This is a genomic window from Oscillospiraceae bacterium, from assembly GCA_015065085.1.
GTDB lineage: Bacteria > Bacillota > Clostridia > Oscillospirales > SIG627 > SIG627.
On record SVQW01000005.1, the window covers coordinates 57,672 to 115,342 of the forward strand.

Annotated in this window: 41 protein-coding genes, 1 tRNA gene, 1 pseudogene and 1 riboswitch (2 of these 44 cut by a window edge); of the genes and pseudogenes, 29 read left to right on the plus strand and 14 right to left on the minus strand. The window is 48.1% G+C overall.

Annotated elements, in window-relative coordinates:
• Positions 1–3,344, plus strand: the 3' portion of a protein-coding gene (locus E7588_05300) for an S-layer homology domain-containing protein (protein MBE6688677.1). Its footprint begins 373 nt before the window's first position; 3,344 of the gene's 3,717 nt are visible here — the last part of the coding sequence; its start codon lies beyond the left edge, outside the window; it ends in the stop codon at positions 3,342–3,344.
• A gap of 316 nt (positions 3,345–3,660) precedes the next feature.
• On the opposite strand, the gene E7588_05305 is transcribed toward E7588_05300, so the two are convergent.
• A complete protein-coding gene (locus E7588_05305; GenBank protein MBE6688678.1) occupies positions 3,661–5,034 on the minus strand; it encodes a DUF4832 domain-containing protein in 1,374 nt (457 codons plus the stop codon).
• A gap of 186 nt (positions 5,035–5,220) precedes the next feature.
• Here E7588_05305 and E7588_05310 point away from each other — a divergent pair, with 186 nt between their 5' ends.
• Genes E7588_05310 through E7588_05320 form a run of 3 tightly spaced genes read left to right on the plus strand, consistent with a single transcriptional unit; the run spans position 5,221 to position 8,584 of the window.
• A complete protein-coding gene (locus E7588_05310) occupies positions 5,221–6,129 on the plus strand; it encodes a hypothetical protein (protein ID MBE6688679.1) in 909 nt (302 codons plus the stop codon).
• Positions 6,130–6,139: 10 nt separating this feature from the next.
• Positions 6,140–8,029: a DUF4838 domain-containing protein gene (locus tag E7588_05315; GenBank protein MBE6688680.1), complete on the plus strand. Its 1,890-nt coding sequence runs from the start codon at positions 6,140–6,142 to the stop codon at positions 8,027–8,029.
• Between the two features lie 18 nt (positions 8,030–8,047).
• Positions 8,048–8,584 (plus strand): phosphodiesterase, encoded by a 537-nt coding sequence (locus E7588_05320; GenBank protein MBE6688681.1) that lies wholly within the window; start codon positions 8,048–8,050, stop codon positions 8,582–8,584.
• A gap of 106 nt (positions 8,585–8,690) precedes the next feature.
• On the opposite strand, the gene E7588_05325 is transcribed toward E7588_05320, so the two are convergent.
• The 6 genes from E7588_05325 to E7588_05350 all read right to left on the minus strand — a co-directional run bounded on the left by E7588_05325 (position 8,691) and on the right by E7588_05350 (position 15,039).
• Positions 8,691–9,359: a hypothetical protein gene (locus E7588_05325; protein ID MBE6688682.1), complete on the minus strand. Its 669-nt coding sequence runs from the start codon at positions 9,357–9,359 to the stop codon at positions 8,691–8,693.
• Positions 9,360–9,664: 305 nt separating this feature from the next.
• Positions 9,665–10,435 (minus strand): CpsD/CapB family tyrosine-protein kinase, encoded by a 771-nt coding sequence (locus E7588_05330; protein ID MBE6688683.1) that lies wholly within the window; start codon positions 10,433–10,435, stop codon positions 9,665–9,667.
• Positions 10,432–11,232: a hypothetical protein gene (locus E7588_05335; GenBank protein ID MBE6688684.1), complete on the minus strand. Its 801-nt coding sequence runs from the start codon at positions 11,230–11,232 to the stop codon at positions 10,432–10,434. Before E7588_05335 ends, E7588_05330 begins: the two co-directional genes overlap by 4 nt.
• Before the next feature lie 85 nt (positions 11,233–11,317).
• Positions 11,318–13,195 carry an NAD(+) synthase gene (locus E7588_05340; protein ID MBE6688685.1) on the minus strand — a complete coding sequence of 626 codons (1,878 nt, stop codon included), beginning with the start codon at positions 13,193–13,195 and terminating at the stop codon, positions 11,318–11,320.
• A gap of 13 nt (positions 13,196–13,208) precedes the next feature.
• Positions 13,209–13,835 (minus strand): redox-sensing transcriptional repressor Rex, encoded by a 627-nt coding sequence (locus E7588_05345; protein ID MBE6688686.1) that lies wholly within the window; start codon positions 13,833–13,835, stop codon positions 13,209–13,211.
• Between the two features lie 28 nt (positions 13,836–13,863).
• Positions 13,864–15,039: an isocitrate/isopropylmalate dehydrogenase family protein gene (locus tag E7588_05350; GenBank protein MBE6688687.1), complete on the minus strand. Its 1,176-nt coding sequence runs from the start codon at positions 15,037–15,039 to the stop codon at positions 13,864–13,866.
• Between the two features lie 248 nt (positions 15,040–15,287).
• Here E7588_05350 and galU point away from each other — a divergent pair, with 248 nt between their 5' ends.
• The 4 genes from galU to tsaD all read left to right on the plus strand — a co-directional run bounded on the left by galU (position 15,288) and on the right by tsaD (position 18,750).
• Positions 15,288–16,160: a UTP--glucose-1-phosphate uridylyltransferase GalU gene (gene galU, locus E7588_05355; protein ID MBE6688688.1), complete on the plus strand. Its 873-nt coding sequence runs from the start codon at positions 15,288–15,290 to the stop codon at positions 16,158–16,160.
• 84 nt (positions 16,161–16,244) lie between these two features.
• Positions 16,245–16,736, plus strand: coding sequence for a dCMP deaminase family protein (locus E7588_05360; protein MBE6688689.1), 492 nt, complete (start codon positions 16,245–16,247; stop codon positions 16,734–16,736).
• Between the two features lie 140 nt (positions 16,737–16,876).
• Entirely contained in the window at positions 16,877–17,758 is an 882-nt protein-coding gene (rimI, locus tag E7588_05365; protein ID MBE6688690.1) for a ribosomal-protein-alanine N-acetyltransferase, read from the plus strand.
• Positions 17,755–18,750: a tRNA (adenosine(37)-N6)-threonylcarbamoyltransferase complex transferase subunit TsaD gene (gene tsaD, locus E7588_05370; GenBank protein ID MBE6688691.1), complete on the plus strand. Its 996-nt coding sequence runs from the start codon at positions 17,755–17,757 to the stop codon at positions 18,748–18,750. The genes rimI and tsaD overlap by 4 nt, the downstream gene beginning before the upstream one ends.
• 620 nt (positions 18,751–19,370) lie before the next feature.
• On the opposite strand, the gene E7588_05375 is transcribed toward tsaD, so the two are convergent.
• The gene (locus E7588_05375) at positions 19,371–21,428 is read right to left on the minus strand and encodes an elongation factor G (GenBank protein MBE6688692.1); all 2,058 of its coding nucleotides are present in this window, start codon (positions 21,426–21,428) and stop codon (positions 19,371–19,373) included.
• 436 nt (positions 21,429–21,864) lie between these two features.
• Here E7588_05375 and E7588_05380 point away from each other — a divergent pair, with 436 nt between their 5' ends.
• Positions 21,865–22,179 (plus strand): helix-turn-helix transcriptional regulator, encoded by a 315-nt coding sequence (locus E7588_05380; protein MBE6688693.1) that lies wholly within the window; start codon positions 21,865–21,867, stop codon positions 22,177–22,179.
• A 146-nt stretch (positions 22,180–22,325) separates the two neighbouring features.
• Positions 22,326–22,412 (plus strand) — tRNA-Leu (locus E7588_05385).
• A gap of 121 nt (positions 22,413–22,533) precedes the next feature.
• Here E7588_05385 and E7588_05390 read toward each other — a convergent pair.
• The 4 genes from E7588_05390 to E7588_05405 are packed head-to-tail and all read right to left on the minus strand — an operon-like array spanning position 22,534 to position 26,467.
• Positions 22,534–23,526 carry a hypothetical protein gene (locus E7588_05390; protein ID MBE6688694.1) on the minus strand — a complete coding sequence of 331 codons (993 nt, stop codon included), beginning with the start codon at positions 23,524–23,526 and terminating at the stop codon, positions 22,534–22,536.
• Position 23,527: 1 nt separating this feature from the next.
• A complete protein-coding gene (locus E7588_05395) occupies positions 23,528–24,298 on the minus strand; it encodes an HAD family hydrolase (GenBank protein ID MBE6688695.1) in 771 nt (256 codons plus the stop codon).
• Positions 24,295–25,449 (minus strand): ROK family transcriptional regulator, encoded by a 1,155-nt coding sequence (locus tag E7588_05400; protein ID MBE6688696.1) that lies wholly within the window; start codon positions 25,447–25,449, stop codon positions 24,295–24,297. The genes E7588_05395 and E7588_05400 overlap by 4 nt, the downstream gene beginning before the upstream one ends.
• A complete protein-coding gene (locus E7588_05405) occupies positions 25,439–26,467 on the minus strand; it encodes a sugar kinase (GenBank protein ID MBE6688697.1) in 1,029 nt (342 codons plus the stop codon). Before E7588_05405 ends, E7588_05400 begins: the two co-directional genes overlap by 11 nt.
• Before the next feature lie 292 nt (positions 26,468–26,759).
• A riboswitch (TPP riboswitch) is annotated at positions 26,760–26,863 on the plus strand.
• 80 nt (positions 26,864–26,943) lie between these two features.
• On the opposite strand from E7588_05405, the gene thiS reads away from it, so the two are divergent.
• Genes thiS through thiC form a run of 7 tightly spaced genes read left to right on the plus strand, consistent with a single transcriptional unit; the run spans position 26,944 to position 32,648 of the window.
• Positions 26,944–27,138, plus strand: a complete 195-nt coding sequence (thiS, locus tag E7588_05410) for a sulfur carrier protein ThiS (GenBank protein MBE6688698.1) — start codon at positions 26,944–26,946, stop codon at positions 27,136–27,138.
• Positions 27,139–27,786, plus strand: a complete 648-nt coding sequence (thiF, locus tag E7588_05415) for a thiamine biosynthesis protein ThiF (GenBank protein MBE6688699.1) — start codon at positions 27,139–27,141, stop codon at positions 27,784–27,786. It begins immediately after the preceding gene.
• Complete coding sequence (locus tag E7588_05420) at positions 27,783–28,553, plus strand: thiazole synthase (GenBank protein MBE6688700.1); 771 nt, start codon at positions 27,783–27,785, stop codon at positions 28,551–28,553. The genes thiF and E7588_05420 overlap by 4 nt, the downstream gene beginning before the upstream one ends.
• Positions 28,554–28,563: 10 nt before the next feature.
• Positions 28,564–29,817, plus strand: a complete 1,254-nt coding sequence (gene thiH, locus E7588_05425) for a 2-iminoacetate synthase ThiH (GenBank protein ID MBE6688701.1) — start codon at positions 28,564–28,566, stop codon at positions 29,815–29,817.
• Between the two features lie 10 nt (positions 29,818–29,827).
• Positions 29,828–30,463 (plus strand): thiamine phosphate synthase, encoded by a 636-nt coding sequence (thiE, locus tag E7588_05430; GenBank protein ID MBE6688702.1) that lies wholly within the window; start codon positions 29,828–29,830, stop codon positions 30,461–30,463.
• Between the two features lie 58 nt (positions 30,464–30,521).
• Positions 30,522–31,319 (plus strand): bifunctional hydroxymethylpyrimidine kinase/phosphomethylpyrimidine kinase, encoded by a 798-nt coding sequence (thiD, locus tag E7588_05435; protein MBE6688703.1) that lies wholly within the window; start codon positions 30,522–30,524, stop codon positions 31,317–31,319.
• A gap of 24 nt (positions 31,320–31,343) precedes the next feature.
• Positions 31,344–32,648 (plus strand): phosphomethylpyrimidine synthase ThiC, encoded by a 1,305-nt coding sequence (thiC, locus tag E7588_05440; GenBank protein ID MBE6688704.1) that lies wholly within the window; start codon positions 31,344–31,346, stop codon positions 32,646–32,648.
• Between the two features lie 74 nt (positions 32,649–32,722).
• Here the strand turns inward: thiC and E7588_05445 are convergent, their stop codons facing one another.
• Entirely contained in the window at positions 32,723–38,023 is a 5,301-nt protein-coding gene (locus E7588_05445) for a TIR domain-containing protein (GenBank protein MBE6688705.1), read from the minus strand.
• A 236-nt stretch (positions 38,024–38,259) separates the two neighbouring features.
• Here E7588_05445 and E7588_05450 point away from each other — a divergent pair, with 236 nt between their 5' ends.
• From E7588_05450 to E7588_05475, 6 genes are all read left to right on the plus strand, one after another.
• Positions 38,260–42,978, plus strand: a complete 4,719-nt coding sequence (locus tag E7588_05450; GenBank protein ID MBE6688706.1) for a hypothetical protein — start codon at positions 38,260–38,262, stop codon at positions 42,976–42,978.
• Positions 42,979–43,113: 135 nt separating this feature from the next.
• A complete protein-coding gene (locus tag E7588_05455; GenBank protein MBE6688707.1) occupies positions 43,114–44,397 on the plus strand; it encodes a glycosyltransferase in 1,284 nt (427 codons plus the stop codon).
• Positions 44,398–44,464: 67 nt separating this feature from the next.
• The gene (locus E7588_05460) at positions 44,465–45,343 is read left to right on the plus strand and encodes a hypothetical protein (GenBank protein ID MBE6688708.1); all 879 of its coding nucleotides are present in this window, start codon (positions 44,465–44,467) and stop codon (positions 45,341–45,343) included.
• Positions 45,340–45,948, plus strand: coding sequence for a J domain-containing protein (locus E7588_05465; protein MBE6688709.1), 609 nt, complete (start codon positions 45,340–45,342; stop codon positions 45,946–45,948). Before E7588_05460 ends, E7588_05465 begins: the two co-directional genes overlap by 4 nt.
• A 1-nt stretch (position 45,949) precedes the next feature.
• The gene (locus E7588_05470; GenBank protein ID MBE6688710.1) at positions 45,950–46,468 is read left to right on the plus strand and encodes a hypothetical protein; all 519 of its coding nucleotides are present in this window, start codon (positions 45,950–45,952) and stop codon (positions 46,466–46,468) included.
• 132 nt (positions 46,469–46,600) lie between these two features.
• The gene (locus tag E7588_05475) at positions 46,601–47,929 is read left to right on the plus strand and encodes a hypothetical protein (GenBank protein MBE6688711.1); all 1,329 of its coding nucleotides are present in this window, start codon (positions 46,601–46,603) and stop codon (positions 47,927–47,929) included.
• A 388-nt stretch (positions 47,930–48,317) separates the two neighbouring features.
• On the opposite strand, the gene E7588_05480 is transcribed toward E7588_05475, so the two are convergent.
• Positions 48,318–49,841 (minus strand): hypothetical protein, encoded by a 1,524-nt coding sequence (locus E7588_05480; GenBank protein MBE6688712.1) that lies wholly within the window; start codon positions 49,839–49,841, stop codon positions 48,318–48,320.
• Positions 49,842–50,284: 443 nt separating this feature from the next.
• On the opposite strand from E7588_05480, the gene E7588_05485 reads away from it, so the two are divergent.
• From E7588_05485 to E7588_05510, 6 genes and pseudogenes are all read left to right on the plus strand, one after another.
• Positions 50,285–51,067: a DeoR/GlpR transcriptional regulator gene (locus E7588_05485; GenBank protein ID MBE6688713.1), complete on the plus strand. Its 783-nt coding sequence runs from the start codon at positions 50,285–50,287 to the stop codon at positions 51,065–51,067.
• Between the two features lie 45 nt (positions 51,068–51,112).
• A pseudogene (locus E7588_05490) lies at positions 51,113–51,361 on the plus strand (2-oxo acid dehydrogenase subunit E2).
• 129 nt (positions 51,362–51,490) lie between these two features.
• The gene (locus E7588_05495; GenBank protein MBE6688714.1) at positions 51,491–52,813 is read left to right on the plus strand and encodes a 2-oxo acid dehydrogenase subunit E2; all 1,323 of its coding nucleotides are present in this window, start codon (positions 51,491–51,493) and stop codon (positions 52,811–52,813) included.
• A 15-nt stretch (positions 52,814–52,828) separates the two neighbouring features.
• The gene (gene lpdA / locus E7588_05500) at positions 52,829–54,196 is read left to right on the plus strand and encodes a dihydrolipoyl dehydrogenase (protein ID MBE6688715.1); all 1,368 of its coding nucleotides are present in this window, start codon (positions 52,829–52,831) and stop codon (positions 54,194–54,196) included.
• A gap of 212 nt (positions 54,197–54,408) precedes the next feature.
• Complete coding sequence (locus E7588_05505; protein ID MBE6688716.1) at positions 54,409–56,889, plus strand: dehydrogenase; 2,481 nt, start codon at positions 54,409–54,411, stop codon at positions 56,887–56,889.
• A gap of 287 nt (positions 56,890–57,176) precedes the next feature.
• Positions 57,177–57,671: the start of an S-layer homology domain-containing protein gene (locus tag E7588_05510; GenBank protein ID MBE6688717.1), read on the plus strand. 2,331 nt of this gene lie beyond the right edge of the window; the window shows 495 of its 2,826 coding nt (coding positions 1–495); the start codon lies at positions 57,177–57,179; its stop codon lies beyond the right edge, outside the window.

The window sequence follows — 57,671 nt, forward strand, 5'->3', positions numbered from 1 at the left end:
AGCATATTTTTGACCTTAAGGCCACTCCCTTTGAAACGGCACATTGGACAGGCAAGCTCACCAATCTGCGTATCGACCCTTTCCGCAACCAGACCAGACGTGAGATGATAATAAAGTCCCTGGGCTTCTTCAAGGATGCCGATACATATGATACATATGTCAAGGAAAAGGCATCTGCGGCTATCCCCTACGGTCAGCCCATAATGCTTTACAACCCTGCACTTACAAATCCCATTTTCCCCCTGACGGGCAGTAACTGTGTCATCGACTATAAGGATAACTACGCGATAGTTACCTCCACCAACGGACCCGAAGAAAAAGCGGGCAACACAGGCGACCCCAACTTCTCTGTTAACGCGGGCTTTGACGGAACCAGATGGCAGTGGATGAAGATACGCCTGAAAAACCTTTCCGAAGCTACCCATTTTGAAATGCATTTTGTTTCCGATGCCACCAACGGCACTCTCACCGGTGCCAGCTGTACCCACTTCCCCATTTCAAGCTTTGATGAGGAATTTGTGGAATACATCGTTAATGTAAAGGACGCAAACCTTAATTCCCAGAGCGTAAATAACAATATTCTGGAGGATACCATGTGGAAGGGTAATATCCGCCAGATACGCTTCGACTGTATGTGGAAAGCCGAACCCTCGGGTCAGATGCCCACAGGCAGTCAGATGTACATCGACTACATAGGCTTCTTCAGAAGCGAAGCCGAGGCGAAGGCATTTACACCCGACCCCTCCACCGAAATCGAAAAAGCCAAAAAGAATACGGGCGCTCCCACCCCTACATGGATATTCGACAACGAGGAGATAATAAGCACCATAAGCACCTGGTCTGTTGATTTGAGCCTGAGCGGCGGTGCACTCAAGGTTATCCCCACCACCGAGGACCCCTGCCTTGAAATGAGACTTCCCTTCACCTTTGACAGTGCGGAATTCCCCATTTTCGCTTACCGTCACAAGACAGACTCCACCGTGGGCGTTCTTGCTATGTTCTATTCCAGCGATAAGGGTGCAAACCCTTCCAATACCAATGTCGGTATAAGCGTTGATAACAGCGGTGTATGGTCCAATGTTATTGTGGATATGTCTACACACGAAAGAGCCAAGGAAACCTGGCACGGCAATATCACAGGTCTGCGTATCGACCCCATCAACGGTCTTGACCTGGAGGCTGAAATCTATATCGACCGCTTCGGCTTCTTCCGCACAAGAGGCGAGGCTATGGCGTTCCTCAACGAGGGCATAACCGCCATGGATTACAGCAAGCCTGCCGCCTTTACCGCGGATTATCAGAAGGCAATTATCCCCGGCGGCACTCTTTACGAGGGCTATAAAGAGAGCGACTTCCTGCTCAGCTCCACCACACCCTCAGGTGTAGGTACAAGCCCCGTTGTTATACGCACCGACGCTGACGGCAAGCAGGAAATTGTTGCACTGGGCTATACCAATGACAACGGCTTTACCTCATTTGTGGCAAACAAGCCCGCAAATTACACTCTCGGCTATAACCATAAGACCTACACCGACATTGCAGGTCACTGGGGCGAGGGATATATAAACTTCGTTTCCGACAGAACCCTGTTCGGCGGAACCTCTCCTACCGAGTTCAGTCCCGAGCTTGCTATGACCAGAGGTATGTTCATTACCGTTCTGGGACGTATGCACGGCGTTGACACCTCCAAGTACGACGGAAACACCGGCTACGGCGACGTACCCGTTACCGAATACTATGCACCCTACATTCAGTGGGCAAAAGAAAATAACCTCATGGCACCTCTTTCCGAAGTGACCTTCGGTGCAGAGGACCCCATCTACCGCGAAACCATGGCGGCTGTTATCGCAAACTACGCTAAATTCTCAGGCTTTAATATGGTGGGTTATGCAGACGTCATCAACTTCAGCGACCTTGCAGGCGTTGATGCGACTACCGTTGAAGCAATTGAGTTCGTTCAGAAGCTGGGTATTATCAACGGTAAGGGCGGCACCACCTTTGACCCCAAGGGCTATTCCACCCGTGCAGAGGTTGCCACCGTTATGGAGCGTGTGATAAAGACCGCACTGGGCGTTAATACCGCTTCCACTGCCTATACCCCCGATTACTTCACCCGTGACCGCATCAGAATAGGCGCATGGGGCTTCCAGTCAGATTTTGCCAACGAGTACGGCATGCAGAAGCTTCGTGACCTGGGTGTTGACTGGCTGATACACAGCGGTGCAGTTTCCTCTGTCTACACACGTGACATTGTTCTCAACTATGCCGATAAGTACGGCATTGCAATAAACGCCGCCGATGCTTCCGTAGGCAGCAGTTCGGTTGATGACCCCAACTGGAATCCTGCCGTGAAGGCTTCCGAATATATGCATCATCCCTCTTTCGTAGGTCACTTCTTCTCCGACGAGCCCGGTACCGACTATCACCCCATGCTGGGCGCACTCAGCAAGAAGTACCGCGAATTAATGCCGGGCAAGACTCCTTTTGTAAATCTGCTTCCCATGTATGCCAACGCGGCACAGCTCAAAATGAGCGGCGGCGCAGCGGCTATCGAGTATTACGATGCTGACCCCAACCTTTACAAAAACTACCTGCAGAGCTGGTTTGACCACACCGATTCCGACTTCATCTGCGTTGATATCTATCCTCTCTTCGGTACCACAGGTCAGCCCGAAACCTGGAGAACCTACGGTGATTATTGCGAATCCGTCAACCTTGTGGCTGAAGCGGCACGCAATAACAATGCAGAGTTCTGGTGCTGTATCCAGGCTAACGGCTGGACCACCGACAGACGCGACCCCGGCGTGCAGGGCTATCGCTTCCAGAGCTACACTCTCCTCTCATACGGCTGTACCTCCATTCTTCTGTGGTCTATGGACAGCGGTGATGACGAAAACGCATTGTTTAACCCCAAAACAGGCGGAGTAAATCAGCCCATCTATGATGACTGTGCAAAGGTTATGTGGGAAATTAAAAAGCTCTCCGATACCTACATTCAGTATAAGAACCTGGGCGCATTCACTCTCAATTGCACCGATTCTACTCCCTGGCTGAAGATGACCAATGAGTACAAGGACTTCACCGTTCTTTCCGAAACTGTTTCCGACGAGCCTCTTCTCATCGGTTGCTTCGACAAGAAGGACGGCGCGGGACACGCATTCACGGTTGTTAACATGACCAACCTTGGCGAATTCAAGCCCGCAACCCTTAAGTTCAAAATCGCTCAGCCTCTCACCGTAACCCTTTACGATGAAGCTGTTCCCACCGTTCTCACTGCGGACGCAGAGGGATATTATACCATAAATCTCGACTCCGGCGACGGTGTATTCGTTACAGTGGGTTAAAATAACCGCAATACTTTGTTGCCTGCGGGATGTCAAAGGCAGTCATTTACATCCGTGTAAACTCCTGCCTTTGCCGCCCTTGGCGCCGCGTCTTGCGGCATTTTAACCTCACTGTATTGTGAGATAACCGCAAATACTTTGTTGCCTGCGGGATAGTGAAAACCTCACAATATCACAAATTAAGTCTATATCAAAAAAGACAGAGAATTTTTAAGTTCTCTGTCTTTTATGTTTTGTATATAAAATATTCTGCGCGAATTACGGCAAGGGTACATGCGCGCAAGGCTTGAAGTGCGGGTGTGGCATTGCCCCTGCTTTATTCAACAATAATCTTTCCGACCCGATAGAATTTGCCGTTTCTTTCGGCATCAGTGGCAAGGTAAATCATGTCAACGTTTTGGTCATACATGCCGATTTCCACGTGATATTTGCCTGACGGTATATTTTGAGGAACGGTCACGCCCACGGTGCAGGTATGCTTGCCGGGAAGCCAGTTTCGTATGTCAACTCCGGTGGACATCTCAAAGCTTGCTTTTTCGTTCCAAAAACGCACGACAAAGGGCACACGATGGTAAATGGGCGCAACACCCACGTTTTCAATGCCCATTTCAAAGGCGCATACAGCTCCCGCGCTTGTTTTCTCGGGTGAGGTGAAATAGTCGAGGGTGAAATGGTATCCCATTTTGCTCAGCCAGTATTCCACTTTTTCTTTCCATTCAAAGGGTATGGGCAAGGATTTGGGGTTCAGTGTGCTTATGTGCGCCTCGAGAGTGAAGTCGATAACATCGTCGATATTCCAGCCCTTGCGCTTCCATTCGCACAGCCACCAGTAGGATTCAAATGACACAGGCGCTCTTTTCCACAAATCCGCATTCTGAAGCACACGGGGCGGATAAAGAATGGTTGTGTGTCCCGGCTCGCCAAGACCGTCACCGCGCCAGCCCACGTCGGCATAGCGGTTGGCATAGTGCAGTAATTCGGGTCGGGAAATCTGGCTCATTAGCTGAGTGTTTTTGAACACGTCAAGATAAGTATCCACAATATTTTTAAGTGATTCGGGTGAATAAAGGTGCAGATTATGACCCTCGCCCCAGCTTCCGGGCAGGGAAATATCCACCGTTTCAAGCACGGGGTTACTGTCAAATCTCTCACCCAGCTTTCGTACCGCCAGTGTGAAAAGCTCCAGAAACAGCGGGTCTGTGGGCGAATCCTTTACGCGCTTGCCGTCGGGGCGCTCGGGACAAGGGATAAGCTCCTTAAGCCAGTCGGGTACGTCATCACGGGCACGGGTGCTGTGCGCCATAAGGCGGAACATAACCGTTTGCTTGTGAGCTTTTGCCTTGTCAAGAATGTTTTGAATAAAATCGTAGTTGTATTTTCCCCTTTCGGGCTCAAATTCCTTCCACAATATGCGTATGTAGACCACCGAGCTGTCGGGATACCAGCCCTCCTCAAGACCGTTGTGCTGTACGTATTCGGGGACGGGATAGCATTCGTAATGCTCCGTTTCGCAGTAGTTATTTTCGGGTTTAACCACGCAATCGGAATAAATGGGCTCACCGCGGAAGTGCTGAAAGCTTACTATACCGATAAACGGATTTTGCGCTTCCTCGGGCTTATAATTGAATTTTTCGCATTTTGTAGCGTCTCTTACAACCATTTGTTTTCTCCTTGTTTTTGATAAGAACATTATATATTATTTTCGGAAAAAGGTCAATAAAATTTGAGAGGTTTTAAAAATTAATGTGAAAAAGTGCGCTGATTGTGAATTTATTACATAAAATCGAGAAAAAATAGCTGCTGCTGTTTACTTTTTTTGAAAAATATGCTATAATCGTTGTGCAATGTGTTAAAATTGATATTCAAGGAGAGGCTTATGAAGTTTTTGCTTTTTTCAGACTTTCACTATGTGCCCGGAACCTTTTTGAAGGGTGATATTGAGGGGATGAAGGAGATACTCGATGCCGCCGAAAGGGAAAAGGTGGATTTTATTATCCATGCGGGAGATTTGTGCCACGGGCCCTCTCACGTTGCGGATTTTGTGAGTAATATCAACGATTTTCACATCCCCGTATACCACTGTCTGGGCAATCATGATGCCGACCGCACTCCCTACGAGGATGTGCTCAAGTACTATAATATGCCCGACGGTTACTATTATTTTGATGATTACGGCTGTCGCATGATAGTTTGCGACCCCAATTATTATCTGCTGGACGGCGAGTATGTGAAATACTCCATGGGCAACTACTATGCCCATCCCGACGAAAGAGACTGGATGCCTCCCGAACAGCTGGCATGGCTGGAAAAGACCATTGATGAGTCTCCCCTGCCGTGTATTCTCATCAGCCACGAAAGCTTTGAGCGCTGTGACGGTGTAAAAAACCGCTATGACGTGCAGAAAATCATAAATGAAGCCAACAAAAAGAACAAAAACCGCGTTCTGATGTGCATAAACGGACACCATCACCGCGATTTTATACGTGTGCTTGATAACGTTATATATTTTGATATGAACTCCTCCTCCTACGACTGGGTGGGCAAGCCCCACAACGCTTTCCCGGAGGAGCTGTGCAAAAAGCATTGTGCACTCAACAAGACCGTTGTGTTTAACAGCCCTCTTTATGCCATTGTGACGGTCGAAGGCTCACGGGTGAAGATAAAAGGAATGGAAACCACCATGTTTATGGGCATCAACCGCCGTGAAATCGGCTATCCCGTTTACGATGACGCAGGACGCGAGGTAACCCCTGCTGTGCAGAATGCGGATATAACACTGAGGTAAGGAGTGTATCATGAAATTAACAAAAGAAACAAAAATAAGCATTGTTACTCCATTAAATGCTTCTCCTCGCGAGGATTTTTCCGCAGAGGAGCTTAAAAAGTACTTAAAACAGATACTCGGCTGTGATGCCGAAATATGCCGTGAGCCTGCATCTGACAGCTTCAGCTTCATTTTGGGTGCACCGTCGCGAAACCAATATACGGCAAGGTATATGACGGTGCAGGATTTCAACGCCCTTGTGCCCGGTCCCGAAGGTATGATGATTAAATGTGCCGATGAAAACACTATCATTCTTGCGGGAAGTGACGGAGATTTCGAGGCGGAATACGAAAGAGGCACTCTCTATGCCGTGTACGAATTTCTGGAAAGGTATATGGGTGTAAGCTTTGCGGCATACGTTAACCCCGATATTGCGGGCGGAGACGAGATACCGGTGCTTGACGAGTGGGAAAACGACGGCTTTGAGTACACAAAGCCCCGTGCCGACCTCCCCTACCGCACGGCAATCGTGCAGTACGGCGACGCACAGGGTAATTCCGACCACGGGCTTAATATCTCCTTTTTCGACTGGCTGGCACGCAACCGCTACAACCGCATACTGACCTGGGGCGGAATTTACGACGGCTACAAGAAAAGCGGTCTGCTTGAAGAAGCTCTCAAGCGCGGAATACGTTTTACGGTGGGTCACCATGCCGCGCCAAAAATGTTTTTGCCACCCATGGGTAACGAATATTTCCCCGAGCATTACTACCAGACCCATCCCGAGTATTATAAGCTTAAATCCGACGGCACACGCTTTTACTCCGACGGCTTTTACGGTCAGTGGATATTCTGCAGCCGTAACGAGGAGCTTATTGAGGAGATTTCGGGCAATATTATAAAATGGGTATCCGATAACCCTGCGGTGGATATTATCGCTCTGTGGCCGCAGGACGGCAGAGATGAGCAATGTCAATGTGAGGAGTGCAGTAAGTACTCCAAGGTCACTAACTACACCTATTTCCTCAATGCCGTTGCAAAGCGCGTAAGCGCGGTGCATCCCCACGTTAAAATTGATATGCTGGTGTATGTCGACCTGTGGGAGCCGCCGGCAGAATTGGAATTGGAGCCTTGCCTCATGATAGACGAGGCAACATGGCATTCCACCGGTCTGCGCAAGGCGGGCGCTCATGACGGAAGCGGCATTATCGGCACTCACTTTGAAAACACTCTGCTTCAGTGGCATGAGCTGGGCGCGGAAGTGGTGTATTATGACTATTATATGGGTGTTTACCCCGCCAGAAACCGCCTTATTCCCATGGCAGATGAGCTTAATCCCCTTTATAACCGCTTTGTGGAAAAGGGCATTATGGGAAGCGGAACCCAGATAGAATGCTACAATTTGTGGAATCACATTTTCAATTTTTACTGCTTTGCCCGCACGGCATATGATACCGGATTGACGGTGGACACCAATCTGGAGCGATTCAGCCGTATTTTCGGCAAGGGCGCGCCTTATATCTGCGAGATTATCAAAAAAACCGAGGATTTTCTTGAGGGTCAGCAGGATATTCAGAGGGCGGGAAGATTCATGATGCTGAATATAGACAAAAATGAGCTTTATGCCCTGTTTGACAAGGCGCTGGACGCCGCCGACACTCCCCGTCACCGCAATAATGTCCGCATGATACGCATGGCGTTCCGTTACAGCGATGTTGAAAGCACCGAGGTGGCATTCAATGAAGTGCCCACCTACACATCACTGCGACCCTATATTGACAAAAGCGGTGAGCTTTACTATATGTCCCGCTTTGACAGCTTCAAGCACAATGACCCGGGGTACGGCATTATGATTCCCGTTGACTGTCCCGAAAGCGATAAATTCATACCCGACAGATGGTATGAATTTGAAAATAAATAATATCTGAGAGGAAAATATATGAAAATAGTTATTGCATCCGACCTTCACGGCTCGGCTCATTACTGCCGTATGCTGATAGGACGTATACACGAGGAAAAGCCCGACAGAATTCTTCTTTTGGGCGATATACTGTATCACGGACCGCGCAACGCACTGCCTGAGGAATACAGCCCTCCTGCTGTGTGCGATATGCTCAATCCCCTTGCAAATAAAATTATCTGTGTCCGCGGTAACTGCGACGGCGAGGTGGACGGCATGGTGCTGAAATTCCCGGTGCTCAACCCCACTGCACTTATCTGCGACGGAGATTTTATCTTCACCGCCGTTCACGGACACCATCTTGATGACAATTCCGTAATTTCCCCTGCCGAGGGCGATGTTGTGCTGTACGGTCATACCCATATTCCCGACGACAGTGTGAGAAACGGTGTGCGCTACATCAATCCCGGCTCGGTATCTATCCCCAAGGAGAATTCGCCTCACAGCTACATTGTATATGAAAACGGCACTTTCACGCATAAAGACCTGATGACGGGGAAAGCGTACAGAAACTGAGTTTGCCCGTTGGGCAAGTGAAGTTAACTGAAGAGAGTGAGCTTCACTGTGTGCTCCAAATCAAGATAAATTACAAAAACCGTGGATCTCTCCACGGTTTTTGATTTTAAAATTTAGTTCTCCATTCCTTCCCCAGCTTTTTTTCAAGGTAGTCCGCCGCGCGTTGATAAATACGTGCATCAATGGGCTGACGGTGGGTGTCGGTGCCGATAAAGCGGATATAGCCATTGTTTACGTAGTATGCCAGACGTTTTCGCACAAAAGGAACGGCAAAGCTTTTCATATTCACTTGCGAAAGACATCCTATATCAAGAAACTCCTTGAAAAAATCTTCGTTATACATTATGTAGGGATAACGCTCGATGTGTGCTAATACGGGGGTTATTTTATAGGCAGAAATCAGCCTTTTGCACAGCTTGAGCATATGCTTGCCGTCGAAAATGCCGTAGGACAGCTCGGTCAGAAGGTATTTTTTATTACCAAGGGTTATGCACAGGTCAGTTATATCCTGAGCGTTGAAGAGGTATTCATGCAGATAGCACTCGCAGGCGACAGAGATATTTTTATCCGCGCAGTGCTTTTTAAAGCTTTCCACAGCGCGGTCTCGGCGAGCGATAAAATTACCCGAGGTCTCGCGCGTGGGGTAAAAATGCGGTGTCAGAACAGTGCTGTCAAAGCCTATGCATTCAAGCTCGTCCAAAAGCGCCAGCGCTTCGTCGGCGGTTTTACAGCCGTCGTCTACACAGGGCAAAAGATGAGTGTGCAGGTTTAACATACATGTAAAGTCCCTTCGGTTTAGTTTGACAATTCGCAATGTGCAATGCGCTTCGCGATGCAATTCGCAATGCGCAATTCGCAATTCGCAATTGAGGAAGATTTTGCTACGCAAAATCATTTGTTATAACGCTTCGCGTGCATGATGTACGTATTACGGTCGGTACGCGGATTGGTTCGCCTCTCACGCCCGCAGGCATATCACTTGCGAAGCAAATATCACGCACCGAAGGTGCATATAACTCGCCGTAAGCCGAATAAAACCGGCGTTGTATCCGTGAGGAAACAACGCCTGTGCGCTCTTTTTTATTTATAATACTTTCCGTATCTGCCGTATTTGTTCTTGGTAAAGCGGTCGTCCTCAACATCGTTGAAAACAAAGCCGAGGATTTTTCCGCCGATAAACTCGATGCTCTGCTTAGCACGGGATATTTCGGGGTAGGTGGAATAGTTCTGACGAACCACCAGCACCACGCCGTCCGACATTCTTATAATGGGGAGCACGTCGGCAACAACGTTGATGGGGGGAGTGTCAAACAGAATGTAATCGTACTTTTCTTCCAGCGATTCAATAAACTTTGCGGTTGCTTCGCACGCCAGAAGCTCACCGGGGTTGGGAACCGAAATTCCCGCACACAGCACGTCCAGATTGGGGAACGCGGTGTCGTTGACGGCTTCCTCCAGTGTCGAAAGACCTGTAAGTACATTGGTAAATCCGGGGGTGTTGGAAAAGCCCATTGAGCTGTAAATGCTGGGCTTACGAAGGTCAGCGTCAATAAGCAGAACCTTTTTGTCGGTCTGCGCAAGAGAAGTGGCAAGGTTAGCCGAGGTGGTGGACTTGCCTTCGCCCAGAACGGCGCTGGAAATGACGATTTTGTGGCATCCGCCCTGAGGGAGCGAGAGAATGAGATTTGTTCTTATAGCCTTGTAGGACTCCTTGATGAGAGCCAGCTTATCCTTGTCAACCGCGGTAATGTTTTTGGAATTCTTGTTGCTTGCAACGGCTTCCTTTTCCACTGCGGCATTCATTGTGCGGGTGAGAGTATCGTCTATATTAGCCTTGTCCTTATTGTTCATTTCTTAACTGCCTCCTTGCCTTTTTTGGTTGTAGCCTTGAAGGTGGCTATCATTCCCAGAACGGGAATATTTTCAAACTTTTCGGTAAGCTCATTAAGTGTTCTTACGCGGTTGTCAAGCAGGTCTATAACGAGAAATACCAGGAATGAAGCGAAGAAGCCGATAAACAGACCCGTAATGGTGTTCATGAAAACATCGGGGCCGGAAAGCACGCCGGGCAGGGGAGTTTCGTAGCAGCGAACGGTGTCCGCAACAGCGGTTTCGCCCGCAAGGGAGTTATCCGACAGCGCCATCTGGGTCAGACGGACATTGGCGGTTTTTTCGATAGCGTCCGCAATCATTTTACTCTCGCCCGAGGAGTTGGTGGTAACGGTAACGGTGAAAAGCTCGGTGTTTTCCAGTATGTTAAATCTTACCGAGTTTTTAATCTGCGCCGCAGTTTTCTTTGAGCGTATCACATCATCGGCGTATTCGGGATAATTCACCGCAAATTCATCGATATCGCTGTTAAGCTGGGAAGCAACCATGTTGTAATAATCCAGTGTATCCAGCATAGCTATCTTTGAGTGGATTATCTCACGTGTATACGCAAGGTTGGAGTTAAGGTAAGAGGGGTTGGAAACGTTGGTTTCCGACGCGGTGGATATTACCGTAAAACCGATACGCGAAACATATGTTTTCGGCATGGTATACTTTGTTATCATAAATGCCGCTATGGAGCACAGCACCGATGCAACAGCAATTATAATAATGTTCTTCCATACTATTTTAAAAAGTTTTTCCAATGATATTTCCATGGAATACCTCCAATGTACAACTGAGTGTGTGTTTTGCTTTTATACCTTAACAGTATATCACAATTTTTTGCAAAAATCAATAGAATTATTTAATATTGTTTATTTTGTCCAGCCACAATTTGCCTACGGCATCGGAAGGCATCCTCCATGCTCCGCGGGGGCTGAAGCTGACGGGTGTCACCTGCACACCGTCGGGCAGACAGCTTCTTTTGTACTGCTGTGCGAAAAAGCGGCGGTACAGTGTTTTCATGCAGGTGAGAATTTCCTCTTTTCCGTACATTCCCTCAAAGGCATTGAGGGCAAGACGGTATATTTTTGAGGGCGTAAAGCCGTAGGTGTACATGTAATAGATAAAGAAATCGTGAAGCTCGTAAGCACCCACAATCTCCTCGGTTTTCTGGGAAATATCTCCGTTTTCGGGAGGAAGAAGCTCGGGGCTGACGGGGGTGTTTACTATATCGTGCAGGATTTTGCCCGTTTCACCGCCCATGGTGTCCGCGATGCTGCGGGTAACGGTGCGGATGAGTGTTTTTGGGAGAGTTGCATTTACACCGTACATGGACATGTGGTCGCCGTTGTAGGTGGCAAAGCCCAGCGCCAGCTCCGAAAGGTCGCCTGTACCCACCACAATGCCGTTTTCGGCATTGGCAATGTCCATAAGCACCTGGGTTCTCTCACGCGCCTGGGCATTTTCAAATACCACATTCACGTTTTTGGGGTCGTGTCCGATGTCGGAAAAATGACCCGTCACCGCGTCTGCAATATTGACGGTACGCAGTGTGACGCCCAATTCCTCGCAAAGCCTGACGGCATTGTTTTTTGTGCGCTGAGAAGTGCCGAAGCAGGGCATGGTCACGGCAATTACATTTTTGCGGTCCTTGTTCAGCATATCCATGGCACGTACCGTTGCGATAAGAGCCAGTGTGGAGTCCAGTCCGCCCGAAATGCCGATAACCGCACTTTGCGCATTTATGTGCTCCAGACGGCGCTTGAGACCCGCCGCCTGAATGTCAAGAATTTTATTGCACTGCTCGCTGTCGGCATAAAAAGGGTCGGCAGGGTAGCGGCGATCAAGCTTTGTCGGGGTAATTTCGGTTCTGAAAAAGAAAATATTGTCGCACAGCTTACCAAAATACGGGCTTTTTGTCCGAAGTGCACAGCAGGCTTGAGTATCGCCGTCGCCGTAAAGTATGCCGTCCCGTTCGTAAAGAGGGCTTTCACACAGTATTTCGCCGTTTTCCGCCATAATCCTGCTTCCCGAATAAACCGCGTCGCCCGAGGATTCGCCCGAGGGGGAGTTGACGTAAACGTAGACGCACTTATACTGCTCCGAACGGCTTATGCAAAGCTCGCGTCTTTTTTTCTCACTGCCCGTAATTTCGGGAGCAGTGTCGAGATGTATTATAATATTTGCGCCCTCACAGGCAAATTTTGCCGAAGGGGGACAGGGTGCATGGGCATCACTGCCTATTTCAACGGCAAAGGTGAAATTTTCCAAGCCGTCACAGGCATAAATGTGGTCGCAGGTTACCATGGCGCTTGACATTATACCGCCGAACTTTGCCCATATCGCATCCTTTGCTGCGGGCGCGGGCCGGAAAATGCCTTCCGGCATTGTCTGAGCCGAAAGACCGCATATTCTGCCTTTGTTTATTACCGCCGCACAGTTGTAAACACCGTTTGCAACGGCAACGGGCACACCCACAATCAGTACCGCGTCGATATTTTCGCTCTCACCTGCTATTTTCGTAAGGCATTCTGCGGCACTGTCGGTAAGTGCCTTTTGTAAAAACAGGTCACCTAAGGTGTATCCCGTCAGACAAAGCTGAGGGAAAACAATAAGCTTTGCACCGTTTTTTGCCGCTTTGCGGGCATTTTTTATTATGCTTTCGGTATTTTTTTCGCAATCGGCAGGTGTTATATCGGGGCTTACAGCCGCGATTTTAATAAATCCGTCCTTCATGGGAGCACTTCCTTTATCTGGTAAGTTTGTAGCACAGCTTCATAAGGCTGTCGCCCATGTGCATATTCTCAATCTGCACGTCGTAATCCGGCAATTTAAGCTCCATATTGGAAAAATTCCAGAAGCCCTTTACACCCAGCTTTGCCAGCTTTTCGCACATAAGGGGGGTCTCGGTTTTGGGCACGGTCATCACGGCGATATCTACCGTGTTCTGAGCACAAAATACCTCCAGCTCGTCGATGTGGCAAATGTTAAGACCGTTGACTGTCTGACCGATAATGTCTTCTTTTTTGTCAAAAAGACCGATGAGATTGACACCGCGGTTCTTGAAAAGGGGGTGAGTGGCAAGTGCGTGGCCTAAGTTACCCGTTCCCACAATTATTGCATTGTAGCTTTGGCTGACACCCAGAATATCGCCTATCGCCTCGTAGAGCAAACGCACATTGTAGCCGTAGCCCTGCTGACCGAAGCCACCGAAGCAGTTTAAATCCTGGCGTATCTGAGAGGCGGTGAGGGACATACGCTTTGCCAGCTCTCCCGAAGAAATTCGGGTGATATCGCTTTTTATCAGCTCACCCAGATATCTGTGATACCTGGGCAGACGGTTTATGACCGCCTTGGAAATGGACTTTTCGGGAATTGTTCCGCTTTTCATTTTATCCTCATTTTCAAAGCTTTTCTATGGTTTCCATAACGTAGTCCGCAAACTGCTGTGCGGTAGCACCGTTGTCGCGTCCTGTCATGGTGAGCTTCTTTTCTTCAAACATACAAATATCCAGTGCACGAGCCAGCTTGTCGGATTTTTCCTGATATCCGATATGGCTGAGCAGCAAAACTACCGCTCTCAGCATGGAGCAGGGGTCGGCGTACTGAGCGCGTCCCTCTTTTACCATTCTGGGCGCAGAGCCGTGGATAGCCTCGAACATTGCATATTTCTTGCCGATGTTTGCGCTTCCCGCAGTACCTACACCGCCCTGGAATTCAGCCGCCTCGTCGGTGATGATGTCGCCGTAAAGGTTGGGCAGAACCACTACCTGAAAATCGGTGCGGCGCTTTTCATCAACCAGCTTTGCGGTCATGATATCTATGTACCACTCGGTTGTGCGGATTTCGGGGTATTCGGCGGCAACCTTCTGGCAGAGGTTGAGGAATTTGCCGTCGGTGGTCTTTATAACGTTAGCCTTGGTAACGATGGAAACGTGGTTTTTGCCGTTCTTTTTTGCGTAGTCGTAAGCAAGACGGGCGATACGGTCGGTACCCTCGGTGGTGGTGACAACAAAGTCCACCGCAAGGTCGTCGTTTACGTGAACGCCCTGGCTTCCCACTGCGTAAGCACCCTCGGTGTTTTCGCGGAAGAAGGTCCAGTCAATACCCTGGTCGGGTACCTTTACGGGGCGTACGTTGGCAAAAAGGTCCAGCTTTTTGCGCATTGCAACGTTTGCACTTTCAATGTTGGGCCAGCCGTCGCCTGCCTGGGGAGTGGTGGTGGGTCCCTTGAGGATTACGTGGCACTTGTAAAGCTCTTCCATAACATCGTCGGGAATAGCCTTGCCGCAGGCAGCACGGTTTTCGATGGTAAGGCCGTCGATAACCTTGAATTCAACCTTGCCCCTGAGCTGTTCATCTTTCAAGAGATATTCCATTATTCTCTGTGCCTGGGCGGAAATAACAGGTCCTATTCCGTCGCCGCCGCAGATGCCGATAACGATTTTGTCCAGCTTTTCGTAATTTATAAACTCCGAATCCTTTTTGATGTTTTCCGCACGGTCAAGCTGTGCGCTTACGAGAGCCTTGAATTTTTCAACCGCCGCTTCAATTGCGGCATTTTTTACTTCGGGGGTCATGATGTATCTCCTTTAATGTGTTAAATTTAATACGTATCTCATAATTTCGCAGAAATACAAATTAGTACATCTTATATTATACATCAAAGCAGTGCCCGTATAAATGTACAAAATGAAAAATAAATCTATATAATATTGTTAAATTTGGTATTATTCATATTTTTTCAATTTATTTCTTGATTTATCACGTTTTTTTTGGTATAATATAACTTCAATAATACATATTTACACAAAAAGGTGGTATTTCTATGAAAAAAATAACAAAAGCCGTAATTCCCGCAGCAGGTCTGGGAACCCGTATGCTTCCCGCGGCGGCAGGTGTACCCAAGGAAATTATGCCCATCGTGGATAAGCCCTCCATTCAGTACCTTGTTGAGGAGGCGGTTGCCGCAGGCATTACCGATATTCTTATAATCACCAACCGCGGAAAGGAAGCCATCGAAAACTATTTCGACTACTCCGTTGAATACGAAAGTAAATTAAAGTCATCCGGTAAACTGGAAATGCTGGAAAAACAGCGTACCGTTGCCGACCTCGCAAACATATACTTTATCCGCCAGAAGGAGCCCAAGGGTCTGGGTCATGCCGTACTGCGTGCCAAGTCCTTTGTGGGCGATGAGCCTTTTATGGTGCTTTACGGCGACGACGTTATAGATGCACCCGTTTCCACTACCAAAAAAATGGTGGATATTTATGATAAGTACGGCATGTCCGTTGTGGGTGTGCAGTCGGTTACCGATGAGCAGATTGTTAAATATTGCTCTCTTAAGGTGGATAAGTGCGAGGACAGAATTTATAAGGTGTCCGATATGATTGAAAAGCCCCCGATTGAAAAGAAGTTCTCCAATCTTTCCATTCTGGGCAGAGCACTGCTTACCCCCGATATTTTTGAAATTCTTGAAAATACCGCTCCCGGTGCGGGTAATGAGCTTCAGCTTACCGACGCAATGGCAACCCAGGCGCGCAACGGCAGGGTAATGGCTTACGAATTTGAAGGCTTCCGCCACGATATGGGCAGTAAGCTGGGCTTTTTGATGGCAAATGTCATGCTGGGTGTTAAGAATGACGAGCTGGGCGAGGACTTTAAGGCATTTTTGAAAGAATTTACAAAAACGCTTTAACAATTATCAATTCGCATTGCGCTTCGCTCAATTCGCAAATTGCGAATTTGAAAAGGCGCACCGCGCCTTGAAAGGAACAAGTTTATGAACCAACGAGTTACAAAAGAAAACTACTATCTCGATATTGCACAGACGGTTGCCCAGAGAGGCACTTGTTTGCGCAGAAAATACGGTGCTGTCATTGTCAGGAACGACTCCATTGTTTCCACCGGCTACGCAGGTGCTCCCAGAGGCAGAAAAAACTGCTGTGATCTGGGCTACTGTATGCGCGTGAAAATGAATATTCCCCGCGGACAGCGCTATGAGCTGTGCCGTTCGGTTCATGCGGAGGCTAACGCTATCATTGCCGCGCCCCGTGAGCAGATGCTGGGTGCTACACTGTATCTGGCAGGTATCGATTCCGCAACGGGCGAGCTTGTGCCGGACGGCGACTGCTGTCAGATGTGCAAGCGCATGGTCATAAACGCAGGCATTGAGCGCGTTATCATACGCAACACCCCCGAAAAATACACTGTAATTGACGTCGAAAGCTGGATTGACAACGACGACAGCCTTAACGGAACAATAGGATATTGATAAACGGCGTGCCGTTTATCAATATCAATTAGCAATTCGCAATTATCAATTCGCAATTTCGGAAGAAAACCGCTTGGCGGTTTTCAACATTAATTGCGCATTGCGAATTGCGCATTTCGAATTAAATTAAAGGTGGTATTATGCAGAAAGTACTGTTTGTATGTACCGGCAACACCTGCCGAAGCCCTATGGCGCAGGCGTGTGCCAACATATTTTTTGAGAATAATGACATAGATGCAAAGGCATATTCCTGCGGTCTTGCCGCGGGTGTCAACGATGAGGCTTCCCCCAACGCGGTTCAGGCGGTAAAGGAGCGCTACGGCATTGATTTTTCCCACCGCGCCGTACAGATAAACGAACAGCTTATTACCGACAGTGATGTTATTGTGGGCATGAGCCGTCATCATGCCGAAACGGTTTTTCAGCTTTACCCCCATCTTTTAAAGGGTAAAATCCTCATTTCTATGCCACGCGACATTCCCGACCCCTACGGTCAGGACATTGAAATTTACCGTAAGGCACTGGATGTCATTCATGAGGGCATACATCAGCTTTTCAATCCTCCCGAAGAGCCGGAAATGTCGGATTTCACGGTAGAGCTTTTCGAGCCTAAATGGGCAAAGGAGCTGTTTGAGATAGAAAAGCAGTGCTTTTCCACCCCCTGGTGCGAGGACGAGTTCACAAATCTTGACAAAAACGAGTTCGCCACCGCATTTGTGGCGCTTAAAGAGGATAAGCCCGTAGGCTTTACGGTAATATACCGCGTTGCCGACGAGGCTCAGATAATGGATATCGCCACCCACCCCGCTCACAGACGCGAGGGCATCGCCGAGGCACTGATGGATGTGGCAATAGATTACAGCCGTACCGACGGCGCTTCAAAAATGATGCTGGAGGTTCGCCGTTCCAACACCGCCGCACAGAAACTTTACCAAAAGAAAGGCTTTAAGACCGTAGGCACACGTCGGGACTACTACACCTGTCCCACCGAGGACGCGGTTCTTTACGATTTGGAATTATGAAAATCCTTGCAATAGAATCCTCCTGTGATGAGACCTCTGCCGCAGTGGTGGAGGACGGCAGAAAAATATTGTCAAACGAGGTGCTTTCCCAGATAGACATCCACAAGCGCTACGGCGGAGTTGTGCCCGAAATAGCCTCCCGCGCCCACATCGAGGCAATAAGCCCCCTTGTGAAAACAGCGCTGGAGACGGCAAACGTAACTCTCGACGACATTGACGCCGTAGCCTGCACCAACCGCCCCGGGCTTATCGGTGCGCTTCTTGTGGGCGTGAATTTTGCAAAATCGCTGGCGTATTCGCTGTCCAAGCCCCTTATCCCCGTAAATCACATAATGGGTCATGTGGCGGCGAACTATCTTGTGCACGAAAATTTAAAACCGCCCTTTCTTGCGCTGGTTATTTCGGGCGGACATACTTCTGTTCTGGGAATGGACTCCTTTGCGTCATATAAAACCATCGCACGCACACGTGACGATGCCATCGGCGAAGCCTTTGACAAGGTGGCGCGTGTTATGGGACTTGAATATCCCGGCGGAAAGGAAATGGACAGACTTGCCGCCTCGGGTAATCCCAAGGCATACACCTTCCCCCAGGTTCACGTTAAGGATGCGCCCTATGACTTTTCCTTTTCGGGTCTTAAAACCGCTGTTATAAATACTTTGCACAACAGTGAGCAAAAGGGGATTGAGGTTGTCCGCGAGGATATTGCCGCTTCCTTTACAGCCAATGTGGTGGAAACACTGATTGACAGACTGGATAAAATACTTGCCGATTATGATTATAAATCGCTTGCCGTTGCAGGCGGAGTGAGTGCCAATTCCCACATACGGGGCGCACTTGAAAAATACTGCGCGAAAAAGGGAATAGGTCTTTATCTTCCGCCCATTTCGCTGTGCGGAGACAACGCCGCCATGATAGGAGCGCAGGCATTTTATGATTATCAGGACGGCATAACAGCCGACATTTCGCTTAATGCGTTTGCGACGCTCTAAGCTTTCCTTTGCCGTAATCCGAATGTGATATGGAAGAATCTTTTACTTTCCATTTGTCTTAAATGGTTTACAGTTCAAATATGCTTCGACTTCGCGGTTTCTCCGCTCCGCTTAGCATGACAGTAAAGGAAAGTGCTTCGCGTGATATTGTGTTCGTATTACAGTCGGTACAATAATTAAAACCTGAAACGGATTCCGTTTCAGGTTTTTTCCATAATTGCGAATTGCACATTAGAAAAAACACTCCCGTGGCACTGCCCAAGTGTTCTCAAGGACACTTGGGCAGTTTTATTCGCCTTACGGCGAGTTTTATTGCTTCGCAGTGATATTTGAACAAAGTTCAAGTGATATTGCCTCCGGCAGTTTATGGCGAATAAAATAACACTGAAATCGCAAGATTTCAATATCACTTCCCGAATGGGAAATATCACTCTGTGCGAAAGGCACAGAATATCACGATATAAAAAAATACTACCCGGAAAAGAGCTTTGTTTTCTCTTCTTCGGGTAGTTTTGTCGTATACTGTTGCAAGCAGGAATTTTGTGTGCCAAATTTCGTTTATATTAAAGATAACTGTCCTTAGCAACCCTGCTCTTTCCACGGAGTTTTTTTGTTTTATTTTATTCCTGTTCTTTCTTTGCTTGTTCAATTATCTTCTGCGCTACGTTGGAGGGTGCTTCTGCGTAACGGTCGAAGGTGTAGGTGAAGCTTCCGCGTCCCTGAGTGGAGGCGCGCAGGGTGATGGTGAAGTTGCCCATTTCGCTCTGAGGAACCTCTGCGTCAACAACGCTGTATCCCTTGAGGAATTCGCTGGGATTCATGCCCATTACCTTGCCGCGGCGCTTGTTGATGTCGCCGATGATGTCACCCATCATGGAATCGGGTACTGTAACGCTCAGATTGCCCACGGGCTCCAGAATTACGGGATTAGCCTGCTTTAAGCCGTCCTTGAATGCCAGCGCCGCCGCCAGCTTGAACGCCATTTCCGACGAGTCAACATCGTGATATGAGCCGTCGTACAGGTTGGCTTTAAGACTTGCAACGGGGAAGCCTGCCAATACGCCCTTAGCCATACATTCCTGCAGACCTTTTTCAACTGCGGGGTGGAAGTTCTTGGGCACAGAGCCGCCGAAAATACTTTCGGTAAAGGTGAGGCCGTCCTCTTCGCCGGGTGAGAACTCTATCCATACATGACCGTACTGTCCCTTACCGCCCGACTGCTTCTTGTGTTTTCCTTCAACCTTGACGGATTTTTTGATTGCTTCGCGGTATGCAATTTTTTCGGGTTCAAGCTCAACCGTTGTACCGTAACGGGTTTTAAGACGGCTGACTATAACGTCGATATGCTGTTCGCCCAGACCGTACAGAAGCTGCTGCTTGGTTTCGGCGCGGTTTTCGTATCTGATGGAGAGGTCTTCCTCCAGAAGCTTTGCGATACCTGCGGAAATCTTATCTTCGTCGCCCTTTGCCTTAGGCACAACGGCGGTGCACAGAAGCGGCTCGGGGAAGGTGATTTTCGCATACTGCTTGTCGTGGTCGGCGGAAAGTGTGTCGTTGGTGTTGGTGTTTACAAGCTTGGTGGTAACACCAATGTCGCCGCATGCCATTTCCTCAACCTCTATCTGACGTTTGCCCTTGGAAACGTAGATATGAGCGAATTTTTCGGTCTGACCTGTGGTAAGGTTCTTCAGAACGTCGTCCTTTTTCAGAACACCGCTCATGACCTTGAAGTAGGACATTTTACCTACAAACGGGTCGGCAACCGTTTTGAATACGAAGATGGAGGCGGGACCCGTTTCCTTGATTTCGATAGGTCCTTCAACACCGCGCTCAACCTTTTTGTCAAGGGGAGTGGGGTAGGACTCTGCTATGTATTCAAGGAAGTGCTCAACGCCCCAGGTGGTGGTGGCGGAGCCTGAATATACGGGAGTGATGTCGCCCGAAACCATACCGTCATGAAGCGCGGTAAGTGTTTCCTCCATGGTGAACTCTTCGCCTGTGAAGAATTTTTCCATAAGTGCGTCGGAGGTGCCTGCAAGAGCTTCGTCCAGCATCTCTCTGTATCTGTCGATAAGTGCCTGTGCGCCGGCGGGTACATCTATCTGCTTTCTTTCGCCGTTTTCGCGGATAAACGCGGTTTTACGCGCAATATCCACAAGACATACAAGCTTGTCATTCTCTCTGAAGGGAACAACCAGCGGAACTACCGAAACACCGAACATATCGCGCATTTCCATGAGTACTTTGCTGAAATCGGTATTTTCCTCGTCCAGATGGTTTACGAAAATGGACTTGGGAATGTTGGATTCCTGAGCGTATCTCCAGCCCAGCTCCGCGCCTACCTCAAGACCTGCTTTGGCGTTCACCACGATAAGCGCGCTTCCCGCAACACGCAGAGCCTGACGGGTCTCGGCGATAAAGTCCAGATAACCGGGAGTGTCTATAATATTGATGATTTTGTCTTTAAAATTAATGGGGGCAATGGCGGTGGAAACCGAAAAACCTCTCTTTATTTCCTCGGGGTCGTAGTCGCACATGGTGTTTCCTTCGCTGATTTTGCCCAACCGGTCAGTAGCTTTTGTAAGATACATCATAGCTTCTGCAAGAGATGTCTTTCCGCTTCCGCTGTGACCGAGCAGGGCGATATTACGAATGTTGGCAGTGCTGATGTTAGGCATAGTTTTTGTCCTCCAAATTTATAAGCGTCTGAATAAAAATCTATCTGTGGATAAGAAAACTCTTAAATTCGGCAAGATGATTAATTTCAGCGGTATGTGTTCATTATACAACATAACTTTTCCAATTTCAATAGGGAAAAATGAATTTTTCACGATAACCATGAGAAAGTGAGTAGTGTTTTTTGTGTACATTGCATAAATAAATGTTAATTTAAGGTTTTTATAACGTGTATAGAGGAAATATAACATTTTCAGACAGCACCGCGTGTATTCACGTAGAGCAAAATTCAATTCCGGCAAATGTTGCTTCAATTGCCTTTTTCATAAATATTTATAACTTCAATTCCGCATTTGTTTGCGTAATTAACGTAGTATTTACTACCATACTTGCGGTCTGCAAAATTACTCACTTGAGTAGTATAATACTTTAAGAAAGATGGGTGATAAAGTGGACATTATTGAAAGACTTTCTGCTATTCTTAAAAAATACGGCTGGACAAAGTATCGGCTTTCCAAGGAAAGCAAAATACCCGAATCCACATTATCAAATATATTTCATCGTGGTACTGTCCCCACTATTGCAACGCTTCAGTTGATATGCGAAACAATGAATATTTCACTTGCGGAATTCTTTTCTGACGATGAGCAAGTTGTTATGACCCCCGAGCTTAAAGAATTTTACGAGGAATGGAAATTGTTACCGCCGGAAAAAAGAAAACATCTGCTTCAGACAATGAAGTGTATGCGATGAGAAGCCGATTTGCGCTTCTCTTTTTTGTGTCGGCAAGGAAAAGCTGATTGGTAATAAAAATTTTCTTAAACCTATTGCAATTTCATTTATTTTGTGTTATACTAACATATAAGCGCAATGCAAAGCTCTTTTGCGCACACAATAATGCCGGAATGATGGAATTGGCAGACGTGCCGGACTCAAAATCCGGTGGTAGCGATACCGTGCGGGTTCGACCCCCGCTTCCGGCACCAAACAGTAGAAATCCGAACCCAAAGCTGGTAGGCGAAGGGTTCGGATTTCTTTGCGTTTTCGCAGAAAACGAGTGTTCGGGTGATATGTGATGATAATCAGGTTTTAAATTTGCGTTTGGAATCAGCTATGCTTGCTTTGCAGCTTATCGTAAAGAGTGGGAATCGTATGCTGATGATCTCCGCAAAAATGCCATCCGAGACCGCCTTTGCTGGTGGGACGGTTTACGATATTTTTTCGGGGACGGTAATAATAGTTGGGATCATTATACCCGATCTTGGAACGGTAATCCCCCAAATCTATCAGGTCGAAATTTGCGGTGGTAATGTCAAACGTTGGGTATCCGAGATTTCTCGCAATGGACAGTGCCTTCAAAAAGACCTCCGCTCCGATCACCGCTGAGCCGAAATTCAAGAAAACGCCTCCGTCAAGATCGCAAACTGTTGCACACATTTTCTTAAAATCAATACCCGAACATTTACCGATCAGCGCCATATTGCAAGAGGGATGCTGATGAATGATATCGGTTCCGAGGGCAATGTGGTAGGTGGCCGGAATATTGTTGACGTACGCCTGATACAGTACGCAATCCTCACGGTATGGAAATTTGTCGGGATTTTCAAAAATATACTTTCCCAATGCCTCTCCGTAACCCAGATCCTGCTCGGCTCCCAATCGCAATGCCTCGTTCATCCAAGCCCCGGTCTGCTCCCACATTCCGAAGGAACCGTCCTCGATGGCAGAGGGAACGTCCTCGCTGGTTCCCCCAAGATATGCCAGCTCAAAATCGTGAATGCTTCCGGCACCATTCGATGAAATATGCGTTATGGTTTTGTTTTTTATCATTGCGATCAAATAGCGTGAAAGGCGGTTCTTGATCACGTGGGCGCCCATCGACCAAATAACAGGGCGATTGCTGCTTCTCGCCTTTGCGATTCTTTCAACCAACACGTCAAAATCGGGATGCTCGAAGTTTTCATGAGGCGTAACACCCGGTGTCATAAGATTATCAATGGTGACCAAATTTCTTCGGTCGTTTGCGTCGTATGTTTTAATGTTATCAAATACCAGCTGCCGGTTTTTTCCTTCGCCAATAAAAATTCCTCTGGTTTCCATATTAATTCTCCAGCCATGTTAAAATTTTATCTACATTCTCAAAACAATCTACGAGAGCGTGTGCTCCGGCATTGGTTAACCGTTGAATCTTTACATCATCAAATCCGCACAGCTCTTTTTCTTTTCCACAGATGCCAAGCGTACAAGCACCTACGGCTTTTCCTAATCTGATCTCGACAGGTCCGTCTCCGACTACGAGAAGTCCACTGTGATTTTTCGCGATCAGTCGTTCCAAGGTTGCTTCTTTTGAGCAATTCTCACTGTGTGGTTTTGCTCCGGCAATCTCCTCAAAAAAGCAAGAAAGACCAAGCGCTTCTGCCTCTTTGATCACGTCTTCCTCATCGGTTCCGCTTGCCGCATAGAGTCGAATACCTCTTTCTTTAAGGGCAGCAAGAAATTGCTTGGATCCGCGCATGATGTAATGATCTGCTTTACCCGCTTGCGCGTCTGCTTTGTTTTTTTCCACGTTTATCATTAATCTGCGGTTGTACTCCGCCTTGTATTCCCAAGGATCAAGTGGCGTTTTCCCCTGTTGCTTAACGCGTTCGGCAAGCCATTTCATTTGAAGTATGGTTTGAATTCCGGTCGAATCTTTAATATAATCGCGAACCTCTCGTTGGTTTTCCTCGGTATATCCGTCGCCGAAAATACATTCCAGCATAAGAGGCTCCATAACGGCTTCCCAACCGCAACGAAGCGTCGACAAGGTTCCGTCAAAATCAAAAACGGCAGCAACGATTTTTTTCTTTTCGTGTTGCTCCAAAACGATCATAAGTGCATTCCTCCATTAAAGTAATATTCCAAAGCCGTCATAGCTGCGGCATAAGCGCGTGCATTTTTTCCAAGGCAAGAAGAATACACATGAAATTGGTGTACCTTCCGTGAGAATGCAGCGCGGTCAAGAGCGCTTTCTATCATTTCCTTCAGTACAAAATCCGCATTCGTCAACTCTCCGCCCAAAACGATATTCAGAGGTTCAAATAAGTTTACGGCATTGATACAAAGGACTGAAAGAATTTTCCCTTGCTCCCGCAGCGCAGTCATTGCTTTTTGATCGCCGTTTTCGGCTCTGCATATCAGGTCATTCCAACTGCTTGCACCGGCTTTTTGCACTGTTGCCGGAATAGATGCGTATAATTCGGCGCAACCGACGTTTCCGCAGGCGCAGGTGGGTCCGTTGATGTCTACCGTAGTATGCCCCAGCTCTCCGCCCATACCGTCTCTTCCGGTAAAAAGATGCCCGTTCTTGATGATCGAGCAGCCGATGCCGTGGTCGGCGAGCAAAAACAGCATATCGCCATGAACGTTATTTCGGTTTTTCTCGGCAAGAGCCAGCACGTTCGTATCCTTTTCCAAATACACCGGAAGGGCAAAACGGGAAGAAAACGCGTGTTTGATATTATAATCGTGAAAAAGATACAATCCAGATGGATTCAGTATCATGCCTTTCGCAGAGTCAATGGGACCCGGAGCACAGATACATATTCCCAAGGGTGTGGCACCGTTGCTTACGCTAGCTAATGCAAGCGTGATCTCTTCGCAAATGAGCAAAACGGTTTTCTCGGCACTTTCAAGAAAATCCATTTTCTTTCCGAAAATCTTATTCCCTGAAAAATCAGTTAACAGTATCTCGCAGCCATCACGGCTTAAATCAATCCCGATGGAAATGAAGGCATTGGGATTCAACTGTAGCAAAGTCGGTCTTCGTCCTGATCCGGATTTTACGACATCTCCGTTCATGATAATGCCTTGTTCAATAAGAGAATCGGTAAGAATTGTAACGGCTGCACGAGAAAGACCCATAGCGCGGGAAAGATCTGCTCGCGATAACGGTTTTTTTCGGATCATATCTACGATCAAGCGCTGATTACTTTCTCGCATAATGGCAGAATTGTGCGCTTTTATCATTTCATCATTCTCCATAACGAATAAGTTGTTCAATAAGTTCAGATGCACTCGCACTTCCAGTTGTATTCATCTTCTTCACACAAACAGATGAAGCCAGGGCGCCGATCACGCCTGCCTCACGGTCATTCGCTCCGGATGCCAGAGCCAGCGAAAACGCGGAAAGAAAGCAATCCCCCGCGCCTACCGTGTCTACGGGCGGTGCAACGGGTATAGCGTAGATTCGTGTGGCACCGTTTTTTCGATATATCAGACATCCTCGCTCGCCAAGAGTCAAACAAACTTCAGAATCGGTTTTTCTTGCAAGACGGCAAGCTGCCATGGCTATATCATCCTCGGTTGCGCAAAGCGACAGATCGGTTTCGATCGCATGCGCGCATTCCATTTCGTTTGGTTTCAAAATGCAGTGACGGAATCGGTCAATGCGAGATCTACTATCCACTACCGTTAAAAGCCCCGACTGTGAAAGACCGTTGATCACTTCGCGCACTCTGTCCGTAACGCATCCATTCTCAAACTGATCGCTTACGCAAAGCACGTCGGCTGATGCCGCATAGCGTTTCAACTTCTCGATCAGCTGATCCTCCATCTCTTTAGACAGCGGAGAAAAGCTCTCAAAATCCAGACGCGGATCCTCTACCTCTATACCGGGATATCCTTTGCGCATGGGTTTACAATAAGCGTTAGTAACTCGTCCTTTTGCCATCACAAGTCCGTCGGCGGAAATACCAAGCTCTTCCATGACGTTTTTTAAACAAACACCGCGCCAATCGTCGCCAATGACACCGATAGGGGTAAACCCGTCACAAAGTGTCGCCATATTGACTGCGACGTTACCTCCTGCGCCGGCGGAAAAGCGTTCTTCTACTATTGGCAAAGGAAAATGAGGTGTTTCTCTGGAAAGGTGACTTCTTGTCATGTCGCCAACCCAATACACATCAAGACACATATCACCGATCAGTACGGCTTTCACCTGCTTCATTTTTTCTAAAATCGTTTGGAGCCGTCCCTCGCTAACTCCTTGAAAATATTTCATAAACGTCCTCCATTGTTGATCGTGCTCTTTGGAAGATTATAGCACTAAAACAATTCAATGTCAATAGTTTGTTATATGATTTAACAAAATGTTTTTCGTTTTTTTCGGAATTGAAGCTATGTTTGGTTCGGATTTATCATCACTCACTGCACCAAACAGCAGGTGATGTCAGATGCATCATCTGCTGTTGTTTTTGTTTTAATGATGTTTTGTAAAAAATTGTTTGCGACTTTTGGAAAAGTGTCAGAAAACACTTGCATTTTTTAAAAAGCAGGTGTATAATGTACTCACAACCGAATATACGGGAGCTTGTATACAGGCTGAGAGGAAGGTGCGACCTTCGACCGAGAACCTGATTTGGATAATGCCAACGTAGGGATGCCTGATGCAAGAATGTTAGGAAAAACAAGCAATTTACGGAAGCTGCCAAATCGGCGGCTTCCTTTTTTTGTTGCAATTTACATGGAGGTGTAAAAATGGTAAACGTAAACGGAAAGCCCCTGGAGATAGCGGGCAAAACCCTTGCCGGGTATCTTGAGAGCACAGCTTACGATATGAAGCGTATAGCAACGGAGCTGAACGGAAATATCGTTCCGAAGGCTTCTTATGCCCATACCGTTCTGAGGGACGGCGACAGTGTGGAAATCGTGAGCTTTGTGGGAGGTGGTTGAGTGATTCCTTCAAAGGAAGAATGGGACAGCGCTCTGGAGCAACGATACGGCAAAGAGCTGCAAATGGCATTTTCCCGTGCAACCGTTGCGGTGTGCGGACTGGGCGGGCTGGGCTCAAATATCGCCGTGGCGCTTGCAAGGGCGGGTGTGGGCAGGCTTATACTGATTGATTTTGACCGTGTGGATATCACAAATCTTCACCGTCAGCAGTATAAGGCAAGTCAGACGGGAATGTATAAGACCGAAGCATTTGCAGAAAATCTCAGAGAATTAACACCGTATGTTTCACTCGAAATACATACACAAAGAATAACCCGATCAAATGCCGTATCCCTTTTGTCGGAGGCGGATGTTATCTGCGAGGCATTTGACAGCGCTCAGCAAAAGGCTATGCTTGCGGACACCGTCTTTTCAAAAATGCCGGACAAATATTTTGTTGCGGCTTCGGGAATGGCGGGCATGGGGGATGCAAACAGCATCAGGACAAGAAAAATAACAGACAAATTCTATCTGTGCGGAGACGGAAAAAGCGATGTCGCCGACACAATGGGGCTCATATCGTCCCGTGTTATGCTGTGCGCCGCGCATCAGGCGCACGCGGTACTGCGGATTTTGGCAAACAGATTTGAATATCAGGAGGAAAAATGAATAACGACAAGCTTATTATCGGCAATCACCAATTCAACTCACGTTTTATTCTCGGCTCGGGAAAATATTCCATGAAGCTGATTGAAGCGGCGGTAAAGGACGCGGGGGCGGAAATTATCACTCTGGCGGTTCGGCGCGCCAATACCGAAAAGCACGAAAGCATTCTGGATTACATTCCCGATGGGGTTACGCTTCTGCCCAACACCTCGGGCGCAAGAAATGCGGAGGAGGCGGTTCGTATCGCCCGACTTGCCCGTGAGCTGGGATGCGGTGATTTTATTAAAATCGAAATTATGCGGGATTCCAAATATCTGCTTCCCGATAATGAACAAACCGTCAAGGCGACCGAAATACTTGCAAATGAAGGGTTTGTGGTTATGCCGTATATGTATCCCGATCTGAACACTGCCCGCGACCTTGTAAACGCAGGCGCGGCAAGCGTTATGCCGCTGGCATCTCCCATAGGCTCCAACAAGGGGCTTGCCACAAGGGAATTTATACAGATACTCATTGACGAAATTGACCTTCCCGTTATTGTGGATGCGGGCATTGGCAGACCTTCTCAGGCTTGCGAAGCCATGGAAATGGGTGCGGCGGCAATCATGGCAAATACCGCGCTTGCAACCGCGGGTGACCTTCCCATGATGGCATCGGCTTTCAGAAAGGCGGTTGAGGCGGGCCGTAAGGCGTATCTTTCGGGGCTCGGCAGAGTTCTTACCCGCGGTGCATCTGCCTCCGACCCCTTGACGGGCTTTATAAGAGATTGAGGTGAAGAAAGTGGATAAGCGTTTTTTTGTCGACTCAAAGCACCTCTCGCCCGAGGCGCTTGAAAAAAAGCACCGTATCGAAAACGACCCCTCAAGCCGTAACAATCATATGGAATATCTGCCGGGTATGGAGATTATACAATCGGACGTATGCTCGCAGGTCATGGAACAAATGCATTCTTATGATTACAGCAGATATACTTCGGATGATGTCCGCACGGCGCTGGAGCATTCCGTTTGCACCGTTGAGGATTTCAAGGCACTTTTGTCGCCTGCCGCCTCTGAGCTTCTCGAACAGATGGCTCAGCGCGCAAGGCTGGAAACAAGCAGGCATTTCGGCAACACCGTGTACCTTTTTACACCCTTGTATATCGCCAACTACTGCGAAAATTACTGTGTGTACTGCGGATTTAACTGTTATAACCACATCAGGCGAATGAAGCTGTCCATGGAGCAGATCGAAAAGGAAATGAGGGTGATTGCCGACAGCGGTATGGAGGAAATTCTCATTCTGACGGGCGAGAGCCGTTTTGAAAGCGACGTGAAATACATAGGAGAAGCCGTAAAAACGGCAAGAAAATATTTTCGCATGGTGGGGCTTGAGATTTATCCCGTCAATACCGACGAATATAAGTACCTTCATGAATGCGGTGCGGACTATGTGACAGTGTTTCAGGAGACCTACGACACCGACAGATACGAACAGCTCCATCTTTTGGGCCACAAGCGCATATGGCCCTATCGCTTTGACGCCCAGGAAAGAGCCCTGCGCGGCGGTATGCGGGGCGTTGCATTTTCGGCACTTCTGGGGCTTTCGGACTTCCGCAAGGATGCGCTGGCAAGTGCGTTGCATGTTTATTATCTGCAAAGAAAATATCCTCACGCCGAGATGTCGCTGTCCTGCCCGAGACTTCGTCCCATTATCAATAACGACAAAATCAATCCGCTTGATGTTCACGAAAGAGAGCTTTGCCAGATTATTTGTGCGTACCGTATTTTTCTTCCGTTTGTCGGCATTACCGTGTCATCCCGCGAGAGTGCGGAGTTCAGAAACGGCATAGTTAAAATCGCCGCCACAAAGGTGTCCGCAGGTGTTTCCACCGGCATCGGTGACCATGAAAGCAAATACAGCGGTAAAAAAAGCGATAGCGACGGGGGCGATGAGCAGTTTGAAATAGACGACAGCCGAAGCCTTGAGTGCATGTATCGGGATATTGAAAGCGAAGGTCTTCAGCCGGTATTGAATGATTATGTGTACGTGTAAGGAGAACAAAATGAAAAAGCTTGATACAACATTTTATTTTATAACCGATTCCACGGGCTTTGAGCAGGATGAATTTCTGCGCCGTGTTGAAGAAGCGCTTAAGGGCGGTGTGAGTATTGTTCAGCTCCGCGAGAAGAACAAATCCACAATAGAGTATATACGGCTTGCCGAAAGGGTTCATGAGCTGACCCGAAAATACAATGTTCCGCTGATTATCGATGACCGTGTGGATGTTGTGCTTGCCGTCGGTGCAGAGGGTGTGCATCTGGGGAAAGAGGATATGCCCGTTGAGAGTGCAAGAAGAATTCTCGGCAATGACTTCATTATCGGAGCGACCGCAAAGACGGTGCCGTGGGCGCTTGAAGCTTATGAGAGCGGTGCCGATTATCTGGGAGTGGGAGCGATATATCCGACAACAACCAAAGTAAAAACCGTTATCACCTCCACCGATACGCTTAACGACATTTGCAGGGCTGTTCCCATCCCCGTAAATGCAATCGGCGGGCTTAACAAAAACAATATTGACGTTCTCAGAGGTATTCCCGTTGCGGGCATTTGCGTTGTATCCGCCGTTATGAAAGCCGAATGTCCCCAAACGGCGGTGAAACAGCTTAAAAGAAGAGCCGCGGAGCTTGGGATATGCTGAGGGGCGCGGTTTTTATTACGGCGGGCTTTACGGAGCCGTATAGTTTGAGAGGATACAAATGAAAACAGTATTATCGATAGCGGGAAGTGATTCCTGCGGAGGCGCAGGTATTCAGGCGGATATAAAAACAATGACAATGAACGGAGTTTACGCCATGAGCGCAATCACGGCGCTGACCGCACAGAACACCGTAGGTGTTGAGGGTATTATCCTGACTGCTCCCGGGTTTTTGGAGGCTCAGATAAATGCGGTATTCCGCGATATCCGCCCCGATGCCGTAAAGACGGGCATGACGGGTTCGGCGGAGCTTACAGAGGTAATCGCCGGGAGACTTCGCTTTTATAAAGCGGAAAATATTGTGGTCGATCCCGTAATGGTTGCGACAAGCGGTTCAAGGCTTATGGAGCCCGACGCGGCAGAGGCGCTGAAAAAGGAGCTTCTTCCGCTGGCGCGTCTTGTTACGCCCAATATCCCCGAGGCACAGGTCCTGTCGGGCATCGCTATACGTACAAAGCGGGATATGGAATATGCGGCAAAGGCTATGGGCGAAAGCTTCGGCTGTGCCGTGCTGCTCAAGGGCGGACACAGCATCAATGACGCAAATGACCTTTTGTATGACGGCGGCAGCTTAAGATGGTTTTGCGCCGAGCGTATAGAAAATCCGAACACACACGGTACGGGATGTACGCTTTCGTCGGCAATTGCGTCCAATCTTGCCAAGGGATATAGCCTTGAAGCCTCGGTTGAAAGAGCCAAGGAATATATATCGGGTGCACTGGGTGCAATGCTTGATTTGGGTCAGGGCTCGGGGCCCATGAACCATATGTTTGATATCAGCGGACGGTTTTTTGAATAACTTGTCTGAAAGGAACTGAATAAAATGAGAAGCTATACAACACAAATGGATGCCGCAAGACGCGGTATCATCACTCCCGAAATGAAAGCCGTTGCGGCAAAGGAATACAGAACGCAGGAGGAAATAAGAGAGCTTGTTGCCAAAGGTCAGGCGGTTATTTGCGCCAATAAGCTTCACACTTGCTTAGAACCCAACGGTGTCGGCTCGATGCTGGGCACCAAGATAAACGTCAATCTGGGTGTATCACGGGACTGCAAGGATTACGATATCGAGATGCAAAAGGTTATGACGGCGGTGGATATGGGTGCGCATGCCATTATGGACCTTTCTTCTCACGGCGATACACAGCCCTTCCGCAGAAGGCTGACGGGAGAGTGTCCTGCCATGATAGGAACCGTACCCGTATATGACAGCGTGATTCACTACCAACGCGACCTTGCAACGCTTACGGCACGGGATTTTATTGATGTAGTCCGTCTTCACGCGGAGGACGGTGTGGATTTTGTCACTCTGCACTGCGGTATCACCCGCAAGACCATTGAGCAAATCAGAAAGCATAAGAGAAAAATGAATATCGTTTCCCGCGGCGGCTCATTGGTGTTCGCCTGGATGTGTATGACAGGAGAGGAAAACCCGTTTTACGAATATTATGACGAAATACTTGACATCTGCCGTGAGTATGATGTGACCGTTTCGCTGGGTGATGCCTGCCGTCCGGGCTGTCTTGCGGATGCGGGCGATGTGTGCCAGATTGAAGAGCTTGTGCGTCTGGGCGAGCTTACAAAGCGCGCATGGGAAAAGGATGTTCAGGTCATGGTGGAGGGACCGGGGCACATGCCGTTGGATCAGATAGAAGCCAACATGAAGCTCCAGCAGACGGTTTGCATGGGTGCGCCGTTCTATGTGCTGGGTCCCATTGTGACGGATATTGCTCCCGGCTATGACCATATAACCTCCGCCATAGGAGGAGCGATTGCGGCGGCATCGGGCGCGGCATTCCTTTGCTATGTGACACCTGCCGAGCATCTGGCTCTGCCTGATGTTAATGACGTGAAGCAAGGCATTATTGCCTCCAAAATTGCGGCTCATGCGGCGGATATCGCAAAGGAAATCCCCCACGCAAGAGATATTGATGACCGCATGGCTCAGGCACGGCGCAGGCTTGACTGGGAAGAACAGTGGGCATGCGCTCTCGACCCCGAAACAGCCAAGAAAATACGCAGTGAGCGTAAGCCCGAGCAGGACGATACCTGCTCCATGTGCGGTAAGTTCTGTGCTGTGCGCAGTATGAACAAGGCGCTTAACGGGGAGTACATAGACATTCTGTGATTTTAATAATACGCTGACGGATTGAAAAGACAAACAGCAGGTGATACCACATGTATCACCTGCTGTTAAGCTTTTTATATGTATTCAATTATCTTTGTGTCGATATCTCCGAAAATGACGGGGACAAGCTCTTTGAAATTGGCAGAAAGGAATATCTTTTCAAGTCCGTTACAGCCCTTGAAGGCACCCTTGCCGATGTTGCGCAGCTCCGCGCCCAGCGTAAGCTGTTTCAGCGAACGACAATTCCTGAAAGCGAAACGGCCGATGTCGCCTATACCGCTGTGCAGTCCGATGCGGACAAGAGAGGTACAGCCCTCGAAAAGATGGTTCCCCACATAGCTTACACCCTCGGGCAGGTCAAATTCCTTCAGCGAAACGCAATCCGCGAAAGTACAGTCCGCAAGGTGCTTTATACCTTTGGGCAGTGATATTGTCTCCAGTGAGGCACAGCCCGAAAATGCCGCGAATTTTATGCTTTCCACGGTGTCGGGCAATATGATTTGTCTGAGAGAACGGCAGTTGTTGAAAAGTCTGTTTTCCAGCTCTGTGAGGGGACATTCCAGCTTTGCGTATTCAAGGCTTTCACAGCCTTCAAAAACTCCGCCGTAGTCATAGTCCGCGTCTCTGTCATCGATGAGCTTTCCGCCCAGCACCTCAACTCCCGACGGCACGGTTATTTCGCGCAGACTTGCGCAACCGCTGAACGCGTTGCGGTCTATATAACTCAAACCGCGGGGGAGAGATATATGCTCCAGACTTTCACAGCCCTCAAAGGCGCTTGCACCGATTCGGGTAAGGCATTGCGGAAGATGTATTTCCTCCAGCGAAAAGCATCCGCCGAAGGCGTAATTTCCGACAGATTCCGTGCTGTCGCCAAGACAGACATATTTAAGTCTTGTGCAATCCTCAAAAACAGAGGTGCCCAGAGCTTTTATAAGAGGCGGAAGCACTGCTTCGCGCAGAGTATTGCATTTGGCAAATGCCTTTTCACCTATTTCCTCCAGCGCGTCGGGCAGCTTGATTTGGGTGAGCGAACGGCAGGAGCTGAAGGCATTTTTACCGATGCTTTTCACACCGTCATGCAGAATTGCCCGTGAAAGGCTTTCGCAGGCGAAAAAGGCGTGCTCGGGGATTGCCGTAACGGCGGTGGGGATAATTATTTCCTTAAGCGCACTGCAACCGCTGAATGCCGCTTCGCCCATTCTCTCAACGCCGTAGGGTAATTTCAGCTCAGCCAGAGAGACGCAGTCCTCAAAGGCATAGTCTCCCACCTCAATAAGGCTGTCGGGCAGATTTATGCTTTTCAGACTTTTACAGCCCGTAAAGGCATTGGCACCCACCGATATGATTTCGCCTTGTATCTCCACATTCTCAAGTGCATTGCAGGTGTCAAAGGCAGCCGACGCAATTTCCGTCACACCGCGCGGTAAAACGATGCTTTTCAGCGAGAGACAGGAACCGAAAGCCATTTTACCGATATGCGTCAGACTTTGGGGCAGAGTTATCGCGGCGAGATTTTCACATCCGCCGAAAGCGTTATCGCCGATTTTTGTAACACCCTCGGGGATTTTCACGCTTACTATCGAAAGGTCGTCACGGTAAGCATCGGGGGCGATTTCGGTTGTGCCGTCGGGGATAATAAGCTCTCTTTCCTCAACGTCGATAAGGTTGAATTTAACCTGTGTGCCCTCGGGGATGCCCAGAAACGCTTCTTCGCCTCTGAAATTCCTGGGCAGAATAAGGGATGTTAGGTTTTCGCAATTTACAAATGTGTCCTTGCCCATCAGCAGAACGCTGTCGGGGACGGTTAATTCTTTCAGAGAAACACAGCCCGCAAACACACGGCTTTCCTTGGCAAAAAAATCCATTCCCACACATTCAAGTGTGTCGGGCAGGTTTACATATGACAGCGAGATACAGTTTTCAAAGGCGCACGGATGTATATCTGTGAGTCCTTGGGCAAAATCCAGCGATGTAAGGCTCTCACAGCTGTAAAAGGCACGGCTTTTCACTGTTTTGAGTGAGCGCGGCAGCTTTACTTCCCGAAGAGAATCACAGCCGGCGAAGGTGGCACGATTTATTGTATCTATACCGTCGGGAAGCTCTATGCGCTCAAGGCTTGTGCAGTCGCTGAACGCCATAAGTCCGATTTCACTGATGCTGTCGGGCAGTTTTATGCTTTTCAGACGACAGCAATTCTCAAATGCCTCGGCAGATATTTTTGTCACACTGTCGGGCAGCTCCACACCGACCAGCGCTTCGCAGGAGGCAAAAAGCTGAGAGGGTATAAGAGTGACACCGTCGGGAATGCTGATTTTCATCAGCCGTTTACAGCCCATAAACGCCGAGCCTCCCAGCGCTTTTAGGGTGTTCGGCAGAGATAAAAAGGTTATGCCCTCGCATTTATTGAAGGCGTGTGCGTGTATCGCGGTAAGCATAGGCGGCAGATTTACCGTCATGATCCGCCTGCAATTGCTGAACGCACCGTCGGGTATCTCGGTGATTTTGTCGGGAAGGTTGAGCACGGTGAGGGAGGAGCAGTTGAAAAACGCCCAGTCTCCGATGGACTTCAGGCTTTGCGGGAATACAATCTCACTCAGCTCATCACAGCCGAAAAATGCCTTGTCGCCGATGCTTTCAAGACCCTCGGGTAAAACCACGTTCTGCAAGCCGACACATATTTCAAAGGCGCTTTTTCCGATAGTGCGGACTCCGCCTCCGATGTACACCTGCTCCAGATTGATGCGGTCGGCAAACATTCCGTCGGGAATTTCGTCGGTGTTTTCTATATACACTCTGTCGTAGAAATATACTATACCGTCCTTGTTGCAGGCGGCATCCGCCATAAGCACCGCGTGCAGACTGTAATCACGGTGCAGACGTGTGGTGTTTTCGGGCAGAATAATGTGTCGCAGTTCGGAGCGGTTGAAGGGAATATAGCTGATTTCGGTGTCATCGCCGTCCGACAGGAAAAGTCCGCACAGCTTATTGCAGGGCTTGGATGACAAAATTCGGGATATTTCTTTACTATTATATATATCACAGGCAATGCCGATGTATTCATCGTTCAGGGTGTTGTACATACTGTGACGGTAAAGTCCCAGCTCGTCCTCAAAGGGATGTGTCATATGGCACAGCACACCGCATCCTCTGTCCATCCATGATTTTGTTTCGCGTATGCTGAAAAGTCGGGGATAAACGTCAGATTCGTCGGTTCGGTCGGTTTTTCCGGTGTAAAACAGCTCGCAAAGCCCGTAACGGACACCGTTTAAGGAGAGCTTTACGCCGTCAAAAATACTTTGCGTGCTTTCGCCCATCAGCTCCTGCGCCGAAAATCTGCCGTTGAGTACGCACACATCGCGCACGAGAGCCGCCGCGGGAGCGTTGGCTTCAAGCTGTGCCAACGACTGCATAAGAGAGGTGTACAGCCCGTATTCGGGTATATACCAGAACAGCGGTCCGTAAGGCGGATAGGTTCCGTCGGCGGATTTTGTGAGAATGTCGCCCGCAAGAACCGTTTGCGCACATTCTTTATGGTTTACCAGCTCACAGCAGGCATCAAACAGCAAGGTGTATTCCTTTATGCCGAAAGTTGTTATAAGGCTGAAAAGCTGATGTGCCGCATCGGCTTTAATAACGCTGTCCGCCTTGGCAAGATACAGCTTTATTACCGCTTCCCAGTAAGGGTCGCTGTAATGAGCGAACAGCTCCGACACAGCCTCGGGCTTTCTGAGATTTCTGCTTCTGAACGAGGAGTTGAAGCAGTACACCGCCGTGAAGTATTCAAGGAACATTTTGTGGCTGAACTCGCCCTCTGTCACTATGGCGCGTTTTTGCAGATAACCCGACAAAAACCGCGTTCTTTTGGTCAGCGCCGCATCGTCATCGTCGTATTTTTCCCCCAGAACCTCCTCGAGAAGCTCGGTGAAGGTGTAATTTTCGCCCTCGGACAGCGTAACATACTTCTTGTAGGCGAAGCGGTTGAGAATATCGTTTATGTCGCTCTCCACCATTTCGCGGTACAACGGCAGAATGTCGCTCATGAGCTTTGTTTCCTCAAGATTGAGGGTTATTTTCAGCACTGCCTCCAGAATACCCGCAACGGTACGCGGAAGTGTGCCTGTTTTGTTGTAAATTGCGGCAAGCTGGCTGAGAAGCATCGGGTTGGAGCGGATTTCGCTGTCCAGCGCACTCAGACTGACGTAAAATGCTTCGCCCTTGCTTTGGTCACCCATAAGCACAAAAAGATTTGTGCCCAGCGTGTGTATATCATCATCGTCCAACGGCTCAAGCAGGTATTTTTTTATTTTGTAATCACCGATAATAAGCTGATTAAGGTCCCTTTCACTGCGTCCCGTGAAAATAAGAGCGGTGTCGGTGCTGTTCAGCCTGAAATACTCCTCTGCTTTTTGGGCAAGCAAGGCGGTTGATGCACCGGTGGTTACCTCGTCCACACCGTCCAGCACGAGTATCAGCTTTTTTTCCGACAGCATTTTCCCGAAGTCATCGGAGGTCAAAAATGCTCTTTGCCCGCACACACTGTGGAATCGGCGGTACATCAGAGTGAAAAGGCTTTCATCGGATTTTGCCGCGTCGGCGCATTTTAAGGCTATTACCACCTCGTTATTTTCGGCGGCGGCGTATATCTGATTGATGTAACGGCTTTTACCGCTTCCCGCCGCACCTCTGAGAAAGGATACCTGCCCAAGCTGCATCATGGCGCGGGGAGAGTTTTCGGAAACTCCGTTGTCACAGGTTATTTTTCGGGGTACATAAAGCTTTGTAAAATCGAAGTTTATATCGCTGTCATCCTCAAAATCGCTGTACAGCGCGGAGATTTTTATATATTCCTCGCGCACGTTGCGTCGGTATTCGGTGTAAAAGCCCGACACAATGCTTTCTAACGCCTGGGCACACACTTCTTCAAGCAGGTCTTTGCTTTTGTCCATGAGCACTGCGCTTATCTCGTATTTTCGGAAAACGGCGCATATATCGGATTCCTTGTAAAACCTCTCGGTGATGCAAACAGGAATGATGTGACTGCTCCACCACTCTCTTGTAGTGGGGTTTTCCAGCTTTTTGTATATCTCCTTAAGCTCCCAATCCATGCCCTCGCTGGAAAGGGAGTTTTCGGTTATGATTGCAATAAAAACGGTTGCCGAGGTGGCGGCGGCACGGCTCCAGTCCACGAAATTGCCGTAGCAGTGCATGTCCGATTCCAATACCGTCACACCGCTCTCACTCAGACGGCGCTGTATGTCATCCTTTATTCGGGCATCCGCTCTCGTCCAGCTTATAAACACATCGCGTGGTCTTGTGTAAGTGTCAGACATATCATGTTCCCCCGTATGTTTTATTACCTTTATATTATACATTCTTTTTTTGAAAAAATCAACACATGGTTTATTGCAAATTGCACGGCGCACTGCATTCGCAAAAAGCACTTTTACTAAAGAAAAAAGTTTTTTCTGTGCAAAATTGATAAATTTACTTTTTTCTATTGCAATTATTTTGAATTTGTGCTAGAATTATAACTGTATAGGTGCCGTTAGTGCAATTTGATATTGTTTTACGGCATATAAATAACTATAATTTTATAAGGAGAAGACTCATGAAAAAGACTCTTTGTTTACTTACTCTTTCATTATTGCTCGTTGCGGCAATGATTTTGGGTGTAAGCGCTAAGGTCGAAAGCACAGATGTCGGTCTGTACATCCGTTTTGACAGTGCTGAAAGCATTGCTCAGTATGTGACAGATGCAACCAGCGGCATCAACATGGATTTCGATGCAGAAAAGGGCGCTATGCACTACACCGCGGCAGCATCCGACCAATATTTCAAGGTTGGTAATTTTACTTCCTTTGATGCTGTTCAGTACCCCTACATGCGTATCACCTATATGGCAGACAGGAAGATAGACTCCATTTACCTTATCGCAAACGGTACCAGCATTCTTAATGCTCTTAGCGACGCAGGTATGGTTGCAGGCACCGATAAGTGGAGCCGCTTCTTATACGACTGGAGAAAGATTTCGGGAGTAGGAACCGAGTCCTGCACTCTCAATGACCTCAGATTAGACATACCCAACGACAATGTCGCGGCTGAATTGTGGATTTACGACATCGGCTTCTTCAAGACCATTGAAGCGGCTCAGGCGTACAAGCACAACCAGTCCAATGTCGTACTTGACATGACCGACCCTGCAGTTGTTGACAGAACAAGCGGTACCTCGGGCGGTAAGTGGTATTATGACGAGGAGCTGGGTGCGGCTAAATTCGTTCACGACCAGGCTACATATATCCCCGATAACCCCGAGACCGAGGCGAATGACCCCGTAAACGTTGATGCCCGTGCAAGAATAGACGTGGCTGTTGAAGAATACTTCAGCCTTGAAAATTACCCCTACGGTAACATTATGGCACTGGCAGGTAACACCGATTATACCTACGCTCAGGCACAGGCAATGTCCGAACAGGAAAGAAATGAGACTGTCACAGGTGTTATCCCTTACAGACATTACCTCATCAACGAGGTGTCTAATTCAAACTTAAAAGCTGATATCTGGAGCGGATGCGGCGGCGGAACCCAGTACCTGATCAATAACAAGGGCTTTACCTGGCAGTTCACCGAGTTCGACCTGAGCGCAAATGTTTCCGGCAAAAACGGCTCTGTCGTTGTACGCCACGTATTTGACCCTATCGATAAGAATGCTGACACAACAGGTAAGGAATACAGAGCGTATAAGTACATCGCTTACTACGCAACCGCAGAGGAAGCGGCACTGGAAACTCAGGGTGCTCCCCGCGGACTTGAGGGTGTTATGCCCGCAGATGCGGCAAACACCGGTAAAATTACCGGTCTTGATGCCGGCCTTTCCTATGAATACCGTGTGAGCGGTAACGCTAACGCTTACACCGCAGTAGCAGCAGGTGCAACCGAAATTACCGGTCTTGCAGGCGGTAAGACCTACGACGTACGTCTTGCAGGCGAAGAGGGCGTTAAGAACCCCGGTTATGCCGCAGAAGTTACCGTACCTGCTTACACCAAGTTTGTTATCAACTCCGTTGAGGGTGTTAACGATGCAGTTATCACCGAGACCTCTGCCGGCAACTGGAAGGTAGAGCTTCCCATCGGTACAAATCTTTCTGCCGTTAAGCTCAATACAACCGCATACTACGGTGCAAATAATGCCACCGTTACGGCTTACGGCGATTCCAACCGTGCATCCATCGGAGCACTGAATGTTTCCGAAAACGTGGCAAACGAGACCCCCGTTGAGCTGGCTCTTTACTATACAAGACAGCTTTACATGCCCATAACCGTTACCTTCGCTCTCAAGGGCGCAGAGGGCGGTGCACAGAGTGTTGTAGAACTCATTGCCAATCAGCTTGAAGATGTAGAAATCAATGAACAGATTTTTGTAGGTATTACTACTTCCGCTGATGCAAAAGCTGCTATTGAAGCAGCCGCAGGTATTGCCATTACCGAAGCAAGCCTTCCCGGTCTTGACATTGAAGTTTCGGTTGAAAGCTTTGAAGCCGCTACCGCAGGTACCGCTGAGGATATCGACGGTGAGGACCAAAGCCTTACCTATAAGTTTATCGTATCCTATCAGGGCGCAACTGACGAAACCGAAATCGCAACTCTTGCAGTTCCCGCCGCTCACTTCCGTGTGCTGTGGAAGTTCAACGACCAGGAGCTTGCAAATAAGTTCGGAGTATCAGGTCCCGGCTTTGTTAAAACCGCTGACAACAAGCTTCCCATTATCAAGGACGGCGATAAGTACTATATGCGTGCCGAAATTGCCGAGGGCGGCAAGAACGGCGGCGACGGTTATATAATGTGGACAGCCGCAAGTGATGATGCTGTAAAGAGCGGAGACTACACCGCTATGCTCAACGCAGACGATTATCCTTACGTTGTATTCAGCTACCGTTCCTCCGAAGCTATGCCCAGCGCATCTTCAGGTTCAGGTATAGGCATCTACTGGGCAACCTCCTTCAACATCCTCAACAACACCTTTGTTGGCGATGCAGATAATCCTGTAAGCGGTATCTACTACGGCTACAAGTGGGCACGCAACCAGGGCTACTGGAATGTTACCGGTGACGCTGCACCCAAGAACACAGCAGGAACCAAGCTTGTTATCGATTATCCCAACGGCACAAGCGGTGTTAACCTGGCATCCAGCGGTGCTGTTGAAAATCCCGACGGCTCTATCAACTACAATGCAACTGTTAAATACCCCTGGAGAAGCGACCTTGTTTCCTGGAGAATGGATATCTCCAAGAGCGCTAACGTTGCCGAGGGCGAGTACTTTGACCTCGAATATGTCGCATTCTTTGCAACCAAGGCAGAAGCCGAAGCTTTTGCAGGCGAAGTTGCATTCCCCTTTGATGGAATTGGCAAGGAAGTTGTCGAAGTTTACACATTACCCGATATTGACGGTCTCGAGGCAGGAACCGAAGAAGCTGTTGCCAACGCAGTTGAAGCAGACTTTGTCGAGCAACTTACCGCAGGCGGATACGCCTTTACAAGTGTACATGTTGACACCGTAAGCTACACCGGCTATAACCTTGCGGAAAGCGAGAATGGCGAGCTGAAGTACACCGTTACCGTTATAGGCGAAGGTCCTCTGGGCGACCGCGATACTTATACCTCCGCAGTTAAGACCACCGTTATCACCGTTCCCGATCTGGACGTACAGGATGCAATCGATGAGATCAATGCACTTAAAGGTACCGACGTATTTGTCGTAAAGGGAATTAAGACCGAGCAGCAGGCTCTTGATTATATTGCTGAGGTTATTGCACCTATCATCGACAGGTACAACGGTATTGAGTTCGAGATAACAGGCAGAGTCGAATTTGTTGCTCCTGCTGAAGGTGAAACTGGAAACTTCTCCTTTGAAGTAAGATATGGCAACAACTATGTTACAGAAGATATCCCCATGGTCCTTATAGGTCCTGCAAAGCCCATTATCTTCAACTTTGCAAACCCCATTACCAGAACCAACTTCACCTTTACCGCCACCGGCAGAGGAAAGACCATTACGGCTGTTGAAAATGAGGACGCACTGGGCGGCGCTGTTGCCAAGTATGTAAGACCTGCTACCGGCCCCGAGTTCAACCTCAACACCAAGATGGGTATTAACGGTATGCCCGCTATCGAGGAGCTGAGCGATTATCAGGTAATTGTATATCGTTACAAGGCTCCCAATAACCTCCAGAACCAGATTTACTACTACACCGACAGCTACACCGGCGGTAATATGTACTACAACCTGCCTCTGGCAGCGGGAACCACTGATGAATGGTACACCCACTATGTTGAAACCGGCAAGGGCGGTGCGGAAACTCCCGCGAACTCTGTTGTAGGCGACGGAAGCTGGGCTAACGCTCTTGAATCCATCCGTTTTGACTTCTACCGTGCAGGCGCAAATCACAGCCTTGAAAACAATACTCTGGAAATCGACTACATCGGCTTCTTCGCAGACCGTGAACAGGCTGACGCATTCGTGGCTAACCCCACTATGGCTGACTACAACCCCGCAGCTCTGAAGGCACAGTATCAGGCTTACCTTGACATCGTCGACGATGTTGAAAACACCGAGTACACCGTTACCTCCGCAATGAATGAGGGCGGCTTTGTAGCTGATGCTCAGTATATTGTTGACAAATACTTCGGTCTGCCCGAGGATACCGAGTACTACATTGTTATCAAGGACGACTTCACACAAGACGAAGTAACAGGCAAGAGCGACACCGAATACGATGACTTTACCGCCATCGACGGTCAGTTCACCTTCACCGTTGCATTTGCAAACCACACTACCAACGGCAATGTTGTTGAGTCCAAGGAATTCACCGTAAATGTAATCGCCGACCACCGCAGAGTTGATTTGTACGAAAATGGCACCGATGAAACAATCGGTAAGTTCATCCGTATAGGTACTCTCATGGATAAGGATTGGATGGCTAACGTTAAGGACAACGGAACTCTCACCTACGGTATGCTCATCACCTCCAAGGCGGTTTGGGATGAAATAAAGGCTGATTACGAGGATGGCTTTACTCACGAGGTTGCAGGTATACTCAATGCAGGTGAGGATAAGTTTGTTCAGGATGTAGAGTTTGTAAACATCTATGCTCAGGACAATGATAAGAACACCATTACCCACACTGCACGTATCGCAGTTCCCGCGGGTCAGGAGGATACATTCCTTTATGCACGTGCTTATGTTAAGTACACCTTCGACGGTGTTGAAGTTATCGACTACTTCGGCGCAAGCGAAGTAAGCTTCAACAATCCCGACCCCAACGCAAGATAATAAAAACAACAGACTGTATCTGATACAAATAACAGGGAATCTTCGGATTCCCTGTTGTTTTTTCTTTGAGGGAAGCCCGGAGTGCATGATGCTTGAATTACGGCAGGCACACGGATTGCCGTCGGTAACTATGCCGTGACTTGCAAAATCTGCGAAAATGTGGTATACTTTATATGTACGCTTAACCATTACAAAAAAATGGAGATAATTATGGAAAAAATCAAGCTTTTATTTGTAGGTATAACAATGCACTGCGGCGGAAGTGAAAAATCCTTTTTGTCATTTGTCAATTGCCTGGATTTTGACCGATTTGAGGTGGATCTGGTGCTGGCTAAAAAGGACGGACTTTTCATGTCCCAGCTTCCCAAGCAGATTAATGTAATAGAAATGGAAAAGTACGGCGAGCATTTTCTTTTGTCCAACAAAAACGCCGTAAGCTGTCTTTTCAACACCTTTATAAAGAAAAATCCGCTGTATGCCTTTGATATTCTGCCGTATTTCTTAAAGGCGGTATTCTGCCGTAAGTCCTGGAGCGATACGGGCGGACGGCTTTGGGTGCACATGATGCAGAAAATGAAGCCGCTGGACAAAAAATATGACATCGCCGTTGCATATTGGGGCGACAGAGCCATGTTTTACATGATAGATAAAGTAAAGGCGGATAAAAAAATCACCTGGCTTCACTTTGACTATGCCCATCCCAAGAGGGATAACGAACTGTATCTTAAATATTTTTCCAAGTGCGATGCCATTGTCAACGTGTCCACCATGGTGGATGACGCGCTTAAGGGCGAGCTTCCCGAATTGAGCGACAAGTGCCTGGTTATCGAGAATATAAATAACCCCATACTTATAAATCAGCTTGCCGATTCGGGCGAGGATTTTCCCGATGCCGATTATAAGGGCAAGAGAATACTTACCGTGGGACGCATTGCGGAGCAGAAGGGCTATGATTTTGCCGTAAAAGCCATGAGCCTTCTGAAAAAGGACGGCATTGACGCCAAATGGTATGTGCTGGGGGACGGCGATGAGGATTATAAAGAGTACATACGTTCCCTCATTGACGAAGCAGATGTGGCAGACCGCTTTGTATTTCTGGGCACTACCCCCAATCCGTACTCCTACATGAAAAAATGCGACATATATGCTCAGCCCTCCCGCTTTGAGGGTAAGCCCATTTCGGTGGAGGAGGCAAAGATTTTAAGAAAGCCCATTGTTGCGGCGAAATATCTTTCCGCTCCCGAACAGCTTTGCGACGGGAAGTACGGCATGATAGCCGAGATGAGCGGTGAGGGTGTGTACGAAAAGCTTAAAATCATGCTTACCGACCCCGCTGTTCCCGAAATGTATGAAAAAGAACTGGGCGAGCACGATTTTTCAAACACCTGCGAGATAGAAAAGTTCTACAATATTATTTGATTGTTTACACAATACTGTTGATAATTCCTTATTAAAGAAATAAAATATATCTGTGGAATGGTGAAGTATGTTCGGATATATAAGACCCCGTGAGAGCGAGCTTCTTGTCAAGGAGCTGGAGCTTTACAAGGCGGTGTACTGCGGGCTTTGCAGGGCACTCAAAAAATTTGTTTCGCCCTTTATGCCGCTTACTCTCAGCTATGACGGTACATTGCTTGCCGTTTTCCGCATGGCGATAATGCGTATGCCCCCGAAAATCGAAAAGGGACGGTGTATCGCTTCGCCTTTTAAAAAGAAATGCCGTGTGTGCTCATGCGAAAACGATGCTTTGTGTTACAGTGCGCGCGCTTCGGCGGTGCTGGTGTATTATAACCTCAAGGACGATATAAAGGACAGGGACAAGGGCTTTTTGAAACGTCTTTTGTGCCGTGTGCTTCTGATGCTTGTTTCCCCGTCGGTGAAGAAAATCATCGGGACGGACGAAAATATGTCGGCACTGAGTAAAGGCGTTGAAGACTGTCTTGAAAGACTGAGCATAATGGAAAAGGACAACAGCGTTAATATTGATACTCTTGCCCAAACCTCGGGCGAGATACTTGCGCTGACGGCGTGTACGGGGCTTTGCGGTGAAAGCCGTGAAATTGCCGAAAAATACGGCATGAGTATCGGAAAATGGCTGTATATCGCCGATGCGCTTGACGACATGGAGCACGACCAAAAGAAAAAATGCTTTAATCCGCTCATAGCCCGTTTCGGCAGTGCCGGAGCGGTGAACGAAAACTCGGAAATGATAAGGGCGGTGCTGAGCCGCTATTCCGCCGATGCAATGGAACAGCTGCAAAGACTCAGCCCCACCTGCTATAATAACCTTATTGCCAACATAACTTCACTCGGACTTGAAAGTGCAATTTATAAGATATTCAACAACCGAAAGGAAAATAAATGAAAGATCCGTATCATGTTCTGGGCGTAAGCCCCGATGCTTCTGTGGAGGAAATCAAAAAGGCTTACAGAGAGCTGGCAAAAAAATATCATCCCGATGCAAATGTGGATAACCCCCTGAAGCATCTTGCCGATGAAAAGATGAAAGAAATAAATGAGGCGTACGATTATATAATAAATCTGCGTGAAAAGGGCGGTACTTCCTCGCAAAACGGTAACACCCACTATTCGGGAACGGCGTCCGGTACGCCTGATATCACCCGCGCCCGCACTCTTATTTCGCAGGGACGGTATGCCGAGGCGGGTGTTGTACTCAACAGTATACCCGTGCATCTGCGCAATGCCGAGTGGTATTATCTTAACGGTACAATCAAGGCAAACGGCGGAATGTATTTTGACGCCCGTTCCAGCTTTGAGGAGGCGGTGCGCCGAGACCCGTCCAATCCCATGTACCGTCAGGCGCTTAACAATATGTCACGAAACGGTGCCTACGGCGGATATACCGGCTCAAATATGAACTCCTGCAGCGGATGCGATATGTGTACGGGACTTATGTGCGCCGACTGTCTGTGCGAATGCTGCGGCGGAGACCTGATAAGGTGCTGTTGATATGAAAAAATCCAAAAAAACCGCACTGGGCGGTATTATTACCGCACTGTGCGTGGTAATTCTGTTTCTGGGCAGCTTTTTTTCCACCCTCGACCTTTCAATGTCCGCGCTGGCGGGAATGCTTCTCGTGCTGGCGGTTGTTGAAATGGGTGATAATTGGGCGTGGGGCATTTTTGCCTGCGCTTCGGTTGTAAGCATTCTTGTTATTCCTTCAAAGCTTGTGGTGTGCTTTTTTGTGTGCTTTATGGGGTGGTATCCCATAGCAAAACGAAGCTTTGAACGGCTTCATCCCGTGCTTGCGTGGTGCGTCAAGATAAGTACCTTTAACGTGTTTCTCACCGTGGCGATATGGGCGGTGAACTTTGTGTTTAAGCTCAGCGTGTCCGACTTTTCATTTTCGTGGGCGCTGTACGGGCTGGGAAATGTGACCTTTGTGCTGTACGATATAGCCCTTTCAAAAATCATTCTCTTGTATCTTGTGAAGCTGAGAAATATACTGAAAATCAATAAATTACTATAAAATGAAGAAAGCCGTGGGATATCTGTGGCTTTTGAAGTGATTTGCGTTGAAATTATGAAAATATCTTGCGAAAAATGATTATTGGTGGTATAATAACAAACAATAATTTTATAAAAAGGGGAAAACCAACTTATGAAGAGAATGATGATTGTTTTATGTTTTATGTTATTTATTACAGGATGTAATAAACATACTGACATTTCAAATCCTTACATTGAACTTGCGAACGAATACATTGCATCCGGTGAATACACTTTGGCTGCCGATGTCTTACAGAAAGGACTGGAAAAGGAAAACACAAAAGAACTTTCTGAAAAGCTAACCGAAGTACTAAGGCTACAGGTTGAAGTTGAAGCGGAAAACGGTAAAGACCAAGTTGATGTAAACGAGGAAGCTTTTGAACCTGTAGTTGAAAACGAAGATGTTGAGAATTATTATTATAGAAACGAGGATCCGTCAAACAAATTTATATCCGGAGAAATAACAATAGTTCCCAAAGACGTATATTGGGAATTTGGTAGTTTGATTGCAAATTGCTACGTGCTTAACGGCTTTTCCTACAAGGTTAATAACATAACAGTAGATTCGCTGGGATTTTACAATGAAGACGGTTATATAGCTGGCGGTGGATGCGGAATTTTACAAGGGCTGAGTCTGGAGCCGTTTTCGTACTGTGAGTGGGCTTTTACAATGCCTCCCGAATGCGTGGTTAAACCCGGAGCAATATTGAAAAACGGAGTGGATTGCGAAGGTAGTATTACGCATAGCGCTGAGTACGATTTGTCGAAAGCGAGTGGAGTACTGGCTAAGGCTGGTTTGTCCGAACAGGACTTCAGGAATATGTGCACGCCTTTGCTGAGCAGTGGATACTATGCATGGAACTACAACCGAGTTGGCAGTAGTAAAACCCACGACTATGACAGATACGTTGTGGCCAACGGTGAACAGTATTATGCTTCTTTAGAAGGAGATGATACGGTGCAAAAGGCTATTTCGAAATGGGATGAAATTTGCCTTGATTATGAAACCGGTGGCAAAAGATACTATAAATCAGGGCAGTCGGGTCCTTATTCGTATTACGATTATCATGTGTACGAAAAGTATGGTACGCTTGATTCGTATTTGAAGGATACTGTATATGCGCCAAAAGGCTGCTCTATAATATACGATTATTCCAAAGACATATTTGAAAAAATGAAAGAATATCCGAACGAATATCTCGGAACCCCTTTTGTCTTGATTGACTGTGACATCGAATCGTGTGGAAATAATATTTATGATTCCGACAACTTCGTTGACACTGAAATAGCAATAAATGATATTAGAGATGATGTGCATTCTCCAAATTTGATAACCGATAACGATTATTATCTTTATGTAATATTCAATGGAACATACGTATGTTATGATGGTGATATTGGCTTGAAATTCTCTTTGTTGTCTCTCGAAAAGATAGATTGATTCTACATAATACGAAAGAGGAAAAGTGCTTATACGAATGTTTTAGCTCCATATCTCATTTTGTGAAATCAAGAAACATACTTAAAATCAATAAACTGCTGTAAAAAACCCGCGGATGTCCGCGGGTTTTTTATAATGCGCAATTCGCAATGCGCAATTCGCAATTGATGTTGAAAACCGCAAAAGCGGTTTTCTTCAATTTGTCATGTTGAGCGTAGTCGAAACATCTTTAAAATACTTTATGGTTTAAGATTCTTCGACTACGTGCTGCGCACTTCGCTCAGAATGACAATAATGAAGAAAGCCGTGGAATTTTTCCACGGCTTTCAACCATAATTGCGCATTGCGAATTGAGCGAAGCGCATTGCGAATTGCAAATTGCGAATTATTATTTAAGCACTCTCCTCACAAATGCCCCATCCTCTCTTGTGATGCATCCCATCAGCCCGAGAAGCAGGGCGTACAGTAAAAGGGTGAGGGTGATTATAAGGGCGAGGGGGAGCGAAAAATGCATAAAGCGGCTTAGTGTGTGCATTATAAAAAGTGAAACGGTTATGCATATTGCGGGTTTTATTATGTCCTCGAATATGTGCACCTCAAAGCCCGTTTCGATTAAAAGCCTGCGGAAGCTGAGAAAGAAATTCAGAGCCTCACTGACGGTTATTACGATAATATAGCCTCCGATGCCCATGGCGGGCAGAAGCGTGACTGTGAGAATGACGCTGACGGCGGAGTCGATAAGGTTGTAGCGCATGTGGTTTTTTTGCAGATTAAGCCCTTTGAGCATACTGTCGGTCACACTGTCCAGGTACATTACGCACACAAGGGGAGCGAGTATTTTTACAAAATATGCCGCACGGCTGTTTTTGTACATAGCCATGGCGATTTCACCGCCGAAAACACACAAAATTCCTGCCACTGCGACGGAAAACACCAGCGTGTAACGGAAAATGAAGGAAAAAATGCGGTTGATTCGTGCTTTGTCATCTACTGCACGGCAGGCGGCGATTTCCGTTACCAATAGACCCGAAAAACCGCTGATGAACACGGCGGGAAGCATTATCACGGGCATTGCCATGCCGCCGATGACACCGTATTCCGCCAGAGAGGCGCTTTCCGAATGGCCGTATTTTTTCAGACCCCAGGGAATCATCATCTGCTCCACCGAGCTGAGTCCGCTTCTCAGATATGAGGTCAGCGCAACGGGCAGAGCAATGGACAGCATACGGTTGAGAATGTCGTCAGAGGCTTTCTTCGGATTTTTGACGCGGAATTCCTTTCTTCTGTCGGCAAGATACAGAATGAACAGCGTGATAAAAGACAGTATTTCTGCCGATGTGCCGCTCAGCACCAGTATACAGCAGGCGCTTTGCAGGTCGGTGGCGAGATATGAAAGCAGAAATGCCGAAAGGGATATTTTTATGTACTGCTCCAGCATAAGCACCGCCGAGTTTTTCACCGTCTTGCGCATGGCGGTGAAATATCCGCACAAAACCGAGCTGCAGGACAGCGCAGGCAAACTGAACGCCAGTATTTTCAGCGATTCAAGCGTGCGAATATCGCCCAGCCAGCTCAAAGCTATTTTTTCTGAAAACACAAACAGCAGTGCGCCTGAAAAAAGGCTGAGTGTTGAGGCGTAAAACAGGCAGTTTCTGACCGCTTTGGTACAGCCTGCCCTGTTTCCCACCGCCGCCTCCTCACTGACAAGACGTGAGGCGGCAAGCCCGATGCCGCCCGTGGCAAAGGTGACGGCAAGCCTGTACACCGTCATTATAAGCTGATAAAGCCCCATGCCGTCTGCGCCTATGCGGGAGGACAAAAACACCGTAAAGCCCATGGAAACAGCTGATATTATAATGGAAGTCGCCGTGGTGATAAGTGCATTTACGGCAAATTGTTTTGTTTTGTTCATGGCAAATTCCTTTAATGTTCAATGCGTAATTCGCAATTCGCAATTTCGGTTGATTTTGCTGTGCAAAATCTTCATTATGTCATTCAGGAAATAACCATCGCAAGCGGTGCTTGAAAAGAGCAAAGTGAAGAATCTTTTATTCTTTCTTTCGTATTAACCGGTTTGCGGTTTAAAGATGTTTCGACTGCGCTCAACATGACATAATTGCGAATTGTGCATTGCGAATTGCAAAATATACCGCAACGAGTGTCTGTACTATTATATTTTCATTTCACGTTAAGTATGTCAAAATGTTAACTTGTGTGTAAAGTTCACATAATTAATGTTAAATTAACAAACGAAATGTTAGCTTTTTGTTGACTTATCGCGTTTTTTGTGATATAATTACCATGTGTGAAAATGAAAAATTGTATTAGTATTTCGTGCCCATCAAATCTGAAAGGATGAATAATTCGTTTATGAATTACAGAAGACGCGAACTGGTTAAGGAAATTATCCTCTCCAAGCCCTTTACATCCCTGAAAGAGCTTGAAGAGCTGTTCCCCAATGTCTCCAGCATGACCCTCAGACGCGATATTGAGTATTGCGAGGCACAAGGCGACGCCGTAAAGGTGCGTGGCGGCGCTAAGTCCATGAAGTTTATTACAACTTCCATGGAGGACCCTATTTACAACCGTATGAATTCCAATGTTTCGGTCAAAAAGCGTATCGCAAAAAAAGCGGCGGAGTTTTTTGAGCAGGGACGCTCGATTTTTGTGGATTCCGGTACCACCTGCATTGAGCTTGCACAGCTTATGCCGGATATGCGTATCACCGTAACCACTACCGGCCCCAACGTTGCAATGAGTATGATTAAGAACACCAAGCCCATGATAAATCTTGTAGGCGGGCTTATCAACCGCGAGAATATGTCCATTTCGGGTGCTCAGGCATTGGAATATATCAACAGCATCAATATCGACCTTGCGTTTATTTCTCCCTCGGGCCTTTCGCTGAAAAACGGCTTTACCAGCGGTAACTTCAACGAGTGCGAGCTGAAAAAAACCATTGTCAACAAGGCGCGCGAGGTTATTATGCTTCTTGACGCGGCGAAGTTTGAAAAGGACCTTCCTTACACCTTCTGTCAGCTTAAGGACATACACATGATTATCACCAACACCGCACTGCCCCCTGTCTTTATGGAAGAGGCGGCGCGCAGTAATGTGAGAATCGTTATAGCAAACTAGTCGGCAAAAAAATTAATATATATATATTTTACGGAGGTAAAATCAATGGCAGTTGCAATTATCATGCCTCGCCAGGGACAGAGCGTTGAAAGCTGTGTCATCACAACCTGGGAAAAGAAAGTAGGCGACCCTGTTGCCGAAGGCGACATCTTGTTCACCTACGAAACAGACAAATCTTCCTTCGAGGAAAAGTCGACCGTCAGCGGTACTCTTCTTGCTATCCTTGCTGAAGAAGGCGAAGATGTACCCTGTCTGGAAAATGTTTGCGTTATAGGTAACGCAGGCGAGGACATTTCCGCGTTCACCAAGGGCGCATCAGCTCCCGAAGCTGCTCCTGCGCCTGCACAGACTCCCGCTCCTGCGGCACCCGCAGCGGCTCCTGCTCCTGCGGCAGAGCTTCCCGCTTCTGTTACCGCGGTTATCATGCCCCGTCAGGGACAGAGCGTTGAAAGCTGTGTTATCACTACCTGGGAAAAGAAGGTAGGCGATACCGTTAAAAACGGTGACATTCTCTTTACCTACGAAACCGACAAGTCCTCTTTCGAGGAAAAGGCGGCTGTTGAGGGTACTCTGCTTGCTATCCTTGCAGACGAGGGCGAAGACGTTCCCTGTCTCGACAACGTTTGTCTTATCGGTCCTGCCGGCACAGACGTAAGTGCGTTTGTAAACGGTGCATCTGCGGCACCCGCTCAGACAGAAGCAGCTACCGCTGTATCTGCGGCTCCTGCAGTTCAGGCGGCTCCCGTTGCGGCTACCGCGGCAGAGGTTAATGTAGAAAAAATCTCCCCCAGAGCTAAAAATCTTGCCATCAAGACCAATGCTGACCTGCTCAAGGCAGTTCCCACCGGCCCCTACGGCAGAATTATTGAGCGCGACGTTCAGGCTCTTCTGGACAAGGGCTTCACCGTAAGCGGCGCGGCTATGGGCGAATACAAGAGTGCTGTTGAAGGCACAGGCGCTAACGGCAGAGTTGTTCTTGGTGACCTGGCTCCCAAGGCTCCCGAGGCGGCTGCGGCTGTTGAAGCTCCTGCTGCATCTGCGGCTCCCGCAGCGGCATATGTGGACGAAAAGCTCCCCAACATGCGCAAGGTTATTGCCAAGGCTATGCACAACTCCCTGTCTACAATGGCTCAGCTCACTCTCAACACTTCCTTCGACGCTACCAAGCTTCAGGCTTGCCGTGCAGGTCTCAAGGCTCATGCGGAAAAGATGGGTCTTGCAAAGATCACTCTCAACGACATGGTGCTTTATGCCGTTTCCAGAACACTTCTCAACCACAAGGCTGTGAACGCTCACTTCCTGGACGACAAGATGAGATACTTCACCAATGCCAATATCGGTATTGCGGTTGACACCGACAGAGGACTTCTCGTTCCTACCGTGTTTGCGGCTGAAAAGCTGACTCTCAACGAGCTCAGTAAGGCGGCAAAGGTTGTAATCTCCGAGGCTCAGAAGGGTACTATCTCCCCTGACAACCTCAAGGGCGCAAGCTTCACCGTTACCAACCTGGGTGCTATGGGCATCGAAAGCTTCACTCCCGTTATCAATCCCCCCCAGACCTGTATTCTCGGCGTGAACAACATCACCAAGAAGATAAAGGAAGTAGACGGCGAGGACGTTATTTACCCTGCAATGGGTCTGTCCCTCACCTTCGACCACAGAGCACTGGACGGCGCTCCTGCGGCTAAATTCCTTCAGGAACTTTGCTACAACCTTGAGAACTTCGACATTCTCATGGCTCTGTAAGAAAGGGGTTATATAATAATGTACGATCTTATTATTCTGGGCGGCGGCCCCGCAGGCTACAATGCCTCCGAGCATGCTGCTCATGCAGGACTTAAAACTCTCGTTATCGAGGAACGCGCACTGGGCGGTGTATGTCTTAACGAGGGCTGTATCCCTACCAAAACCTTCCTCTATTCCGCTAAGGTTTTCGACTACGGCAAGCATGCCGCTGACTACGGTGTAACCTTTACGGGTGCTTCCATCGACCACAACAAGGTGGTTGACCGCAAGAACAATGTTGTTAAAACACTGGTAAGCGGTGTCGGCGCCAAGCTTAAAAAGGCGGGCGTTGAGGTTGTTAAGGCTTCCGCTGTTATAAAGGAAAGAAACGCAGAGGGCTTTGTAGTTACCGCTGAGGGCAAGGACTATGTGGGCAAACAGCTTCTGGTTTGCACAGGCTCCAATGCCGCTGTTCCCCCCATTCCCGGTCTGGCTGATTCCATCAAGAACGGCTTTGCTCTGACCAACCGCGAGATTCTCGACCTTCGCGAAATCCCCAAGACCATCGTTGTCGTAGGCGGCGGTGTTATCGGTCTTGAAATGGCTTCTTACTTCAACTCCGTAGGCTCCAAGGTTTACGTTGTTGAAATGCTGGACCACATTGCAGGTCCTACCGATGCCGAAATTTCCGCTCTTCTCCAGAAAGAATACGCTAAACGCGGCGTAGAGTTCATTCTGGGCGCAAAGGTTACCTCCATTGCTGACAAGAAGGTGGCTTACGAAAAGGACGGCAAGATTTCCGAAATTCCCTGTGACTATGCTCTGGTATCCATCGGACGCCGTGCAAGAACCGCAGGCATCGGACTTGAAAATATCGGTGTTAAAATCGAGCGCGGCGCCATCGTTACCGACGAATACGGCAAGACCAACGTTCCCGGTGTATGGGCGGCAGGCGACGTAAACGGCAAGAGCATGCTGGCGCACACCGCGTACCGCGAGGGCGAGGTCTGCATCAACAACATTCTCGGCAAGAAGGACAGAATCAACTACAATTCCATTCCTTCCGTTATCTACACCAACCCCGAGGTTGCGGCAGTAGGTGAAACCGAGCAGACCGCAAAGGCTAAGGGACTCAATGTTAAAATTCAGTCCGTAACCCTTAAGTTCAGCGGCAGATACATCGCCGAGAACGAGGGCGGCAACGGTATTCTCAAGATAATAATCGATGCTGACCACAAGAACATTGTAGGTATGCACATGATAGGCACCTACGCTTCCGAAATCATTTACGGTGCGGCTATGATGGTTGAGACCGAAATGAGAATCGCCGACATTCAGAAGATGGTATTCCCCCATCCTACTGTTTGCGAGGTAATCCGCGAAGCACTGTTCATGTTCGACTAAGCAGGGTAAGCCCTGCACCCAATCCGCGTACCGAGTGCAGCGCGAACATCATGCACGCGAAGCACTGTTCATGTTCGATTAAGCAGGTCACTTGCGTGACGGCGTATCGTGTACCGAGTGCAGTGCGAACATCATGCACGCGAAGCACCGCAGCAATTCAGATACAAAAACAGTAAAAAATAATATAATGAATATAAAGGAGATTTCCGACTATGCCTAAGAGTTTATTCGTTGACCCCAAAGAGGTCAGAAAAGCGGGCTTTGTTCACTTTGAAGACATTCCCGTAAACCAGTACAACAAAACACTGGCAGAAGAAAAGAAGCTTTACACCAAAGCAGATTTCATGCGCATTTATCGTGACATGGCTACCATCCGTGAGTTTGAGACCATGCTCAACGACATCAAGACCAAGAGCGCATACAACGGCGTAGAGTACAACAACCCCGGTCCTGCTCACCTTTCCATCGGTCAGGAAGCTACCGCAGTTGGTCAGGCTTACGTGCTTGACGTAAATGACTACATCTTCGGTTCTCACAGAAGCCACGGCGAAATCATCGCTAAGGGTCTTTCTGCAATCGAAAAGCTCACCGAAGCTGAAGTCGAAGACGTAATGAAGAACTTCCTGGGCGGTAACATCTACTCTATCGTTGAGAAGAATATGCCCAGCAAGAAGGACGGCATCAAAGAACTTGCCATCGACTTCCTGCTTTACGGTGCACTTGCTGAAATCTTTGCTCGTACCACCGGCTTCAGCCGCGGTCTGGGCGGTTCCATGCACGCATTCTTCCTGCCCTTCGGTATCTACCCCAACAATGCTATCGTTGGCGGTTCCGCAGGTATCGCATTCGGTGCAGCTCTTTATAAGAGAGTAAACAAGAAGCCCGGTATCGTTGTTGCCAACTCCGGTGACGGCGCGCTGGCTCGCGGACCTGTTTGGGAAGCATTTGTTATGTCCACCATGGACCAGATCAAGAAGCTGTGGGATGAAGAGCACAACGGCGGTGTTCCGATACTCTTCAACGTTAATAACAACTTCTACGGTATGGGCGGTCAGACCTACGGTGAAACCATGGGCTACAACATCGCTGCACGTATCGGTGCCGGTGTAACTCCCAACCAGATGCTTGCTGAACGTGTTGACGGCTACAATCCTCTTGCAGTTATCGACGCATACACCAGAAAGAAGGCTCAGCTGCTCAAGGGCGAGGGTCCTGCTCTTCTGGATATCGTTACCTACCGTATCTCCGGCCACTCTCCTTCCGACTCCTCCACTTACAGAACTCCCGAGGAAATCGAGACCTGGAAGAACGAGGATGTTCTGGTTGCATTCGAAACCAAGATGGTTAAGGGCAAAATTGCTACTGCCGCTGAGTTCGAAGCTATCAGAGAAAAGATCAAGGAGCGCATGACCAACATCATTAAGCTTGCTATCAACGATGAGATCTCTCCCCGTATGGACCTTGCAAAGGATCCCGGCGCTATTGCAGACATTATGTTCTCCAACCAGCACGTTGATTCCATGGATCCCGACCGCAAGCCCGACGTTCTCATTCCTCTTGAAGAGAACCCCCGCGTAAAAGCTCTCAAGGCCAAGGCTCGTTTTGCATTTGATGCTGACGGCAAGCCCGTACCCAAGGCTAAGGTATTCGGTCTGCGCGACGGTCTGTTCGAGGCTATTATCAATAAATTCTATACCGATCCTACCCTTATCGCTTACGGCGAAGACAACCGTGACTGGGGCGGCGCGTTCGCAGTTTACAGAGGTCTCACCGAAAGCCTTCCTTACCACAGATTCTTCAACTCTCCTATCTCCGAAGCCGCTATCGTAGGCTCCGCAGTAGGTTATGCTATGGCAGGCGGACGAGTTATCGTTGAGCTTATGTACGCTGACTTTATCGGCTGTGCAGGCGACGAAATCTTCAACCAGCTGTCCAAGTGGCAGTCCATGAGCGCCGGAATCCTCAAGATGCCCGTTATCGTACGTGTTTCCGTTGGTTCCAAGTACGGTGCTCAGCATTCTCAGGACTGGACCGCTCTCACTGCTCACATTCCCGGCCTGAAGGTTGTATTCCCCTCCACTCCTTACGATGCTAAGGGTCTTATGAACGCCGCTCTTGCAGGCACCGACCCCGTTATCTTCTTCGAGAGCCAGAGAATTTACGACATCGGCGAGCAGTTCCATGAAGGCGGCGTACCCGAAGGATACTACGAAATCCCCATGGGCGAGCCCGATATCAAGCGCGCAGGTAAGGATATCACCATCGTTACCATCGGTGCTGTTCTGTACAGAGCTCTGGAAGCTGCTAAGATTCTGGAAGAAAAGTACGGCATCTCCGCTGAAGTTATCGATACACGCTCTATTGTTCCTTTCAACTATGAAAAGGTTCTGGAATCCGTTAAGAAGACCGGTAAGATCGTGTTCGTAGGTGACGCTTGCGAGCGTCAGTCCGTAATGCGCGACATGGCTTCCACCGTTGCTGAGCTTGCATTCGATTACCTTGACGGACCTCCCGTAGTTGTAGGCTCCAGAAACTGGATCACTCCCGCGTTCGAGCTTGAAAAGTTCTTCTTCCCGCAGGCTGATACCATCATTGATGCTATCAATGAAAAGATTCTGCCCCTGCCCGGTCACGTTGCTAACTACAACTTCACCGACCTTGAGAAGATCGACCGCAATAAGAAAGGCATCTAATATAATTCGCAATTATCAATTAGCAATTAATGTTGAAAGCCGCGGACTTTTGTCCGCGGCTTTCTTCCATAATTCCGAAATTGCTTGCGAGATTTTGGCATTAGCACATTCTGTTACAAACCGCCCGCGGTTTGTAACAAAACCCCTACGTTTTGTAACAAAAAACCGCCCTGTGTTACATGTGTGTTACAAACGATTAAAAGCTATTGACATTTTTCCGTACTTGTTGTACAATGACAATGCAAGAAAAACTTGCCACAAAATATTTTTTTTAGGAGGACTTTTCAATGAAAAAGTTAGCAATGCTCTTAGCAGTACTCATGCTGGCAGTTGCAGCGTTCAGCGTTAGCGCTTTTGAAGACGTTACCGTTAACGATGCTTGCTTTGATGCTGTTAACACTCTGACTTCCCTCGAAGTAATCAAGGGCAAGACTGAGACCACATTCGCACCCGAAGATCCCGTTACCCGTGAACAGATGGCTATGCTTTTCACCCGTCTGTACACTACCGTTAACATCGAAAACGGTGACAACCTCACTCCTTTCACCGACCTCGATGATCCTTACTTCAACAGCGCTATCGCATGGTGCTTTGATGCAAAGGTTATCAACGGTACAACCCCCACCACCTTCGAGCCTAAGGCTCACATCATTTACCAGGACGCTCTTACCATGGCTTGCCGTCTCCTCGGCTACACCAATCTTACATATCCCCTTGGCAACATCACCAAGGCTCGTCTGATTGGTCTTACCGAAGGCCTCGAAGGCACTGCATATGACAAA

Excerpts from the sequence above, each read along its gene's own strand:
- E7588_05305 (MBE6688678.1), bottom strand. The coding sequence starts at position 5,034 with ATGTTCTTATCAAAAACAAGGAGAAAACAAATGGTTGTAAGAGACGCT.
- E7588_05310 (MBE6688679.1), top strand. The coding sequence starts at position 5,221 with ATGAAGTTTTTGCTTTTTTCAGACTTTCACTATGTGCCCGGAACCTTT.
- E7588_05315 (MBE6688680.1), top strand. The coding sequence starts at position 6,140 with ATGAAATTAACAAAAGAAACAAAAATAAGCATTGTTACTCCATTAAAT.
- E7588_05320 (MBE6688681.1), top strand. The coding sequence starts at position 8,048 with ATGAAAATAGTTATTGCATCCGACCTTCACGGCTCGGCTCATTACTGC.
- E7588_05325 (MBE6688682.1), bottom strand. The coding sequence starts at position 9,359 with ATGTTAAACCTGCACACTCATCTTTTGCCCTGTGTAGACGACGGCTGT.
- E7588_05330 (MBE6688683.1), bottom strand. The coding sequence starts at position 10,435 with ATGAACAATAAGGACAAGGCTAATATAGACGATACTCTCACCCGCACA.
- E7588_05335 (MBE6688684.1), bottom strand. The coding sequence starts at position 11,232 with ATGGAAATATCATTGGAAAAACTTTTTAAAATAGTATGGAAGAACATT.
- E7588_05340 (MBE6688685.1), bottom strand. The coding sequence starts at position 13,195 with ATGAAGGACGGATTTATTAAAATCGCGGCTGTAAGCCCCGATATAACA.
- E7588_05350 (MBE6688687.1), bottom strand. The coding sequence starts at position 15,039 with ATGACCCCCGAAGTAAAAAATGCCGCAATTGAAGCGGCGGTTGAAAAA.
- galU (MBE6688688.1), top strand. The coding sequence starts at position 15,288 with ATGAAAAAAATAACAAAAGCCGTAATTCCCGCAGCAGGTCTGGGAACC.
- E7588_05360 (MBE6688689.1), top strand. The coding sequence starts at position 16,245 with ATGAACCAACGAGTTACAAAAGAAAACTACTATCTCGATATTGCACAG.
- rimI (MBE6688690.1), top strand. The coding sequence starts at position 16,877 with ATGCAGAAAGTACTGTTTGTATGTACCGGCAACACCTGCCGAAGCCCT.
- tsaD (MBE6688691.1), top strand. The coding sequence starts at position 17,755 with ATGAAAATCCTTGCAATAGAATCCTCCTGTGATGAGACCTCTGCCGCA.
- E7588_05375 (MBE6688692.1), bottom strand. The coding sequence starts at position 21,428 with ATGCCTAACATCAGCACTGCCAACATTCGTAATATCGCCCTGCTCGGT.
- E7588_05380 (MBE6688693.1), top strand. The coding sequence starts at position 21,865 with ATGGGTGATAAAGTGGACATTATTGAAAGACTTTCTGCTATTCTTAAA.
- E7588_05390 (MBE6688694.1), bottom strand. The coding sequence starts at position 23,526 with ATGGAAACCAGAGGAATTTTTATTGGCGAAGGAAAAAACCGGCAGCTG.
- E7588_05395 (MBE6688695.1), bottom strand. The coding sequence starts at position 24,298 with ATGATCGTTTTGGAGCAACACGAAAAGAAAAAAATCGTTGCTGCCGTT.
- E7588_05400 (MBE6688696.1), bottom strand. The coding sequence starts at position 25,449 with ATGGAGAATGATGAAATGATAAAAGCGCACAATTCTGCCATTATGCGA.
- E7588_05405 (MBE6688697.1), bottom strand. The coding sequence starts at position 26,467 with ATGAAATATTTTCAAGGAGTTAGCGAGGGACGGCTCCAAACGATTTTA.
- thiS (MBE6688698.1), top strand. The coding sequence starts at position 26,944 with ATGGTAAACGTAAACGGAAAGCCCCTGGAGATAGCGGGCAAAACCCTT.
- E7588_05420 (MBE6688700.1), top strand. The coding sequence starts at position 27,783 with ATGAATAACGACAAGCTTATTATCGGCAATCACCAATTCAACTCACGT.
- thiE (MBE6688702.1), top strand. The coding sequence starts at position 29,828 with ATGAAAAAGCTTGATACAACATTTTATTTTATAACCGATTCCACGGGC.
- thiD (MBE6688703.1), top strand. The coding sequence starts at position 30,522 with ATGAAAACAGTATTATCGATAGCGGGAAGTGATTCCTGCGGAGGCGCA.
- thiC (MBE6688704.1), top strand. The coding sequence starts at position 31,344 with ATGAGAAGCTATACAACACAAATGGATGCCGCAAGACGCGGTATCATC.
- E7588_05445 (MBE6688705.1), bottom strand. The coding sequence starts at position 38,023 with ATGTATAATATAAAGGTAATAAAACATACGGGGGAACATGATATGTCT.
- E7588_05450 (MBE6688706.1), top strand. The coding sequence starts at position 38,260 with ATGAAAAAGACTCTTTGTTTACTTACTCTTTCATTATTGCTCGTTGCG.
- E7588_05460 (MBE6688708.1), top strand. The coding sequence starts at position 44,465 with ATGTTCGGATATATAAGACCCCGTGAGAGCGAGCTTCTTGTCAAGGAG.
- E7588_05465 (MBE6688709.1), top strand. The coding sequence starts at position 45,340 with ATGAAAGATCCGTATCATGTTCTGGGCGTAAGCCCCGATGCTTCTGTG.
- E7588_05470 (MBE6688710.1), top strand. The coding sequence starts at position 45,950 with ATGAAAAAATCCAAAAAAACCGCACTGGGCGGTATTATTACCGCACTG.
- E7588_05475 (MBE6688711.1), top strand. The coding sequence starts at position 46,601 with ATGAAGAGAATGATGATTGTTTTATGTTTTATGTTATTTATTACAGGA.
- E7588_05480 (MBE6688712.1), bottom strand. The coding sequence starts at position 49,841 with ATGAACAAAACAAAACAATTTGCCGTAAATGCACTTATCACCACGGCG.
- E7588_05485 (MBE6688713.1), top strand. The coding sequence starts at position 50,285 with ATGAATAATTCGTTTATGAATTACAGAAGACGCGAACTGGTTAAGGAA.
- E7588_05495 (MBE6688714.1), top strand. The coding sequence starts at position 51,491 with ATGCCCCGTCAGGGACAGAGCGTTGAAAGCTGTGTTATCACTACCTGG.
- E7588_05505 (MBE6688716.1), top strand. The coding sequence starts at position 54,409 with ATGCCTAAGAGTTTATTCGTTGACCCCAAAGAGGTCAGAAAAGCGGGC.